At 41.6% G+C, this 54,807-nt stretch carries 73 protein-coding genes and 6 pseudogenes (2 of these 79 cut by a window edge); 39 read left to right on the top strand and 40 right to left on the bottom strand.

Annotated features, from left to right (window positions below):
- The 13 genes in view from V3224_RS26675 to V3224_RS30395 are tightly spaced (at most 36 nt apart) and all read left to right on the top strand, a layout consistent with a single transcriptional unit that may run on beyond the window.
- A protein-coding gene (locus V3224_RS26675) for a DUF2184 domain-containing protein (RefSeq protein ID WP_334473484.1) crosses the window boundary here: on the top strand, positions 1–671 show its 3' portion. 271 nt of this gene lie to the left of the window's left edge; the window shows 671 of its 942 coding nt (coding positions 272–942); its start codon lies off the left edge, out of view; it ends in the stop codon at positions 669–671.
- A gap of 36 nt (positions 672–707) precedes the next feature.
- Entirely contained in the window at positions 708–1,001 is a 294-nt protein-coding gene (locus tag V3224_RS26680) for an STY1053 family phage-associated protein (protein WP_334473486.1), read from the top strand.
- Entirely contained in the window at positions 955–1,365 is a 411-nt protein-coding gene (locus V3224_RS26685) for a DUF4054 domain-containing protein (RefSeq protein WP_334473487.1), read from the top strand. Before V3224_RS26680 ends, V3224_RS26685 begins: the two co-directional genes overlap by 47 nt.
- The gene (locus V3224_RS26690; protein WP_334473488.1) at positions 1,362–1,910 is read left to right on the top strand and encodes a hypothetical protein; all 549 of its coding nucleotides are present in this window, start codon (positions 1,362–1,364) and stop codon (positions 1,908–1,910) included. Before V3224_RS26685 ends, V3224_RS26690 begins: the two co-directional genes overlap by 4 nt.
- Positions 1,897–2,286: a head-tail adaptor gene (locus V3224_RS26695; protein WP_334473489.1), complete on the top strand. Its 390-nt coding sequence runs from the start codon at positions 1,897–1,899 to the stop codon at positions 2,284–2,286. Before V3224_RS26690 ends, V3224_RS26695 begins: the two co-directional genes overlap by 14 nt.
- Positions 2,276–2,827, top strand: coding sequence for a phage neck terminator protein (locus V3224_RS26700; protein ID WP_334473490.1), 552 nt, complete (start codon positions 2,276–2,278; stop codon positions 2,825–2,827). The genes V3224_RS26695 and V3224_RS26700 overlap by 11 nt, the downstream gene beginning before the upstream one ends.
- A complete protein-coding gene (locus tag V3224_RS26705) occupies positions 2,828–4,306 on the top strand; it encodes a DUF3383 domain-containing protein (RefSeq protein WP_334473491.1) in 1,479 nt (492 codons plus the stop codon). It abuts the gene before it with no gap.
- 9 nt (positions 4,307–4,315) lie between these two features.
- A complete protein-coding gene (locus V3224_RS26710; RefSeq protein ID WP_334473493.1) occupies positions 4,316–4,756 on the top strand; it encodes a phage structural protein in 441 nt (146 codons plus the stop codon).
- Positions 4,756–5,166 carry a phage tail assembly chaperone gene (locus V3224_RS26715; RefSeq protein WP_334473494.1) on the top strand — a complete coding sequence of 137 codons (411 nt, stop codon included), beginning with the start codon at positions 4,756–4,758 and terminating at the stop codon, positions 5,164–5,166. The genes V3224_RS26710 and V3224_RS26715 overlap by 1 nt, the downstream gene beginning before the upstream one ends.
- 11 nt (positions 5,167–5,177) lie before the next feature.
- Positions 5,178–5,357 (top strand): DUF6889 family protein, encoded by a 180-nt coding sequence (locus V3224_RS26720; protein WP_334473495.1) that lies wholly within the window; start codon positions 5,178–5,180, stop codon positions 5,355–5,357.
- Positions 5,344–7,311 (top strand): lytic transglycosylase catalytic, encoded by a 1,968-nt coding sequence (locus tag V3224_RS26725; RefSeq protein WP_334473496.1) that lies wholly within the window; start codon positions 5,344–5,346, stop codon positions 7,309–7,311. The genes V3224_RS26720 and V3224_RS26725 overlap by 14 nt, the downstream gene beginning before the upstream one ends.
- On the top strand, positions 7,311–7,895 hold the full coding sequence (locus V3224_RS26730) for a phage baseplate protein (RefSeq protein ID WP_334473497.1): 585 nt from the start codon (positions 7,311–7,313) through the stop codon (positions 7,893–7,895). The genes V3224_RS26725 and V3224_RS26730 overlap by 1 nt, the downstream gene beginning before the upstream one ends.
- Entirely contained in the window at positions 7,885–8,106 is a 222-nt protein-coding gene (locus V3224_RS30395; protein WP_442891084.1) for a phage baseplate plug family protein, read from the top strand. The genes V3224_RS26730 and V3224_RS30395 overlap by 11 nt, the downstream gene beginning before the upstream one ends.
- Here the strand turns inward: V3224_RS30395 and V3224_RS26735 are convergent.
- Positions 8,057–9,025: an IS110 family transposase gene (locus V3224_RS26735; protein ID WP_032115191.1), complete on the bottom strand. Its 969-nt coding sequence runs from the start codon at positions 9,023–9,025 to the stop codon at positions 8,057–8,059. The genes V3224_RS30395 and V3224_RS26735 overlap by 50 nt on opposite strands.
- A 169-nt stretch (positions 9,026–9,194) precedes the next feature.
- Here V3224_RS26735 and V3224_RS26740 point away from each other — a divergent pair, with 169 nt between their 5' ends.
- From V3224_RS26740 to V3224_RS26755, 4 genes are read left to right on the top strand one after another with little or no spacing between them, the layout of a single operon-like run.
- Entirely contained in the window at positions 9,195–10,148 is a 954-nt protein-coding gene (locus V3224_RS26740; protein WP_334473901.1) for a baseplate J/gp47 family protein, read from the top strand.
- A complete protein-coding gene (locus tag V3224_RS26745; protein ID WP_334473498.1) occupies positions 10,145–10,798 on the top strand; it encodes a DUF2612 domain-containing protein in 654 nt (217 codons plus the stop codon). Before V3224_RS26740 ends, V3224_RS26745 begins: the two co-directional genes overlap by 4 nt.
- A 9-nt stretch (positions 10,799–10,807) precedes the next feature.
- The gene (locus V3224_RS26750; protein WP_334473500.1) at positions 10,808–11,725 is read left to right on the top strand and encodes a tail fiber protein; all 918 of its coding nucleotides are present in this window, start codon (positions 10,808–10,810) and stop codon (positions 11,723–11,725) included.
- A gap of 9 nt (positions 11,726–11,734) precedes the next feature.
- On the top strand, positions 11,735–12,292 hold the full coding sequence (locus V3224_RS26755) for a tail fiber assembly protein (protein ID WP_334473502.1): 558 nt from the start codon (positions 11,735–11,737) through the stop codon (positions 12,290–12,292).
- A 12-nt stretch (positions 12,293–12,304) separates the two neighbouring features.
- Here V3224_RS26755 and V3224_RS26760 read toward each other — a convergent pair whose 3' ends face one another.
- Positions 12,305–14,293: an acyltransferase family protein gene (locus tag V3224_RS26760; protein WP_334473503.1), complete on the bottom strand. Its 1,989-nt coding sequence runs from the start codon at positions 14,291–14,293 to the stop codon at positions 12,305–12,307.
- 39 nt (positions 14,294–14,332) lie between these two features.
- Positions 14,333–15,883 carry a sulfatase-like hydrolase/transferase gene (locus V3224_RS26765; RefSeq protein ID WP_334473504.1) on the bottom strand — a complete coding sequence of 517 codons (1,551 nt, stop codon included), beginning with the start codon at positions 15,881–15,883 and terminating at the stop codon, positions 14,333–14,335.
- Between the two features lie 725 nt (positions 15,884–16,608).
- Here V3224_RS26765 and V3224_RS26770 point away from each other — a divergent pair.
- Positions 16,609–16,800 carry a hypothetical protein gene (locus V3224_RS26770; protein ID WP_334473506.1) on the top strand — a complete coding sequence of 64 codons (192 nt, stop codon included), beginning with the start codon at positions 16,609–16,611 and terminating at the stop codon, positions 16,798–16,800.
- 147 nt (positions 16,801–16,947) lie between these two features.
- Here the strand turns inward: V3224_RS26770 and V3224_RS26775 are convergent, their stop codons facing one another.
- The 11 genes from V3224_RS26775 to V3224_RS26825 all read right to left on the bottom strand — a co-directional run bounded on the left by V3224_RS26775 (position 16,948) and on the right by V3224_RS26825 (position 25,274).
- Positions 16,948–17,163, bottom strand: a complete 216-nt coding sequence (locus tag V3224_RS26775; protein WP_334473508.1) for an ogr/Delta-like zinc finger family protein — start codon at positions 17,161–17,163, stop codon at positions 16,948–16,950.
- A 38-nt stretch (positions 17,164–17,201) separates the two neighbouring features.
- Complete coding sequence (locus V3224_RS26780) at positions 17,202–18,278, bottom strand: phage late control D family protein (protein ID WP_334473510.1); 1,077 nt, start codon at positions 18,276–18,278, stop codon at positions 17,202–17,204.
- Positions 18,278–18,709 (bottom strand): phage tail protein, encoded by a 432-nt coding sequence (locus tag V3224_RS26785; RefSeq protein ID WP_334473903.1) that lies wholly within the window; start codon positions 18,707–18,709, stop codon positions 18,278–18,280. The genes V3224_RS26780 and V3224_RS26785 overlap by 1 nt, the downstream gene beginning before the upstream one ends.
- Position 18,710: 1 nt before the next feature.
- A complete protein-coding gene (locus V3224_RS26790; RefSeq protein ID WP_334473512.1) occupies positions 18,711–20,756 on the bottom strand; it encodes a hypothetical protein in 2,046 nt (681 codons plus the stop codon).
- Positions 20,753–21,274, bottom strand: a complete 522-nt coding sequence (locus tag V3224_RS26795) for a hypothetical protein (protein ID WP_334468140.1) — start codon at positions 21,272–21,274, stop codon at positions 20,753–20,755. Before V3224_RS26795 ends, V3224_RS26790 begins: the two co-directional genes overlap by 4 nt.
- Complete coding sequence (locus tag V3224_RS26800; protein ID WP_442891199.1) at positions 21,267–21,428, bottom strand: GpE family phage tail protein; 162 nt, start codon at positions 21,426–21,428, stop codon at positions 21,267–21,269. Before V3224_RS26800 ends, V3224_RS26795 begins: the two co-directional genes overlap by 8 nt.
- Positions 21,398–21,700 (bottom strand): phage tail assembly protein, encoded by a 303-nt coding sequence (locus V3224_RS26805; protein WP_334473514.1) that lies wholly within the window; start codon positions 21,698–21,700, stop codon positions 21,398–21,400. The genes V3224_RS26800 and V3224_RS26805 overlap by 31 nt, the downstream gene beginning before the upstream one ends.
- 3 nt (positions 21,701–21,703) lie before the next feature.
- Entirely contained in the window at positions 21,704–22,219 is a 516-nt protein-coding gene (locus V3224_RS26810; RefSeq protein WP_334468137.1) for a phage major tail tube protein, read from the bottom strand.
- Positions 22,220–22,221: 2 nt separating this feature from the next.
- Positions 22,222–23,394, bottom strand: coding sequence for a phage tail sheath protein (locus V3224_RS26815; protein WP_334473515.1), 1,173 nt, complete (start codon positions 23,392–23,394; stop codon positions 22,222–22,224).
- Between the two features lie 89 nt (positions 23,395–23,483).
- A complete protein-coding gene (locus tag V3224_RS26820; protein WP_334473516.1) occupies positions 23,484–24,041 on the bottom strand; it encodes a tail fiber assembly protein in 558 nt (185 codons plus the stop codon).
- Between the two features lie 9 nt (positions 24,042–24,050).
- Positions 24,051–25,274 carry a phage tail-collar fiber domain-containing protein gene (locus V3224_RS26825; protein WP_334473518.1) on the bottom strand — a complete coding sequence of 408 codons (1,224 nt, stop codon included), beginning with the start codon at positions 25,272–25,274 and terminating at the stop codon, positions 24,051–24,053.
- 289 nt (positions 25,275–25,563) lie between these two features.
- Here V3224_RS26825 and V3224_RS26830 point away from each other — a divergent pair, with 289 nt between their 5' ends.
- Together V3224_RS26830 and V3224_RS30400 are read left to right on the top strand one after the other, a co-directional pair.
- Positions 25,564–26,436 carry an IS982 family transposase gene (locus tag V3224_RS26830; protein ID WP_334473520.1) on the top strand — a complete coding sequence of 291 codons (873 nt, stop codon included), beginning with the start codon at positions 25,564–25,566 and terminating at the stop codon, positions 26,434–26,436.
- 476 nt (positions 26,437–26,912) lie between these two features.
- Positions 26,913–27,135, top strand: a pseudogene (locus tag V3224_RS30400) (phage tail protein); the annotation flags it as partial.
- A gap of 308 nt (positions 27,136–27,443) precedes the next feature.
- On the opposite strand, the gene V3224_RS26840 reads toward V3224_RS30400, so the two are convergent.
- Positions 27,444–28,055 (bottom strand): glycine-rich domain-containing protein, encoded by a 612-nt coding sequence (locus V3224_RS26840; protein ID WP_334469508.1) that lies wholly within the window; start codon positions 28,053–28,055, stop codon positions 27,444–27,446.
- Between the two features lie 128 nt (positions 28,056–28,183).
- Between V3224_RS26840 and V3224_RS26845 the strand changes: the two are divergent.
- Positions 28,184–28,773: pseudogene (locus V3224_RS26845) on the top strand (recombinase family protein).
- A gap of 85 nt (positions 28,774–28,858) precedes the next feature.
- Here the strand turns inward: V3224_RS26845 and V3224_RS26850 are convergent.
- The 22 genes and pseudogenes from V3224_RS26850 to V3224_RS26950 all read right to left on the bottom strand — a co-directional run.
- Positions 28,859–29,497, bottom strand: a pseudogene (locus V3224_RS26850) (terminase); the annotation flags it as partial.
- A 197-nt stretch (positions 29,498–29,694) separates the two neighbouring features.
- A pseudogene (locus V3224_RS26855) lies at positions 29,695–30,030 on the bottom strand (terminase); the annotation flags it as partial.
- A 2-nt stretch (positions 30,031–30,032) separates the two neighbouring features.
- The gene (locus tag V3224_RS26860) at positions 30,033–30,545 is read right to left on the bottom strand and encodes a terminase small subunit (protein ID WP_334473522.1); all 513 of its coding nucleotides are present in this window, start codon (positions 30,543–30,545) and stop codon (positions 30,033–30,035) included.
- A gap of 21 nt (positions 30,546–30,566) precedes the next feature.
- Positions 30,567–30,764 carry a hypothetical protein gene (locus V3224_RS26865; protein WP_334473524.1) on the bottom strand — a complete coding sequence of 66 codons (198 nt, stop codon included), beginning with the start codon at positions 30,762–30,764 and terminating at the stop codon, positions 30,567–30,569.
- Positions 30,765–30,778: 14 nt separating this feature from the next.
- On the bottom strand, positions 30,779–31,006 hold the full coding sequence (locus tag V3224_RS26870) for a hypothetical protein (protein ID WP_334473526.1): 228 nt from the start codon (positions 31,004–31,006) through the stop codon (positions 30,779–30,781).
- 158 nt (positions 31,007–31,164) lie between these two features.
- A complete protein-coding gene (locus V3224_RS26875; protein ID WP_334473528.1) occupies positions 31,165–31,392 on the bottom strand; it encodes a hypothetical protein in 228 nt (75 codons plus the stop codon).
- A 156-nt stretch (positions 31,393–31,548) separates the two neighbouring features.
- Positions 31,549–32,421: an IS982 family transposase gene (locus V3224_RS26880; protein WP_334467716.1), complete on the bottom strand. Its 873-nt coding sequence runs from the start codon at positions 32,419–32,421 to the stop codon at positions 31,549–31,551.
- Positions 32,422–32,730: 309 nt separating this feature from the next.
- A complete protein-coding gene (locus V3224_RS26885; protein WP_334473529.1) occupies positions 32,731–33,150 on the bottom strand; it encodes a KilA-N domain-containing protein in 420 nt (139 codons plus the stop codon).
- 389 nt (positions 33,151–33,539) lie between these two features.
- Entirely contained in the window at positions 33,540–33,989 is a 450-nt protein-coding gene (locus V3224_RS26890) for a lysis protein (protein WP_334473530.1), read from the bottom strand.
- Positions 33,959–34,288 (bottom strand): lysozyme, encoded by a 330-nt coding sequence (locus V3224_RS26895; RefSeq protein WP_334473905.1) that lies wholly within the window; start codon positions 34,286–34,288, stop codon positions 33,959–33,961. The genes V3224_RS26890 and V3224_RS26895 overlap by 31 nt, the downstream gene beginning before the upstream one ends.
- A gap of 150 nt (positions 34,289–34,438) precedes the next feature.
- On the bottom strand, positions 34,439–34,639 hold the full coding sequence (locus tag V3224_RS26900; RefSeq protein ID WP_334473531.1) for a glycoside hydrolase family protein: 201 nt from the start codon (positions 34,637–34,639) through the stop codon (positions 34,439–34,441).
- A complete protein-coding gene (locus V3224_RS26905; RefSeq protein ID WP_334473532.1) occupies positions 34,599–34,841 on the bottom strand; it encodes a phage holin family protein in 243 nt (80 codons plus the stop codon). Before V3224_RS26905 ends, V3224_RS26900 begins: the two co-directional genes overlap by 41 nt.
- Positions 34,842–35,658: 817 nt before the next feature.
- Positions 35,659–35,853, bottom strand: a complete 195-nt coding sequence (locus V3224_RS30405) for a type II toxin-antitoxin system PemK/MazF family toxin (RefSeq protein WP_442891093.1) — start codon at positions 35,851–35,853, stop codon at positions 35,659–35,661.
- 289 nt (positions 35,854–36,142) lie between these two features.
- A complete protein-coding gene (locus V3224_RS26910) occupies positions 36,143–36,823 on the bottom strand; it encodes a BRO-N domain-containing protein (protein ID WP_334473534.1) in 681 nt (226 codons plus the stop codon).
- Between the two features lie 244 nt (positions 36,824–37,067).
- On the bottom strand, positions 37,068–37,415 hold the full coding sequence (locus tag V3224_RS26915) for an antiterminator Q family protein (RefSeq protein WP_334473535.1): 348 nt from the start codon (positions 37,413–37,415) through the stop codon (positions 37,068–37,070).
- Positions 37,416–37,489: 74 nt separating this feature from the next.
- On the bottom strand, positions 37,490–37,846 hold the full coding sequence (locus V3224_RS26920) for a RusA family crossover junction endodeoxyribonuclease (RefSeq protein ID WP_334473537.1): 357 nt from the start codon (positions 37,844–37,846) through the stop codon (positions 37,490–37,492).
- A 38-nt stretch (positions 37,847–37,884) separates the two neighbouring features.
- Positions 37,885–38,511 (bottom strand): HNH endonuclease, encoded by a 627-nt coding sequence (locus V3224_RS26925; RefSeq protein ID WP_334473538.1) that lies wholly within the window; start codon positions 38,509–38,511, stop codon positions 37,885–37,887.
- 74 nt (positions 38,512–38,585) lie between these two features.
- Positions 38,586–39,110 (bottom strand): Rha family transcriptional regulator, encoded by a 525-nt coding sequence (locus V3224_RS26930; protein WP_334473539.1) that lies wholly within the window; start codon positions 39,108–39,110, stop codon positions 38,586–38,588.
- Positions 39,111–39,595: 485 nt separating this feature from the next.
- Positions 39,596–39,874: a hypothetical protein gene (locus V3224_RS26935; RefSeq protein ID WP_334473540.1), complete on the bottom strand. Its 279-nt coding sequence runs from the start codon at positions 39,872–39,874 to the stop codon at positions 39,596–39,598.
- A 353-nt stretch (positions 39,875–40,227) separates the two neighbouring features.
- Positions 40,228–40,563, bottom strand: a complete 336-nt coding sequence (locus V3224_RS26940) for a hypothetical protein (RefSeq protein ID WP_334473541.1) — start codon at positions 40,561–40,563, stop codon at positions 40,228–40,230.
- Positions 40,554–40,703, bottom strand: coding sequence for a hypothetical protein (locus tag V3224_RS26945; protein WP_334471051.1), 150 nt, complete (start codon positions 40,701–40,703; stop codon positions 40,554–40,556). The genes V3224_RS26940 and V3224_RS26945 overlap by 10 nt, the downstream gene beginning before the upstream one ends.
- A 113-nt stretch (positions 40,704–40,816) precedes the next feature.
- Positions 40,817–41,008 carry a hypothetical protein gene (locus V3224_RS26950; protein ID WP_334473542.1) on the bottom strand — a complete coding sequence of 64 codons (192 nt, stop codon included), beginning with the start codon at positions 41,006–41,008 and terminating at the stop codon, positions 40,817–40,819.
- A 315-nt stretch (positions 41,009–41,323) separates the two neighbouring features.
- On the opposite strand from V3224_RS26950, the gene istA (V3224_RS26955) reads away from it, so the two are divergent.
- The 12 genes and pseudogenes from istA (V3224_RS26955) to V3224_RS27010 all read left to right on the top strand — a co-directional run bounded on the left by istA (V3224_RS26955) (position 41,324) and on the right by V3224_RS27010 (position 47,428).
- Positions 41,324–42,346 (top strand): IS21 family transposase, encoded by a 1,023-nt coding sequence (istA, locus tag V3224_RS26955; RefSeq protein ID WP_334473544.1) that lies wholly within the window; start codon positions 41,324–41,326, stop codon positions 42,344–42,346.
- Positions 42,343–43,131, top strand: a complete 789-nt coding sequence (istB, locus tag V3224_RS26960; RefSeq protein ID WP_334473545.1) for an IS21-like element helper ATPase IstB — start codon at positions 42,343–42,345, stop codon at positions 43,129–43,131. The genes istA (V3224_RS26955) and istB (V3224_RS26960) overlap by 4 nt, the downstream gene beginning before the upstream one ends.
- 50 nt (positions 43,132–43,181) lie before the next feature.
- Positions 43,182–43,661, top strand: coding sequence for a hypothetical protein (locus V3224_RS26965; protein ID WP_334473547.1), 480 nt, complete (start codon positions 43,182–43,184; stop codon positions 43,659–43,661).
- 61 nt (positions 43,662–43,722) lie between these two features.
- Positions 43,723–44,223 carry a hypothetical protein gene (locus V3224_RS26970; RefSeq protein WP_334473549.1) on the top strand — a complete coding sequence of 167 codons (501 nt, stop codon included), beginning with the start codon at positions 43,723–43,725 and terminating at the stop codon, positions 44,221–44,223.
- A gap of 12 nt (positions 44,224–44,235) precedes the next feature.
- Positions 44,236–44,367 (top strand): Rha family transcriptional regulator, encoded by a 132-nt coding sequence (locus V3224_RS26975; protein ID WP_442891099.1) that lies wholly within the window; start codon positions 44,236–44,238, stop codon positions 44,365–44,367.
- Between the two features lie 161 nt (positions 44,368–44,528).
- Positions 44,529–44,712: pseudogene (locus V3224_RS26980) on the top strand (Rha family transcriptional regulator); the annotation flags it as partial.
- A 98-nt stretch (positions 44,713–44,810) separates the two neighbouring features.
- Positions 44,811–45,125 (top strand): phage antirepressor KilAC domain-containing protein, encoded by a 315-nt coding sequence (locus V3224_RS26985; RefSeq protein ID WP_334473907.1) that lies wholly within the window; start codon positions 44,811–44,813, stop codon positions 45,123–45,125.
- Between the two features lie 271 nt (positions 45,126–45,396).
- Complete coding sequence (locus tag V3224_RS26990) at positions 45,397–45,645, top strand: hypothetical protein (RefSeq protein WP_334473551.1); 249 nt, start codon at positions 45,397–45,399, stop codon at positions 45,643–45,645.
- Entirely contained in the window at positions 45,642–45,890 is a 249-nt protein-coding gene (locus tag V3224_RS26995) for a Sak single strand annealing protein (protein ID WP_334473553.1), read from the top strand. Before V3224_RS26990 ends, V3224_RS26995 begins: the two co-directional genes overlap by 4 nt.
- A 152-nt stretch (positions 45,891–46,042) precedes the next feature.
- Positions 46,043–46,297: pseudogene (locus V3224_RS27000) on the top strand (Sak single strand annealing protein); the annotation flags it as partial.
- A gap of 163 nt (positions 46,298–46,460) precedes the next feature.
- Positions 46,461–47,117 carry a lambda exonuclease family protein gene (locus V3224_RS27005; protein WP_334473555.1) on the top strand — a complete coding sequence of 219 codons (657 nt, stop codon included), beginning with the start codon at positions 46,461–46,463 and terminating at the stop codon, positions 47,115–47,117.
- The gene (locus tag V3224_RS27010; RefSeq protein ID WP_334473557.1) at positions 47,069–47,428 is read left to right on the top strand and encodes a single-stranded DNA-binding protein; all 360 of its coding nucleotides are present in this window, start codon (positions 47,069–47,071) and stop codon (positions 47,426–47,428) included. The genes V3224_RS27005 and V3224_RS27010 overlap by 49 nt, the downstream gene beginning before the upstream one ends.
- Positions 47,429–47,457: 29 nt before the next feature.
- Here V3224_RS27010 and istB (V3224_RS27015) read toward each other — a convergent pair whose 3' ends face one another.
- Entirely contained in the window at positions 47,458–48,219 is a 762-nt protein-coding gene (istB, locus tag V3224_RS27015; RefSeq protein ID WP_334473559.1) for an IS21-like element helper ATPase IstB, read from the bottom strand.
- On the bottom strand, positions 48,206–49,246 hold the full coding sequence (gene istA, locus V3224_RS27020) for an IS21 family transposase (protein WP_334473561.1): 1,041 nt from the start codon (positions 49,244–49,246) through the stop codon (positions 48,206–48,208). Before istA (V3224_RS27020) ends, istB (V3224_RS27015) begins: the two co-directional genes overlap by 14 nt.
- Before the next feature lie 241 nt (positions 49,247–49,487).
- On the opposite strand from istA (V3224_RS27020), the gene V3224_RS27025 reads away from it, so the two are divergent.
- The 5 genes from V3224_RS27025 to V3224_RS27045 all read left to right on the top strand — a co-directional run bounded on the left by V3224_RS27025 (position 49,488) and on the right by V3224_RS27045 (position 52,837).
- Positions 49,488–49,733: a hypothetical protein gene (locus V3224_RS27025; protein WP_334473563.1), complete on the top strand. Its 246-nt coding sequence runs from the start codon at positions 49,488–49,490 to the stop codon at positions 49,731–49,733.
- Between the two features lie 85 nt (positions 49,734–49,818).
- Positions 49,819–50,595, top strand: coding sequence for a KilA-N domain-containing protein (locus tag V3224_RS27030; RefSeq protein WP_334473564.1), 777 nt, complete (start codon positions 49,819–49,821; stop codon positions 50,593–50,595).
- 184 nt (positions 50,596–50,779) lie between these two features.
- A complete protein-coding gene (locus tag V3224_RS27035) occupies positions 50,780–51,022 on the top strand; it encodes a hypothetical protein (protein ID WP_334473565.1) in 243 nt (80 codons plus the stop codon).
- Positions 51,023–51,486: 464 nt separating this feature from the next.
- Complete coding sequence (locus V3224_RS27040) at positions 51,487–51,708, top strand: excisionase (protein WP_334473909.1); 222 nt, start codon at positions 51,487–51,489, stop codon at positions 51,706–51,708.
- Positions 51,698–52,837: a phage integrase Arm DNA-binding domain-containing protein gene (locus V3224_RS27045; RefSeq protein WP_334473566.1), complete on the top strand. Its 1,140-nt coding sequence runs from the start codon at positions 51,698–51,700 to the stop codon at positions 52,835–52,837. The genes V3224_RS27040 and V3224_RS27045 overlap by 11 nt, the downstream gene beginning before the upstream one ends.
- A gap of 451 nt (positions 52,838–53,288) precedes the next feature.
- Here the strand turns inward: V3224_RS27045 and icd are convergent, their stop codons facing one another.
- Entirely contained in the window at positions 53,289–54,539 is a 1,251-nt protein-coding gene (icd, locus tag V3224_RS27050; protein WP_334473568.1) for an NADP-dependent isocitrate dehydrogenase, read from the bottom strand.
- Between the two features lie 259 nt (positions 54,540–54,798).
- Here icd and V3224_RS27055 point away from each other — a divergent pair, with 259 nt between their 5' ends.
- Positions 54,799–54,807, top strand: the beginning of a protein-coding gene (locus V3224_RS27055; protein WP_442891104.1) for a hypothetical protein. The gene runs 159 nt beyond the window's last position; only the first 9 of its 168 coding nucleotides appear in the window; its start codon is at positions 54,799–54,801; the stop codon falls past the right edge of the window.

A 54,807-nucleotide genomic window follows, 5' to 3' on the forward strand; every position in this document is an offset into this window, starting at 1 on the left:
AGGAAGGATTCCCATTGCAACTTTGGGGGATGGAGCTTGGATGGACAGTCGTAGAATTAGAGGCGGCAAGGCAAGTTGGTCGTCCGGTTGATGCCCAAAAACACGACGGTATGCGCCTAAAGTGGAACATGGACATTGACGAGCAAGTCTATGTCGGTGATACCGCCATGAATGTAAAAGGATTGCTCAATCTCGATAATATCAAGACCAATAACGCCGCCAAAGCGTGGTGCCAGTCAACAGCCGATGAAATTCGCGACAGCATCAACAAAATATTAAGCGATGCATGGGCTGCTTCTGCATATTCGATGGTGCCAACGGATTTACTGATTCCGCCTGAACAGTTTGCATTACTCTCTACTATCTTGGTATCCAGTGCGGGTAACCAGTCATTACTGACGTACCTGAAAACCAATACCATTGCGTATCATCAAAACGGTATCCCGCTGAATATTCGTGCAGTGAAATGGCTAAAAGGCCGTGGCGTAGGCAATAAAGATAGAATGGTGGCCTATACCAATGAAAAGCAGTACGTACGCTTCCCAATGGTGCCACTACAAAGCATTCCCATTCAATACCGTGGAATATATCAGCTGACTACCTATTATGGTCGTCTGGGGGCTGTTGAGCCGGTTTATCGTGAAACCCTCGCTTATTGCGACGGTATCTAAGCCCCTATATAGGGGCTTCATTTTTGGAGTTCATTTATGAAAATTCAGGTACATACCCCTTTTACGCTTACCCATGAATCCGGTGAGCGAACCGATTTTGATGTGGGTATTCATGAGGTAAGCAAAAGCACGGCGGAACATTGGTTTACCGAGGCGCATAGTATTGTCCTTAATCCCGTAAAAGCGCCCGTTAAAGAACAAACCAAAGAAAACGTGAATACCAAGAATAAAAAAAAGGGAAAAGACACAAGCAAACAGGAACCTGAAAGTAAAGAGGATATCGATGAGTCAACGGAACAAACACCTACCGACGATACCGCAATTCCGTAATGATTTTCCCCCGTTTAACGATGAGGTTAAATTCCCCGATGCGCAAATTCAGCTTCGTTTAAATTTAGCAGACAAATTCCTCAGTGAAAATGTGTCAGGGAGTGAGGTTTTTCCTTACTGGGTGGGGTTATTTGTTGCGCATTACCTCACGCTTTATGCCATGGATACACGATCTTTACAGGCAGGGGGAGTAGGGGGATCAAGTTCAGGCGTGGCAACCGCTAAGTCAGTGGATAAGGTGAGTGTCAGCTATGACAACAGCATGACGCTCAACCCCAATGCGGGATTCTGGAATAACACCCGTTATGGTGCGGAGTTTTACCAATGGGTGCTTATGTTTGGCGCAGGGGGGCGGCAATTATGAAAAGTGGTGTCACCTTACGTATGGACAACACGGGTAAATTGTTTGATGCCCTCGTTCAACTTGGTAAAAAAGAGGTACTGGTCGGCATTCCGGCTGAAAATAACGACCGTGAGGATACCCCTTTTAGCAATGCGGCTATTGGTTATCTCAACGAGTTTGGCTCGCCGGCTAAAAACATTCCGGCTAGACCGCATTTGATACCCGGCATTCGTTCAGTGGAAACTAAAACAACCTCGGAACTTAAAATAGCCGCTAAAGCCATTTTGGATTCTCAACCGGATAAAGCAGAGCAAGGATTAAATCGAGCAGGTCAAATCGCGGTTCAAGGGGTACAAGCCGTCATTACCCAAAGCAATTTTACCCCACTGGCTGACAGTACATTAGCTGCCCGGGCACGACGAGGACGTAAAGGGGCGGCGCAAGCGCTTGAAAATCGAAAAGCCGGTTTACCGCCCGATAACAACAACGCTAAACCGCTGATTGATACGGGAACCTATCGGCGTGCTATCACTTATGTTGTGAGGAAGAAAAATGCCAATGCTTGATGTAACCGATGTGCTTTTTGATCCAGATTTTTGCGATACCTCGCTCACTTACACACGACGGGAAATTTTGATTGATGATGAAGGTATTACCTCGACAAAAGAAAGTACGTATCCTTTTTCAGGTGTCGTTACTGTAGATAGTTCAATTGAAGCGCAAATACGGACATCGGGTCAACTGGTGAGTGGTCGAATACTGGTGGTGACCACCACCCGATTAATAGCCGGTGAAACCCATCATATTGGCGATATTGTCATTTATCAGGGGCGCAAATATCTGGTCAAATCCGTCGATCCTTACACCGCTTATGGTGCGGGATTTGTTCAGGCGCATTGTGAACTGATGCCGTTAGACGGAGGTACCGCGTATGAGCAATAACAGCAGTACCGAGGCAGGTTGGCTAACGCCCTTTGATGATAACGCTTTGTATAATGAAGGCTTAGAACGCCTGTTAACGCGTTGGGTTTGTGGCGTTTCTGGTTTGCCAGCAAAACACGTTTTACCTCGCTGGCAACGCGAACCGGCACCGTTGCCATCCCCTGATACCAACTGGTGTGCGTTTGGCCTCATCGATATTGAGAGTGCGGCGAATCCCGCCTTAGTCAATCAAAGCGATGAATCAAACGAACTTTGGCAGTACGAAACCTTAACGTGTATGGCCTCTTTCTACGGAAGAGAAGGTATGGTTTATGCCACGCGATTTCGTGATGGCATTATGCTCAGTCAAAACAATGCTGAACTGAATAAATTCAATCTTACACTCGGTAGCCACAGTCAAATTAGGGCGTTTCCAGAGCTTATCAATAATCAGTGGGTAAATCGTTTTGATTTCACCGTTCATCTACGTCGCAAAGTGGTACGTCGCTATCACATAAAATCCGTGAAAGATGCCGACGTTACATTTTTTGGAGAAAAATAAATGTCTAAAGGTTTACCCATTTCAAGGGTGGTTAAGGTCACGCTTGATATGTCACCCCGTGCCGCAAGCAGCCGCAATTTCGGTTCACTGCTGATTGTCGGTGACTCACCCGTTATCGATCCGCTTGAGCGATTACGGGCGTATTCCAATATTGAGGAAGTCGCCAATGATTTTGGTACAACCGCACCCGAGTATCAGGCGGCTTCACTCTATTACCAGCAGTCACCAAAACCCGTCGATCTATATGTTGGCCGATGGGTGAAATCAGCTTCACCAGCCTTGTTGCGTGGGAGCATATTAACCGAGGAAGAATCAACAATAAGTAATTTCACTTCCATTACTGACGGCGCAATGGTTATCAGTGTTAACGGCAAGAATGTGAAATTAACTGGTATCAATTTTTCGCAAGAAACCAATTTAAACGGTGTCGCTGCAAGAATTAGTGAAAAAATGACTACCTCCACGATGACATGGAGCAGTAATGATCGCCGATTTGTTGTCACCTCCAATACGGCCGGTCAAACCGGTTCAGTCGGATTTGCGTCTCCACCGGAATCCGGCACTGACTTGTCGTCTATGCTGAAATTAACGCAAGAGATGGGAGCTACACCTGTCGAAGGAACTGACGGGGAAGCTATCGTGGACGCTATCGCAAAATTAGCCGATTTATCTAACGATTGGTATGGACTAGTGATAACTTCAACCCTTTCTACTGATGAAGTAAAAAATATTGCAAACTTTATCGGTGCAGCCGGTAGCTCACGCATTTTTGGTTACACTACGCAAGATACCGCCGTACTGGATAGCGCAAAAGAAGATGATATTGCCTCTATGTTAAAAAAGGCGAAATATCAACGGGTTTTTACCCAGTATTCCTCATCAACACCCTATGCGGCGGCATCGGCTTTTGGTCGGGCGTTTTCCGTGAACTTCAACGGCAATAACACCACGATCACCCTCAAATTCAAACAGGAGCCTGGTGTTAAAGCGGAGATGTTGACTACGTCACAGGCAAATACGCTGGCGGACAAAAATTGCAACGTGTTTGTCAATTACGATAACGACACTGCCATCATACAAGAAGGCGTGATGGCCGATGGTGATTTTTTCGATGAACGCCACGGCCTGGACTGGTTGCAAAACTTTGTGCAAACCAATTTGTACAATCTTTTGTATACCAGTACCACCAAAATCCCTCAAACGGAGCAAGGCAGCACGACGCTTTTAACCAATGTTGAGCAATCCCTGGCGCAGGCGGTCACTAATGGATTACTTGCACCGGGTATCTGGAACGGCGGCAGTATAGGTCAATTGGTAAGCGGAGATACGCTCACCAAAGGGTATTACGTCTATATTCAACCGCTTGCGGAGCAGGCGCAATCCGAGCGAGAAAAACGCAAAGCGCCGCCGATTCAGGTTGCCTGTAAGTTGGCCGGTGCGGTGCATTTCGCGGATGTCTTAATCACCATTGTTCGATAAGGAGAGAAAATGGCCGCTTATAGTTTTGTTAATGTTTCCGCCACGCTAACCGGCCCCACGGGGGTGATAGATTTGGGCGCTGGCTCGGCGAACTCGGAAGAAGGCATTGTGGTGACAATGACGGAAGCCAAAAACACCATGACCATTGGTGCCGATGGAGAAGGGATGCACACACTACACGGGGGGAAGTCAGGCACGGTAACCGTAAGCCTCATTAAAGCCTCGCCCGTTAACAAAAAACTGATGATCGCCTATAACGCGCAAAGCGTGTCATCAGCGCTTTGGGGTAATAATGTGATTGTGATACGCAATCCGGTATCCGGCGATATGATCACCGCGCGTAGTTGTGCTTTTCAAAAAATACCGGATTTGCAAAATGCAAAAGAGGCGAATGTTCTCGCTTGGGTATTTGACTGCATCAAGATCGACGCCTTATTAGGAGAATTCTAGTGGACATTGAAATTAACGGTCATGAGTATCGCGCGACAAAACTCAGTGTGTTTGACCAACTTAAGGTAGCGCGAAAATTATTACCCGTGTTATCCGGTTTAACCGGTGAACTACAAAAATTACAACAAGGGGAAATGCCAATGGCAGCGGTGTTACCCTCTATGGCAAATGCCATTGCGCAAATGAGCGATGAAGATTGTAACGCGATTTTGCACCCTTGTTTAGCCGTGGTTTCACGCAAAAATGCCAAGGCATGGACGCCGATTTTTCGTCAGAGCGAGTTGATGTTTGATGATATTGACTTGAAGACCCTGCTTGAGATTGTGGCACAGGTGATTGGAGACTCCCTCGGTAATTTTTTTCACGCACCCCAAGACGACGAGACAGCCAGCCTCCCACCACAGGATTAACGCTGGATTCAATGCCGGATGGTAAGGACTTCTTACGCCTTCCTGTTAAGTATGGCTACATAAAATTCGACAAATTAAAAGATGGCTCAATCGATTTGGCGGATTTAGCCGAAATGAATGAGTGGATAGACATCGAACAGGATAACGAAGCGCGAATTGCGCGTTGGAGAAACCACCATGACTCATGCTGAAACGTTGCGAGATTTTCTCATCAGCCTCGGTTTTAAAGTTGATGACAGTGGCATGCGAAAATTTCAGTCCGTTGTTACGGGGGTGAGTGCCAATGTTATCAAGCTAGGTGCGTCGGTTGAGGGGGCAGCGCTGGCCGTCGTGGGATTTACCACACAAATTGCCGCCGGTCTTGATAAGATGTACTGGGCGTCAGCGCGTACAGGCGCCAGTGTTAACGGCATAAAAGCATTAGGTTATGCCGCCAGTCTTACCGGCAGTAGCGCAGAAGCGGCAAGAGGTTCACTTGAAAATCTGGCTCGATTTTTAAGGAATAGTCCGGGCGCGGAAGGATTTTTAAATCGTCTTGGGGTGCAAACCCGTGATGCCAATGGCAATTTGCAGGATATGAGCGCTATTTTTACCCGTGTGGGGAATAAACTGGCCTCCATGCCTTATTACCGCGCCAATCAATATGCTCAACTACTCGGCATTGATGAAAATACGCTAATGGCCATGCGTAGAGGGCTGAACAAGTTTTCTGCTGATTACCAGCGGATGCTCAAACAAACCGGATTTAACGCAGACGTTGCTGCCAAACAGTCCAACCAGTTTATGACCTCGATGAAAGGATTGACGGGGTTAATTGGTGTTTTGCGTGATAAGGTAGGGTCAAACCTGGCAGGGGGATTGAGTCGCGAGATAGACAATCTCCGCAAAAGACTGCTAACTAATTTCCCTGAAATTGAGAAGATATTAACGAGTATAATCAAAGGCATCATTCAGGCCGGTGGAATGGTGAGTCGGGTTATCTGGCGAGTCAGTCAGGTAATAGGACAGGTTTTTGATTGGTGGCACAATTTAGACGAAAAATCTAAAAAACTCATCACGACCTTTAGCGGATTGGCAGCGGCTATATGGGTACTCAATCGCGCATTCTTTGCCTCTCCCATCGGGATTATCACCGGCCTGATTGCTGCTTTACTGTTACTTTGGGAAGACTACCAGACGTGGAAAGAAGGCGGCAAATCCTTTATCGACTGGTCAAAGTGGGAAGGTGAAATCAATCTAGCAAAAGCCGCATTCACCTGGTTAGGTGAAAAATTAACAGGATTGGTTGACCTGGTAGGCGGTTGGCAAAATGCGCTTGAGCTATTGGCTATTTTTATCGCTGGGGCATGGGTGAGCAAGGTGTTAGGGGCTTTTGGCAACATTACCAAGTTACCTATCCCGCCTTGGCTAAAATTATGGGGTCTCTATGCGGGGTATCTGATTTCAGATAAAGATAATATCAGCGATAGCGCAAGCGCGTCATGGGATTACAACACCCGTCAAGTCAAACGGGCGATTGGTAACGGTTTGGATTATCTAGGTTTTGATAACAGCTGGGCAAACAAAAATCAAGGCAGCAATATCCGAGATGATATCGCTGATGTGCCTACCGGCGACATGCCAAGGGGTATTCGTAACAACAATCCGGGTAATCTGAATTTTGTTGGACAACGCGGTGCAGTACGAGAAACACCTAACGGAAGATTCGCCAAATTCAATACCGCATTCGAGGGCTTACAAGCCCTTTCTACACAGCTTAATCGTTACGCTGAAAGGGGCTTAAATACCGTTGAAAAAATTATTAGCACTTGGGCGCCCGCCAGTGAAAATAATACTCGTGCCTACATTGATAAAATATCCGGTAAATTAGGGGTTTCCCCTGACACCGTGTTGAATCTGTCCAATCCGACGGTGATGACATCGCTCATGTCTGGCATCGTTGAGCACGAAAATGGTCGTCAGCCATATAGCCAGGCAATGCTCTATCAGGCCGCAAATGCAGGTATGGGGAATAATATTGACCAGAATATCACGATTCATGTTGAAGGTGCACCTGATCCATACGCCACTGCCAATGCAATTGCCGATAAACAAACGGGCGTTAACGCCAGACTGATTGGACAATTAACCCAGCGAGCCTACTAATGGATATCCTTTCTACGCTTTTTTCACAACGATCGCGCAAAATTGGGTTGCTGGTGCCGGATGTCATTATCTCAGAAAAACATCACGACACCCTTGAAATCACAGAACATCCGGTTGAACTGGGTGCGGAAATAGCCGATCACGCTTATAAGCGTCCAGCAGAAGTCACCATGGAAGTGGGTTTTTCAAGTGGGGGATCGCTGCTGGATTTTTGGGACACGGCAAAAGTAGGTATTCGCGCAGGGTTAAGCGCACAGGAAATCTACCAGCAGATTTTAGCGCTTCAAGCCAGCCGTCAACCGTTTGATGTCATAACAGGTAAGCGCAAATACCAGAATATGCTCATTCGGGCAATCGAAGTGACCACCGATAAACACACGGAAACCGTGTTGATGGCGATATTAACCTTACGGGAGCTGAATATCACCCAAACCCAAACGGTCAATATCAAATCTACCGATGCAAAAAATATGCGAGAAGGTAACACAACCGGTGGCGTGAGCAATACGGGGATGAAAACGCCAAAGTCGAGTGAGCATAGTAGCCTTTTACAGCGAGGAGCTGCTTTTTTCAATGGAAATTAACGAAATACCGCTTACCCCCACCAATCAGCAATTTACGATTAAGCTATCCGATACCGTGTGGCAATTTCGCCTTATTTGGCGTGATAGCGATACTTGGGTTCTGGATATACTCACGGTTGACAATCAACCGGTGATACAAGCAACTGTCTTGAACAGTATATTTATGGAGCAACGTTATGATACGACTCATCCCATTCTTGGTTCTTTCTGAGAATCGCATTCAGGATAGTCAGCAGTTTGCGCATACAGGCAACCAGCGCCACTTTTTTGGCTTTTCCTGCTGCAACCAGCCGTGTGTAAAATGCTTTTATCACCGGATTGAAACGAGTTGCAACCAGTGCAGCCATGTACAAAGAGGTTCGAACTCCGGCCCGACCGCCAAAAATGGTTCGTCGGCCACGCATGGTTCCCGAGTCTCTATTAACAGGAGCTACCCCAACCAGTGCACTGATCTCCCTGCGCGAGAGTTTCCCTAACTCAGGGACTTCTGCCAGCAATGTAGCAGCAGTCATCATACCAATGCCTTTGATAGTACTTAGCCGCTCTGCAAGCTCGTTGAAATGATCCGTAATATGCTTATGCATATCCTCGTCAATCCGTTTAAGTTCATTTTCTAGTGCATTGATGATGTTACTGATGCTTTTTCTGTTTTGCGGGTGAGATGGATGCATCCGGTTTCTTTCAGCTACAAGCATTGCAATCAGCTGGCGTCTGCGCACCACCATAGCAGCAAGAATCTGACGCTCTGCATCAGGAATAGCCTGGATAAAACGTGACCGCTCAGGATGGCGGTTAATGACATCAGCCATCTGAGCTAAAACTCTGGCATCTATTCTATCAGTCTTTGCCAGATAGCCCATGGATCGAGCAAAGTCTCTGGCTTGCCTGGGATTGATAACGGCAACATCAAAACCTTCAGCCTGAAGAGCGCATGCAATCGCTGCCTCGAGACCACCTGTAGCTTCCATCAGAATCAAGGCTATGTTGTTCTTTTTCAGTTGATAAATGATGGTATCGAACCCGTCAGGGTTATTGCTGACTCTGAACTGCTCAATGTTATTGGTGCCTGCAATATCCAATGAAGCTTTAGAAACATCAATTCCTACACAAATTGGATTTAGCTGACTCATATTACCCATCCTTGCAAATACGTTATGAATTACGGACAACTGTTCGGGTTTCAGATGAGTGGCTAAGTGTATGCATCATTCGCTTTGCTACGGGCTATAAACCCCAGGGACAATCGGATTACATACACCTTGCCAAATCTAATCGCTATTATTATAACCAAATTTCAAGATACAAGGGGCTGCGCTATCAAATAATGTCGCCATTAATGGCATTTCCCGTCATGCATCGGGGTATTCGAATGTGGATGTGGTGTTAACCGGACAAGTCGGTACGGTGATAAAGAATGGTCGTGTACGTGATAGAAACGGTAATATCTGGCGCTTACCAGAAACGGTTACACTTGATACACACGGCGAAGCGACGGTGACGGCGGTTTGTCTGGTTGCTGGAAGTGTAACCGCATTAGGTGGTGAAATAGTCGAGATAGCCACCCCCACGCGAGGCTGGCAAACGGTGAGCAATCCCAAATCCGCAACACAAGGCAGGCCTATTGAAACGGATAATCAGTTACGAGAGCGGCAGCGAAAATCGGTCTCACTCCCTTCACGCACCGTATTGGAAGGTATACAGGGCGCAATTAGCCTGATATCCGGCGTAACAAGACAACGCGGTTTTGAAAATGACACCAGTAAAACGGATAAAAACGGTATTTCTCCGCATTCCATTGCGATGATAGTCGATGGTGGTGATGTCACCACGATTGCCAGCGCAATCGCACAAAAGAAAACCCCTGGAGCGGGAACGTTTGGCGATACGTCAATTACGGTGAAAGACCGCTACGATATGCCAATTACGATTCGGTTTTCGAGACCCAAAACGGTTGATGTGCATGTGGAAATTGACTTAACCGCTTTTTTGGGGTTTACCACCCTCACCGGCGATAAAATCCGGCGGAAAGTATCAGAATATATTAACCAACAACTTATTGGCGACAATCTGTATCTGACCCGTCTTTACTCCCCGGCAAATCTGCCCGCGGATGAAGAAGGGAAAACGTTTGATATCACGGCAATAAAAATCGGACGGACAGAAGAAACGGTCAAAGAAGAAAACTTGATTGTGGCTTTTAATGAAGCCGTTAGTTGTCGTGAGAATAACATCAAACTGGTGGTGACCTCATGAGAGATTACACCGAATACATCACCCCACAACATCGTCAAGCGGAAAAGTTTACGCAACATATTGCGCTGATGACACGCGCACTAAGGGGTGTTTCAGCTTTAGCCGCGCAGCTTAATGCGTTTTTCAGTATCGATACGGCAACGGGTAAACAACTGGATGCCGTCGGCGAATGGATAGGCTTATCCCGGTTTGTCAAAACGCCGATTAAAGGCGTCTATTTTTCACTGGATACGGAAAAGGTGGGCTTTGACCAGGGGAGCTGGAAACGACGCTTTGATGCCGATAGTGGCTTTACTGAACTGGATGATGAAACCTACCGCTTTATATTGAGAGCAAAAATACGCGCAAATCACTGGGACGGCACAAGCGAGATGCTCTCAGAAATTTATCAGGGCGTTATTCCTGATGAAACGGTAAAAATCTTTTTTATCGACAATCAGAATATGTCGATGGATGTGTATCTAACCGGTGGCGTCATACCGGAAGTGACAAAAGCCGTTATCAAACAGGGATATCTCAATATCAAGCCAGAAGGCGTAAGACTTAACGCCTACACCGGTTCCGAAGGGGATAACGGCATTTTTGGGTTTGATGTCAACAATCGTTATATCGACGGCTTTGATGTCGGTAGCTGGGCAGTCAAATTATAGGAATAATCGATGGCAAAAAATGAAATATTACCGTTTGGGATTGCAGACGGGGCGAATGTATTGCCAGCGGATGAGTATCAGAAACTCACCGCCCGCAATAATGGGTTTAGTGCAGGGGTGGCGCGCTCACAGGAGCTCAACACCGTCTGGAGACAGGCATCTGTTATATCACATGTCATCGCGCAATTTATCGCAGAGACTAATAACAGTGATGTACTAGACGACGGCAACGTTGACAAACTCAAAGCCGGACTCATCAGTGCCTTATCGAAAAATGTGAATAGTACCGTACCCACCGCGACAAAAAACGTGGCAGGGATAACGAAACTCAGTAGCGCCACGAATAGTGACGATGAAACGCTAGCTGCTACCCCCAAAGCGGTCAAAATTGCTTATGACTTGGCGAAAACGGTGAGTATTGACGGGATGTATCCGGTAGGGATTGTCGTCTGGTTTGCCCAAAACAAAAATCCCAATACCTTATTTCCTAATACGAAGTGGCAATACATTGGTGAAAATAAAACCATTCGGTTAGCGAAAGTAGATGGCTCTAATGTATTAACCACCGGTGGGTCTGACGCTATTAAGCTGACAGAAGCGCAATTACCTGCTCACGGGCACGCTTTTTCAGCAACTACCAGCAGCTATGATTATGGTACTAAAAATACGAATGCAACGGGAAATCATGCACATAGTTTTGCGGGAGTAGTACGTGATCCATGGAACGCAAGAGGAGGCTCTGGTAATCCTAATCAATGGCAGCCAAGAACTCAAAATACATCACAAGCGGGGAACCACTCACATACTGTTATTCTTGGCCCACATTCACATACTGTTTCAGGTACAACCGGAAAGACGGGAGGCGGTAGTGAAATTAATATAACGAATGCTTTTGTTACGCTAATGGGCTGGTACAGAATCAGTTAAGGAATCAACATGTTCAGAATTTTTAAAGCCTATACCTACACGAGTGATACGCATGAATTGTTAGGGCCCTGTGATGCTTACACAGATGAAACGCATGAGATACTGCCTTTTCATACTGAGAAGAAACCGCTTGATAAAAGGCAAGGTTTTGCCGTTGTTTTTAATGAACAAAATCAGGAATGGGAATATCAGGAAGATCATCGAGGCTTGGTGTTATTTGATACGAAAAGCCGTCAATCTGTCACCATCGAAAAATTAGGAAAAGTACCCAAGTATTTAACACCCTTGGCGCCCAAAAGCGAATATGATGTTTGGGATGGTGAAAGATGGGTCAAGGATGTTGAAGCTGAAAATTTAGCAAAAAGACATAAATTGGAAGGCATCAAACAACAAAAATTATATGATGCTACTTGTGAAATTGCCCCTCTTCAAGACGCCATAGATTTAGATATGGCGACCGAAGAAGAGAAAAAACGATTGATAGTCTGGAAAAGATATCGTGTACTAGTTAATCGTATAGAAACATCAACTACACAAGAGATAACATGGCCTAAACCCCCGTTATAACCGTATCAATGATTATTGAAAGGGATCACCGATTTCTTTTGCATATTTAACGCCCAATTGATAAGACGCATAATCAGTTAAATGACCATCATCCCTGTACGTTGGAACCCCTTTTATATTTCCTAAGCATTTTCCAGCATGGCAGAGTAAATCAGCGGGATTGATAATAACAACGGAAGGATGCTTTATTTGTATTTTTTGAAACATTTCTTCTACCCATAAAGTATTATTAATTCCTTTATTTGTTTCATTAGTATCAAAATTACAGTTGTCAATATTCTTTTCTTGATGAAATATTCGATTTTTGAATCTTGTATAAAAACAATCAAGGTAATTATATTTTGCTCGTGGAATTTCCTTTATTAAAATAACCTTTACACCTGATTTTTCTATGAAAGATATCGCGTTATTCAATGCATGGAAAATTATATCTTGAGGTTTATCACCGCTATTTTTTTTATCTTCTGGCGTTACAATAAAACCAAGATAGTTTGACCACCGTTCAGCAATGATAACAAAGTTAAATTTTGACGTTGCGATTGAATTAAAATAATTGATGGTATTTTTTTCACAAGAGGTATTGATACTATTATTACCCCAGTGGTATTGTCTTATTTTTGGCAGGGCAAGACAACTGGAGCTCGTAATAGAAGTGACTGATGTATCATATTTTTTTCCTATAACATCAAAAAAATTCCAGAAATGATTAGCGTTTGAATCACCAATAAGCAAGGCTTTTTTTGTACTACTCGTTTCCCCAATTTCGCATTTTTTATCAGCGATATCGTTTTCTTTATTAAAGCATTTTGTTCTATTCTTGGCAGAATATTGGGTTAAAATATTATCGATACGCACATATTCTTCACCGAACCTAAAATTAAATCCTTTATATTTATCACTTATATCATCAATTGCTAGAGATAATATAATAGGTAATACTATCAAGATTAATAGTGACTTAAAGAAATAAGTATTTTGTTTTCTTAGTGGCTTTTCTATGCACCGGTAGGAGATAACAGAAAACAATATCGCTAAGATATAACAGATAGCTTTTGTTTTTATATCATTGAATACGCCAATATATCTTGCCGCAGCAAACATAGGCCAGTGCCATAAATAAAGTGAGTAGGACAACTGCCCAATATAGACAAAAGGCCGTAATGATAATAGTTGGTATATTAATCCACTCTTTGAGCCGGTATAGATAAGTATTGCCGTTGAAATACAGACTATCAAGGCATAATAATTGGGATATCCCGATAATATATTTTTGTAACTTGCGATATAGAATAAGCCTACTAAGGCTAATAGACTTAATATATTAATAATATAAATGTTGCTTTTTTTATTATTCTTAGATGACGGTATTAAGGATAACGTAGCACCTGTCATAAACTCAAAAATTCTAGATATTAAAAAATAATAACTTTTATTTTCATCATAATAGGATGACCACAAAGCGATAAGAAATGCGCTTATAGTTAACATAACGAGTATAAATATAATCGCATTTTTATTTTTAATTTTATGCAGAAAATAAAATGTAATGGGGAAAATTAAATACCATTGCCACTCAATAGCTAATGACCAGGTATGTAGTAATAATAAAAAATTAGCATCCTGAACAGCATAGCCCGTTGTTGCTCTTGAAAAATATTGATTTGATAATAGAAGCGTGGTGTATTTTTCACTTATTGCAAAATCAATAAAATCTTCAGGTAGGTAGAAAATAATTGCAAGCACTAAGGTAAAAACAACAAGTGCTAGTAAAGGTGGCTGTAAACGCCACAGCCTTCGTCTATAAAACTCACAAAATGAAAATTGATTGTTATCAATAGCATTTTTCACTGTTGAAGAAATTAAAAACCCCGAAATAACAAAAAAGATATCAACGCCAATAAAGCCCGAGGGGAAGATATTTACGTTTCCATGGAAAAGAAGAACGAAGATGATGGCTAAAGCTCTTAATCCATCTATGTCTGAGCGATATCTTATTTGCATACATTATAAACCAGAATGTTTTATCATAAACAAAAACTATTATTTTATATCAGAAAAAGGTATAACATCTTCATTTGCGGTTAGTACTCTGTCGTATTCACGCTCTTTTATAAGTATACTTTTATTAATTTCATAACCAAGAAGGTCCGATAAAATATACTTATTCATTAAACCGCTTAGGTTTCCCTCTTTATTGCGAAAAGATTCAATAAACTGACAGTTATATTCAGGATTAGTAGATTTATACATAAACGGTATAAGATATTGCTCTCTACCTTTTTTTAATCCATGCCCGACGTTAACAACCTTGCCATGGTCAGATGTATAAATTAAATTATAATCAATTTTCTTTTCGTTAATGACATTGAATATATCATTAACAACTCGGTCAGTATGATGAATGGTTAAATCATATTTTTCGGCGTTTGGTAGTGCTTTTTTGTCTACTTCATCATAATTATCGTATGGCATGTGATTACCAAACAGATGAATAACAATAAATCGTTTTTGAGTGCTATCTGATAAAACTTCAGATAATAGTTCTGCTAAATTATTGTCATTGTAATTAGTGAGTTTTATATGATCACTTTTTCTGGCAATAAACCCATATTTGGAACCGTGTGTTGATATTTTTTTTTTCATACCGATTTCTTGAGAGCCTAACCAATAGGTTTTATAGCCATTGTATCTAGCCATTTCTACTATTGATTTATTGTGATCTAAATTATCTTCATTGCCTGGCACATGGAACGCCAAGGTCATCGATACCGAATCTCGAGTTATCGGTGCGCTAGAATGAACATTATTGACTATACAGGCATCTTCTGTAGAGAAGATTTTTGCCATATGTGGTGTTGTGTTTAAATGATAATTATATGCGCTGTAACGTGAGAATAATGAGGATTCACCCATAATCAATATAATATTTTTATTATTGTTGTTTTTCTTTGCAATGATGGAATTGTTTAATTCCTCTATTTCACGGGTATCTGAATATTTGCTGTCACCATATGAGGCAATGATTAAATAAGCCGCATCACCAATCACTAAAGGTATTTTATGATGTAAGAAAACGCCCAGTTCTCTTTTATTTTCTCTAATATTAGGAATTAATCTATATTCATCTTTTATATCAATAAGCGTTAAAGTAACCGTTAAAAAAATAGAAAATAACGTTATATATAAAAATAACGAACTACTTTTTAAATATTTTTTTACTTTAGCTAAAAAGAAAAATAAGATTTTTGTTAAAATCAATGAAGGTATAAGTAACTTTAAAAATAAACCATCTGACATCAATAATACTTCTTTTATGTTAGTCTCAAGCATTGATTGAAGCACGGATATTGTTATATTCCCATTAGAGTATAACGCATATATAATTTTTAAATTAATTAAAAATAGAAGCAATAACCCAATGAGCTTTTTTATTTTGCTATTACTAATAATTAATACAAAGGCTATTAAGAGAATAGTAAAAGTAGATACATGAGGGACTCTAGAATCTTCTTCAAAAACAAAAATATTCAGAAGTATAGATACTAAAAATATTAATAGCAAAATTATATAGTTAAGATTATTTTTTTTCATATATTTCAATTTTTATAATAACAAATTAGCCCCATCCAAGGGGCATCATATTAACAGCGTTGGCGGAAGTTGTTAACTATTAGTTGTTAGTTGCGTGTAGGTGATTTTGTGAGAACTAGACTAAACAGGTAATGGGCTATTTTGAATTATGATTAATTTTAGACATAAAATTGTCTCCCTAGATAAACAAATTATAGGATGGTTTTGGTTGGATAAATTAAATCGGTGACAAATAAATTTTCTTACCAAGGGATAAAAAGTAACTTAAATTTATTGACTGTTTCTTTCAGAAGATAAATCAAATTGTCTACCTATTTAATTTTAATTGTTTTTATTACTACTTATATTCGGCTTATGTTCTGAAAATAAACGTAAGGTATTAATTTTTAAATAAAAATATACTGATTTAAAATCCCTCGGCCTTAAGGCCGTGCGGGTTCAAGTCCCGCCCTGGGCACCATAGTAAAAATATCTTAAATATCAATAAGTTAAGCACAAAAAGTGCCTTTATTAAAGGCGCTTCTCTGTACTCATAGTCAACACTAAAATCACATATTGGCAGCAAAAGTGGCAGCAGGTTGGCAGCGCTGGTCATTTTTACAGTATTTGTGATCGTAAAAAAAGAAAAACATAATTAGGTATAAATCCAAAATTATCTTTTATGAAATTCATGCTTTTTTATAAAATCTTTTTCTATCTTTTAATTTGATTTAATGGTTTCTACTATGACACGAAAAGGTATTGATGATATTCTTTTATCTGTAGGTGGAGATAAACTTTCACAACGCGAATGGGATTACATAAAGCTTCTAAAACCCATGAAACCTGATCTTCAAGTCGTAGCTTTGGGTCTATTTGAACGTAGAGGAGATGGCGACGCAATAAAGCGTTTTAATGCCTCAGAAACCAAAATCTAACAGAACCCAATTTTGGTGTATTATGCACATTACTATGCATAGAAATAACCCAAAAGCAAACCATTTCGATTATAAATAGAATATCTTTCTGAATATATTCTATTTTGGTCATTAAATTTTAACCAAAATGAGATAAACGAATATCTTTTAAACCGCTAGTGACATTTGTTGCCCTGTACAATGTGGGGTGACAGGGTCAATCTTGCCCGGTGTTGAAATAAAGCGGGTTAAGCTCTCGTGGCTGACAAAGGTAGCCCCACAATTAATGTTCTGACATTGGTTATAACGCTCCCGAGTATTTTCTGAAATTTGCAGGGAAGTTCTAGTATGGGCCGCATGACCACAAAGGGGGCAATTCATCATGATGATATTCTCCTTTTTTCAGGTATTTTACCAGCAATTTAGTTACTTTTCATCGCTAAATCGGTGATTTTTACCTCCATTTCAAGCGAGGTGGTAAAGCCTTTATCATTGAGACTGTGGGTCACTTTCACCACAATCCAGTCGGCGTTATCGATTTGGGGTTTAAAGCCCCTGATGTTAATCGGGGTTTCCGGGTAAATATCGGCCCGTCCTTTGGCTAACTGAATCGAAAAACTGGCGATACCGCGTTGAATTTTTGTCCAGATGGCTTTTGCCGCCCGTGCCGCATTGGCACGATTGGCGTAGGTATGTGAAAGCACCAAAACATTGCCTTCCTCACCGATGAAATAATCCCCCTGTTTGTTTTTTGTTGACGCAGAAGGCTTTTTGCGCGCAACTTTAACGGTATGTTTTTTTTCAGGCAGCTGGGTGTCCAGCCAACTGGCAATCACGCCCGTGTAAGCACTGCGGTCTGCCAGTGAAAACGAATAATTATCCCCGTCTTTTCGACTTAAGGTCACCGTCGGTATCTCTTTACCCGAGGCGGTTTGACTTTTCCCCTGTTGCAAAAATAACAGCTGGTCATTTTTCACCGTCGCCAGTGCGCCTTCCTGCTGGCCTAGTCGGGTTAAAAACGCGCCGTCCGATTCATTTGTCTGGTCGATATGCGCAATTCGGATAGGCTTAAGCGCTGCATCAATACAGGGGGTTAACTGATTGCGCCCGGCAAGCGTGGTCACAATTTCTTCCAGGGTTTTATTGTGGTAAGAGGCTTCTCGGTGCGTATTGAGGGTCGCGCGAAAATCAGCACTTCGTGCGCGTAATGTCAGACGGTCAGGCGCGCCACTGTATTCGATTTCATCAACAATAAATTTCCCCTTCGGGATGAGACTTTTGTTTTTCCAGCCCAGCGCCAGTGTCAGAGTTTCCCCGCGTCGGGGCAAGGCCAGTTTGCCGTCACTATCATCCAGTTCAATGTCTAGCTGGTCGGCTTCAAATCCCCGATTATCGGTCAGCGTCAGTGACATCAATCGGCCTTCAATCAGCGAATTAATATTTTTGCTGCCTGCCGTTAGTGCAAACACAGGGATATTCTCCGTGTTGAAAAAGGGCATTAGAAAAGTCCCTTAACCTGTTCACTTAAATCACCAAACATCGCGGAAAGCGAATCATCGACCCGTTTTAACTTAAGGGTGAATTCAATCTTACGCGGTGTGCCATCGGAAAAAAAAAGACTTTTGCTTTGGCTGATTTCTTCTATCACGAACATGCCGTAAATATTGCCTTCACCGTCCAGAAAGGGCCAGGCTTTACCGCTTTCCGCCATCGCCTCGAGCGCAATCAGGGATAATCTGCCCCCCGTCAATTCCGGATAAAGTGCCCCTGATAGGGTGATATCGTCATTATCCAGCCCAATAAATTGAAAGGCAGGTCGGATACCTAATCGGCTGTTGAACCCATAGCGCCAGCGCCGATTGATTTGCAGTGTCTGATAGGGCGCGGTTTTAAGCTGAAACACAAACAGTCCTAATGTGGCCATCGGCATATTAATATTCCTCAGGGTTGTCGCTAAACCGTCCACGTTGTTGCGCCTGTTGCTGGCGTTGAAGCTTAAGGAGTTGTCGGCTCACTTCCTGTGCGATATCGTGCGCCGACTGGGCGGGGGCGGCATTAATGGTAATGTGAATTGTTGACGGGGCGGTCGTGTGCGGTGTCCGGATAACCACCGCCTGGGTTTTATCGGCCACAAAAGGGTGGATGGGTTGTTTGGCATACGCATTGCTCAGTGTCAGGGCGGCAGCGGCAAAGGCCGCCGTATGGCGACGACTTACTACATGGGCGGGACCAGTGACAATTTCAGGGCCATTCTCGCCAACAATCCCCGCCGCTCCGCGACGAATAACACCACCCTTATCAAACAGCCCTGCCCCTTTTATGCCGGCATTTAATACTGTCAAGGATTGGTTCGCGCGTAAGGTTTTGGTTTCCTCAGAGACCATCCAGTCCGGCAATAAATCGGTCACGGTGTTTTTAATATCGGCAAACAGGGCTTTTAACTGTTGCCATTTTTCCATCACGCCATTTTTCAGGTTCTCAATCAATTCACTGCCAAAATTTTTAATACTGGTTTTGATTTTTTGATAGCCGTCAGCAAAAAACTGATACGTTTTTTCCCACAAATTTTTGAAAAAGGGAGCGATGTTATCCCAATAGCGATAAATCAGCAGTGCGGCGACCGCAATCGCCGTAATACCTAACACAATCGGGTTGGTTAATGCCACGGCGGTTAAGCGGATTAGGCCGGCACTTAACAGGCTTAAACCCAGTCTGACGGCGGCTAATGGCCCGGTGAGTGCCGCCATGGTTAATGCCATGACGCCGCCGATGGTAATTACTGCCGCAAACGCAGCCAGTGCAACACCAAAATAACGGGTCATGGTGGGGTGAGATTTGAAAAAATCCGTTAATTTGCTTAATTGCTGGTTCAGCATCTCAAGCCCCTGGGTATAAAGCGGCAACAGGTTATTGCCCATCTCACGGTATAAATCGGCTTTTTTGGCTTCCAGTTCAATCTGTTGCCCCTGGGCGGTTTTTTTACCTTCGGCAATCAGTTGCTCAAGGCCATAAGCGGCATTACCGACCTTGATTTGTTTCTCAATGTTGGCATGTTCCCGATACATCGTCACAAATAAATCCGAGCCGGTACGGCTGGAAAATAGTTGGGCAATTTGGGTTTCCATTTGCGATTCGGTTAATTGCGGGTATTTCTTTCGAATACGCGGCACAATTTCGTCCATCAGATAGCGGAAAGGGTCGCGCTTGTAGAGTTCTACATTTACTAGCGCATCGTTATTCATTTTGGTAACGTGACCGGTTTTACCGTATTTGACTGACCCTTTTTTCAAGAGGCCCAGCCCCATCAGGTTTTCCATGGCACCTTGGGTTGTTTTGCCTTTCACCAGATTCTGATAAGCACTGTTTAATGAGGTGCCGGTTCGGTCACCCCCTAACTGCTGGATAAGATGGGAGGTGACAAAATAAAACGCATCATTGTCTAGCTGTTTGACGGCCGTACCGCCTGTTTTTAGCATCGCCAGGTAATCTTCCGGCAAGACCATCCCCCCACTGGCGGTCATCGATTTTGCCGTCATATCAACCGAGCGGTTAAATTGCGCTGGCGTGTTAATTTCATTACGTAACTCGGCAATTTTGAGCACAGCGGGTGACTGGTCACGTAGCGCCTGGGCAGCGGATTCGCTTACGCCATGTGACGACATAAATTTAGTGGCAAATTGCAGGTTAAGCAACGTCGGCGAGACCATTTCGGTTTCATGATAATCGCGCAATACCGAATACGTTTCTTTAATGACTTTGAGATTTTCGGTGGTGCTGTTACCAAAAATATGCATGCCTTTAGCAAATTTTTCAGCATCCGCCAGCATCGTCTCCCCACCCCCGAGGGCTTTAAAGGAAACCGCTTCTTTTTGATAAATCGCCGCTTCATTGAGGGTCGGTTTGACCGCCATGGCGGTGGCAGCACCGGTGGCGACCATGCCCGCCCCATGAGACAGCAGGGTATTCCGGCGATTCATGCGCTGGTGAGGTGTTTTTCGCGCGCTGAAATTTTTGCAAGCTGGCCTTCCTGACTTTTTAACGCCTGGGTATATTTCTGGGTTTCTTGCCGGATATGGCCGGTGGCCTGGTCTGCATGATTGACGGATATCCCCATTTTATCAAACGACGACCGGATTTTTTGATGTTGGGTGAGAAAGCCCTGATACTGACGCTCAAGTTTTGCCACGCTGGCCCACTGTTTTTCCAGTGCGGCGGTTTGTTTTTGGGTGGGATTTTGGAGACCCGCCATCTCAAGGCCCATCATTTTGCCTTTCAGGCGCGCTTTTTCCAGCGCCTGACCGAGCGTATTGATTTTGCCACCCAACGTCTGTAATTGGGTCAGTTTTTGGCTCGCCTGATTGAGTTGCGTCAAATTCTCGCGCGTGCTTTTAAGCTGTTTCGCTAGTCGGGTATTGGCGGTTTTGGCTTTCTCAAAAGGCCCACTGAGTCTATCGATGGCGCCTAAGACCACTTGTAAACGTAATTCTTTACTCATGCGACCCACTTCGTAAATAGGCCTGATGCCGCCACATCAGCAAATCAGACAAGGATAATTGGCCAGTTTCAGAGGGTGGCCAGTGAAAAATGACCGCAATATCGGCTTCCAGGGCTTCGACGGTTAAGGTATCGGGAAGTCGGCCGTCACCGATTTCGGCAACAAAAAAAGCCCAAGCTCATTGGCGAGATTGAAAAAATCGCCCGGGCTCATTTGTCGCATTTCCTGCTCGTTTAAGCTTGGGGTCATAATGCGCGGTAAGACTTTCATCACCGCATCGACATCCATCTGCATCAGCGGACTTAACTGGACTCCCCGTAGGTCGCCGACGTGCGGTTTTCGCAGTGTCACCTGATTAATCGGTGTTTCACCGCGTGCGATGGGTTCTTCCAGGTTTATAATTCGGGTATTCGGTGTTTTTTTCATGGGTTAAAGTCCTAATGCGGCGCGTTGTTTTTCAAGGCGATCAACGCCAGCCACTTTTTCAATTAAATTAATCACATCAATTTCAATCAGTTCCTGACCGTCCCACAGCAGCTTAAAATAGGTGGCTTTAACGCTGAGTTTGGTTTGTGTGTTATCGCCGGACTTGGCGCTCCCTGGGTCAATTTCAGAGAATCGGCCGCGGGTGACGATTTCAACTGCGGTCACTTCCCCTGTATCGTCGCGTTGATAGGCTCCACAAAAACGCAGTGGCACACCATCAAGGGTGGTTATCCCCCATTGCTTATAAAGCTGTGCATCAAGACCCCCTAACGTGAATTCCATATCCAGCGCACCGCCGTCAAGCCCTAAGTCAATCTGTGCTTCGCCATTCATGCCACCGCCGCGGTAGCCTTCCATTTTGCGGGTCAGTTTGGGCTGCGTCACCTCTTCAACCACCCCTAACCAGCTTTGCCCATCATCAAACAGGTTCATGTTTTTTAATTTGCGTGGTAATGCCATACTTAACCCTTAATCTTGTTGCTAAAATCCAGTAAATACTGGTCGGTGATGCGCTGGCGTAATAACAGGTTTTCCAACGGCGGAACCGGCGTATAGTCATAATCCAGCGTCAGCTTGCCGTCTTTGAGCGTTTCTTTGGTATTTACCTTTTCGTCATACCAGCACTGCCCACCCAGTAAATACCCCTCGGCAATCAAGCTTCGAAGCTTGGCGTTAATGCTTTCAATGATATCGCGCGTTAACGCCGGACTGAATGTTTTATCTATCGCCCAGAAATGCGCCTCGGCAAAGGTATCGGCTAAAATATGGGCGGTGCGGGTGGCACTTTCGAATTGAAAAAGCGGCTCATCCGAGCAGGTACGCGAACCCCAGAACCGGAAGCCATCCTGGCGAATAAGGGTGGTGATGGCATGTTGGTTTAATAATCCGGCATCGGTATCCGGGTCTTGCAAATCCCACGACAGGTCAGCGGAAATCCCCGTCACACCATTAATGCCCACATTAGAAAGCGTTTTATGCCAGCCCGTGTCATTATCGATTTTTGCCCGCAACCCCAATGCAAATGCCGTAGCATAAACGGTTTGTTCACGATTGGTGGCACTGTTCCAGGCTAAAAAATCCGGCCAAATCAGCATCAGCTCACGTTGGCTAAAGTTTTTACGATACGCTATCGCGTCGGTCACGGTGTTACACCCTGCGGCACTGATATAGGCCATCGCGCGTAACTTTTGGGCGACGGTTGCAAGTGCCACTGCGACCGCCTGGTTATCCAGCCCTGGAACCGCCAGAATACGCGGTTTTACACCCAACGTGTTGTTAGCCGATAACAGCGCCTGTAAGCCGGTTTTTTTGCCCTCTGCCGTGGTGGTGCCAATGATATTGGTGGTGGTTTCCTCGGGAGTTTTCCCTTCGGCAACCCTGACGACCACGGTGACTGGGCTGGTTTGGGCTAAAATCGCGGTTAACACGGGGCCGAGCGTCCCTTTTTTTCCCGCTTTGCCTATCGCAGCGGCGAGGTCAATTAAACGCACCGCGGTATTAAGTGGAAAGGTGGTACTGTCGGCATCGTCTGCGGTACAGACGACACCTGTAATCGCGGTGCTGCTGGTGCGGATAGGGCGTGTGCCTTCACTGATTTCAATCACACGCACGCCATGATGATAGTCTTGCGGCATAATTGGATTCCTGATTTCGTTATATTATTCAGTGTCCTTCATCAGAAGGATAAAATCCTGTTATTGGCACTGTATGAGCGTTCAGACAATCACGCCGGTTTTTTCGGCCAGTCAACATCGGGTGCAGTTGAAACATTCGTGCGGCTTACAAAAACTCGATATTTTTTCCAGGCTATCAATCGCTTTTTCTCGTCTTCGGTGGCCATTTCTAAATCGACAGCATCTTGAAGTGGTGCAATTGCATCAGTTGCCGCAAATAACTTTTGTTGTTTGATCATTTCTAATTGGTGTCTTTTTGCTAACTCTTCAGCTTCAATATCCTTGACCCATTTTTCACCATCCCAAACATCAAATTCGCTTTTAGGGGTTGATGATGTTAAATATTCCGGTACTTTCCCTAATTTTTCAAGGGTGACAGATTGACGGTTTTTCGTATCAAATAACACCAAGCCTCGATGATCTTCCTGATATTCCCATTCCTGATTTTGTTCATTAAAAACAACGGCAAAACCTTGACTTTTATCAAGCGGTTTCTTCTCAGTATGAAAAGGCAGTATCTCATGCGTTTCATCTGTGTAAGCATCACAGGGCCCTAACAACTCATGCGTATCACTCGTGTAGGTATAGGCTTTAAAAATTCTGAACATGTTGATTCCTTAACTGATTCTGTACCAGCCCATTAGCGTAACAAAAGCATTCGTTATATTAATTTCGCTACCGCCTCCCGTCTTTCCGGTTGTACCTGAAACAGTATGTGAATGTGGGCCAAGAATAACAGTATGTGAGTGGTTCCCCGCTTGTGATGTATTTTGAGTACTTGGCTGCCATTGATTAGGATTACCAGAGCCTCCTCTTGCATTCCATGGATCACGTACTACTCCCGCAAAACTATGTGCATGATTTCCCGTTGCATTCGTATTTTTAGTACCATAATCATAGCTACTGGTTGTTGCTGAAAAAGAATGCCCGTGAGCAGGTAATTGCGCTTCTGTTAGCTTAATAGCGTCAGACCCACCGGTGGTTAATACATTAGAACCATCTGCTTTCGCTAATCGAATGGTTTTATTTTCACCAATGTATTGCCACTTCGTATTAGGAAATAAGGTATTGGGATTTTTGTTTTGGGCAAACCAGATAACTACCCCAACAGGGTAAAGGGTATTGATATTCACTGCATTTTTTAATGCTTTAGTTACTCCATCTTGACTTATTACTTTGTCAGTAGAATTACCGGTTGTGTGCACGATTTCTGTCTTGTCGATTTTGTTGTTTAACCCCTTGTTAAAGGCCAGTTGGGTGACATAATCGCCAATCGGTTGTTTGGTCTCTAATGCCTTCGTGACGCCTAACTGGCTGATAACATCACTTGGGGAATCGCCTGTTGTCTGTTTAACCGCCTGTTTGTCGATTTTTTTATTTGTTTCACTATCGACATATTGTCGGGTCGCCAGTACCACCGAGGGGTCAATTTTAAGCGTGACCGCCGCCGTATGACTGACAATAAATACCGCTCTTATCGTCTGGGTTCGACCTGAACCTTCGGCTAATTGGGGTTTGTAGGTTTCTGGTAAGTTACCCACCGCAATGAGCACACCCTCTTTATCAAAGAGTCCCACCTCCCGTATCCACCAACCGCCTTCATTTTCGGGAATAATCTGCTCGGCAATCACTTGGTTGGGATTATTTTTATCGACCCACAGCTGATTAATCGCTGCTCGGCGACGTTCATTAATTAGTTGAGTCTGTTGGGTGTCTGGGGTGGGTAATGTGCCGCCCCCATCGCCGACGGCCATTTGCGTAATGGCGATTTTTGTACCCAGTGCGGTCGCTTCGGCAACACGGTGTTCGCCCTGGCGGGTTAACAGGCAAAAGTATTTCATGATGGAGTTATCCTTACGGTATCAATCAGGTGTAATGCCACCGCGTGTTGTACGGTGCCGCTTATAGCGCGGCAAATCATTTGATACCGAAAGGCAAAATATTTGATACGCTCAAAAAACACACAAAGGAAAGTTATTTGATACTAACTGCGGTATCGAGGTAAATATTTTAACCTGAGTTCGGGATAAGAAATAAAGAGAAAGTCTTGATATTCAAATAGTTGAATGAGCCTGTTTTGTTAAAATACTCTAACAGTCTGGTTAAAGAGTAGAGCATTGTTAAACAATTATGGAAAATCTTACTGAACTTTATTGCCTGATGGATGATTTTTGCAAAGACTTCGAGCCAAAAATGCATGAATATTTGCTGACTAACGGTACTAAGCGTCGTAGACGGTCTACTCAGCTTTCGTTGGCGGAAATGATGACACTGGTTGTGTTGTTTCATCAACTCCGATTCAGGCAATTCAAGGTATTTTATCTCTATTATGTCCGCTTATATCTCCGGAAGGAATTTCCTAACTTGCCATCCTATTCACGCTGTGTAGAGTTACTTCCGCGTAGTGCCTTAGCGTTAACGGCACTGTTTGAGTCAATTAAGGGAAAATGCACGGGGCTATCGGTTGCCGATTCTACTCCGATAGCAGTGTGTGATAACTTACGGATCCGCAGGCATAAAGTCTTCAATGGGATAGCTCAACGGGGAAAAAATTCAACAGGTTGGTTCTTTGGTTTCAAGCTTCATATAATTATCAATCATTTGGGGGAAATACTCAGTTTTCGACTCACACCAGGAAACACCGATGATCGGAAACCATTGCCTGAGCTGACAAAGGATCTTTCTGGTTGTTTGTACGCAGATAAAGGGTATTTATCGGCTTCACTGAAACAGCAACTCAAAACGATGGGAATTAACCTTATAACGAATATCAAGAAGAAAATGAAGCCTATTAAACAGATTTGTTTCGACAAAGCCATCTTGCGTCATCGTTCTGTCATTGAAACGGTATTTGATGAGTTAAAAAATCTTTGTCAAATAGAGCATACGCGACATCGCTCTCCGGCTAATTTTGTAGTGAATTTATTAGGCGGACTGGTTGCATATTGTTTAATGCCATCTAAACCAAAGATACCTGTTGCAGGTACGTATCTTCAAGCATAATTGATTATGCTTATCCCGAACTCAGGTTAAGTATTGTGAATGTAGTTAAGCCACTGTAATTGATCTGTTTTGACGATCGATAACACTTTATTGATCGTCTATATCGCTGATGTTTTATGTTATCCGACAAGAGTTCAGTAGTGAGATTTTGCTGTACATAAAACACCCCAAAATGGATTAAAATTTAATCAAAACCTCGATTTTAGCCCTAAATCGGCATTTTGGCTAAAATTTGAACGGTAAATACAGTGTTTTTTGCCGTGCATTTTCCTCATCAAGCCATCATTTAGGCTTATTTTGTCAGGAAACAGGCGAAATCCTTTTTTACAAAAAACCTTGGTTTGTTGAAAACCATAAATCTGGCTAAAAATGCCACACCCAATCAGCGTAAAATTAACGGCAAAACGCTGACTCAGGATGTGCATCTAACCGCAACCGATGTTCATGCTGTTACTCCAGAAATATTACGTGTAGAAATCCCTGTCGGCGTTCCTCTTCTTTGGCCTACTGAAACGCCTCCGACAGATTGGCGTATATGCAATGGTGAGAGCTTTGATAAAAAACAATATCCACTTTTAGCGCTGGCTTACCCGTCGGGAAAGCTCCCTGATTTACGCGGCGAATTTATTCGGGGCTGGGATGCAGGACGAAAAGTGGATAACGGACGCAAAATATTAAGCGTACAAGGTGATTCCCTTCAAAATTTCACTGGAAACATAACCGGCATTCAGTTTGTCGGTCAATCACCAACCAGTGGGATTTTCAAAATGGGTAGTCGAACAGGCGGCAGCAGTATTGGTTCTGGAACCAGCGGCGTATTCGCTGTTGATTGCTCAGCCAGTTTTCAATCTGGTTTGAGAACCGCGTCAGAAACAAGGCCGCGAAATGTCGCGTTTAACTACATTGTCAGGGCAGCATAAAGTTTTTATCTTTTCGGAGCTTCCGGTCACGCAATATCCAGCGTTTTGCTGATATCGACACGGTTTAGCAGCACGCGGTATTTTTCATTACCACTCAATCGTTAACCAACCATTGGCACCATCGCTACCGTTACCGCCAGCCGTCCCAGAGATGCGTGTTCCACCGCCACCACCCCCTCCAGCACCATAGCCGTAAGCAGGTCGGGCATGGTGCGCTCCTTGTGACCCGACATGGCCACCTGGGCCACCTCCACCAAAAGCGCAGGATGCGCCGCTAGCCGCTACCATATAAAAAGTGCTCATGGCATTCAAGTTGCCGCCAACAGCCGTCTCGCCATAGGGATAACCGGCACCACCGTAGCCATTTGTTCCTCCTATACCAGGTGGCCCACCATCACCTCCGGGTAACGTGAGTAAATCGCCTAGCGCCGTCAGGCCACCGTTTCCGCCTTTTATTCCTGAATTATTCGACGCTCCTCCTGCACCGCCTTTGCCACCACGACCTATCGTAATGGTTATCTGTTCACCTGGTGTTACTTTCACAGCTTCACGTATAACCGTTTTTCCCGCACCACCGCCACCTCCGCCACCTCCGCCAGAGGTATAACCATTCAGATAGCCAAGTCCACCGCCACCACCGCCCCCTGCTCCACAGCCTGAAACATAAACGGTCGTAATGCTTTCTGGAACGGCAAACACACCACCGTTAAAAAAGGTAGAAAAGCGAGGTTCTAACAAACCAAGGTTTTATGCAATTTAGAATTTGGCTTAAATTTTGACCAAAACCAGCAATGACAAGGCTTTCAGAGGGAGAATAAGAGGCTAAAATGGCAAAAATAGGCTATATGAGGGTGTCAAAAAATGACCAAAACACCGATTTACAGCAAAAATCCTTGATTTGCGCAAATTGTGAGCAGATTTTTGAGGATAAAATCAGCGGAAAAACAGACCAGAGAGCTGGATTAAAACGCGCGCTAAATGCACTGAAATCAGGTGACACTTTAGTCGTCTGGAAGCTGGATAGACTGGGTCGCAGCATTAAACATTTGATTACTTTAATATCCAAACTGGAAGATGAAGGTATTCATTTTCATAGTTTGACGAATGCATTGATACCTCTACGTCCGCTGGCCGTTTTTTCTTTCATGTGATGAGTGCGTTAGCACAAATGGAGCGAGAACTGATTGTTGAGCGGACTAAAGCAGGTTTAGCAGCAGCAAGAAGTAGGGGGCGTATTGGCGGCAGACCTCAGTCGCTATCTTTTGCACAGCAACAGGACGCTCAAAAATTATTGGCTAACGGTCATAGCAGAAAACAGCTTGCATTACTGTATGGTGTTTCATTGACCAGCATCTACAAATATTGTCCCGTTGATCGTACCACTCAAACAGACCAAAGTGCCTCCGATGAAAAATGACAGTGTAATTTCGTTGCACTGATGGAAACAAAAGTAGCCTGCCATTTATCGCACGTTTTGGCTTCAAATATCGCACGCCGCATCAATCCCCCACGCCGATATCCCAGAAAGTATGAACGGGCAAATGGCGGTTATCAGGCAGTTGTCCAATACACTTGTTTTGATAGAGATAGCGAAATTGTTTAGCATAATAAGCGCCCTCGACTGATTGCTGGAAGGCTTCAGATGGCAGTGAGGGATATTCCCGTTTGATATCATCGCCAAGCGTTTTTTCTTTGGCGTAATACCACGCTTTCTGTCTGTCGGTTAACTCAATACCGTGCTTTTCTGCCAATTCATCAAAATAATCGATTAACCGTTGAGGTAATAACGAAACAGGCGTCATTGAATAGTCAGAATTTTTCCACCAGGGGAGAAAAAAGAACTTCCAGTCTAATGGCGAAAGCAGTTTTGCCTGAATTCGCGCTTTCTCAGCAGATTGACAGTAATTATAGAAATACCCTGCTCGTCCCTCTGCTGTGCTTTCTATTGTCGTAAAACACTCACTGGCGACAGCCTCAAACGCACCGGTAACAATTTCTCGTGCCTTATCAGGATATTTTGCACAGATTTTGCCAAATTCAGAGATATGTAAATAACGCAATGTGCCACCACGAAAGGACGTACTAATGTAAAGTGAACCACCCTTTTTAAAAACCAACTCTCCCGCAGAATCATTACTGGCACGAGTTTCGCACCAATAAAAAAACGCGCTATTTTTAAGTTTAATTCAGCATGATATATAAATAGACAAAACCTTATAAATTAAATACAAATTATTGTAATTTAATAAAATTTATGTGTTTTAGTAACTTACAGATTAACCATTGCTTTTAAGCCATTTCTAGAACTTTATATGCCTGTGCGAAACTCGTGACTGGCAGGATTGGCTGCCTTGATTTCGGCTGGCAGTTTGTCGTAAGCGTATTTGACTTTTTCCCTGAAAAGGCGCCTCGCATCAATTAACGTATGCGCAATCAACGCACATTTAGCCGATTCAAATAACGCCGCATCGAGTTGAATGATACACACTTCCGTAGTGAAACCCAGTTGACGCGCTTTAAGAATAATGTTTCGGGTATGCATGCCTTCAAAATAGGTTAACTGCTCAGGCGTCATGTTAAAGCGAATTGGTTTGCCGCTTTTATCCGTTATCCAATAGAGATGATTCAGTCGCCAAAACTTATTGCGTAATAATGCTAAATGTGCTGGTTCCATAACTACTCTTTAGACAAATCATCCATGAGATCAGATAGCGTCCCAACTACATCATGCTCATTTTTTACTTGTTCTCTAAAAGCCTGTACTGAGACATGCTTACCTAAAAGTTCAAGGTTTTTGATTTTATCCGGCCACTTTATTTTTTTGAGCAATGCTTCTGCGCCATCAACTCGTATGGCTGCAATGTCAAAACCGCTCAATGTTGTTCGCCACACTTTTGGCCAGTCTTTAATCGGTCTTATATCGCCTGATTCGGTAATAATATCCAACACATCCATCTGGTCGATATCAACCAGTCGCTTAAGCACGTAGTCAGCATTAACCTCAATCCGATTCTTGCGTTCTTCCATGAGGGTTTGGATGCGCTTTTGAATGTTGAGTTTTGCTAAGTTTTGACATGCGATATCTTTTGCAGTTTTTTCACTGTACCCGGCTCTAATTGCTGCCTGCGTCGCGTTTAAATCAATCAGGTACTCTCGACAAAAGGCTTCCTGCTTGTTTGTGAGAGTCATAACATCTACCTCAATTAATAATTATCTTATTTTTGTTAATCTCGCCCATCTTTTAGCCTGATTGAGACAATCAGATATCATCTTGCCTCTTCTGCTAGCCGGCTGTTTGCGGTAATACCGGATCGCTTCACGAGTAGCTAAGCTGGCGACAGAGTTAGAAAAGCCGAGCTTCATTAACTCGGCCTTGACATTGGTTTCGATGAATTGCTCAGGGGTCATGATAACGCTCTACGTTATTCAAATGAGATATTGCTGAATTTCAGGTTTGCCCATTCACTTTCTGGTGGCAAAATAAGCATTCCTCTATCATCTTTAACACCAGTATCCGAGATCATATCGCCAAATTCATGAAGCAGTGCGTTCATATACTTTATACCACGGCGGTTTAACTGTGGAACTTTGCCAGCGCAAATTATTGCTCGTGGATCTGCTTTTTCGCTGAATGGTGTCATCAATTTCATATAAACACGAGTTTCGCACAGACCTATAAAATTCTAGAAATGGCTTAAAAGTAATGATTAATCTGCAAGTTACTGAAATGCATAAATTCACTTAATTTACAATAAGTTATATTTAATTTATAAGGTTTTATCTATTTACATATTATGCTGAATTAAACTTAAAAATAGCGCGTTTTTTTATTGGTGCGAAACTCGTGATAAAACCTCGCTCTCCATTCTGTCGGTTTTCTGCCCCCGAGATAACCATCAAGCAAAGGCATCAAAAAATGACGACTGACTTCGATATCACTAGTATCATAGCGGTATACGGGGCGACGATTCGTTGCCATCAGGTAATACATATAAGCCTCGGCTACTCGCCAGCAAAAGAATTCATGTGTAGTCATTTAATTAAGCCTCTATCAGTCCAGGTATGGTCATTTGCATTTCTTTGATCAACCTTTCTCTTTCTGATTCAAGCTTATGCTTTTCTCCACCAAGACCCCATTGATTCATAATCTTTGCAGCACTACTTAACCTGAGTTCGGGATAAGCATTATCAATTATACTTGAAGATACGTACCTGCAACAGGTATCTTTGGTTTAGATGGCATTAAACAATATGCAACCAGTCCGCCTAATAAATTCACTACAAAGTTAGCCGGAGAGCGATGTCGCGTATGCTCTATTTGACAAAGATTTTTTAACTCATCAAATACCGTTTCAATGACAGAACGATGACGCAAGATGGCTTTGTCGAAACAAGTCTGTTTAATAGGCTTCATTTTCTTCTTGATATTCGTTATAAGGCTAATTCCCATCGTTTTGAGTTGCTGTTTCAGTGAAGCCGATAAATACCCTTTATCTGCGTACAAACAACCAGAAAGATCCTTTGTCAGCTCAGGCAATGGTTTCCGATCATCGGTGTTTCCTGGTGTGAGTCGAAAACTGAGTATTTCCCCCAAATGATTGATAATTACATGAAGCTTGAAACCAAAGAACCAACCTGTTGAATTTTTTCCCCGTTCAGCTATCCCATTGAAGACTTTATGTCTGCGGATCCGTAAGTTATCACACACCGCTATCGGAGTAGAATCGGCAACCGATAGCCCCGTGCATTTTCCCTTAATTGACTCAAACAGTGCCGTTAACGCTAAGGCACTACGCGGAAGTAACTCTACACAGCGTGAATAGGATGGCAAGTTAGGAAATTCCTTCCGGAGATATAAGCGGACATAATAGAGATAAAATACCTTGAATTGCCTGAATCGGAGTTGATGAAACAACACAACCAGTGTCATCATTTCCGCCAACGAAAGCTGAGTAGACCGTCTACGACGCTTAGTACCGTTAGTCAGCAAATATTCATGCATTTTTGGCTCGAAGTCTTTGCAAAAATCATCCATCAGGCAATAAAGTTCAGTAAGATTTTCCATAATTGTTTAACAATGCTCTACTCTTTAACCAGACTGTTAGAGTATTTTAACAAAACAGGCTCATTCAACTATTTGAATATCAAGACTTTCTCTTTATTTCTTATCCCGAACTCAGGTTACTTACATTACTTTTTTTATTTTCACGAGTTTCGCACAGGCGTATAAAATACTAGAAATGGCTTAAAATCGATGATTAATCTTCAAGTTACTAAAACACATAAATTTTATTAAATTACAATAAGTTGCTTTTGATTTATAAGATTCTGTCTATTTATATATTATGCTGGATTAAACTTAAAGATAGAGCGTTTATTTATTGGTGCGAAACTCGTGATTTTGATAGTGAAGTTCTAATCGATTTGCCTGAGCAAACTTATCTAAATGACCGAGAATCGCCGCACGAAATGTTTGATAAACTTTAACTTCAAATGCAGGAGACAACCAGGCAGCATATCTTAATGCAATCAATTCATGAGCCCATGTTCCCTTCTCATTTCCACCATTAAATACAGTAAGTATTTGATTTTGTTCCAGAATGTTTTTTAGCACTCTGGTCACTTCTTCAACAAATTCCTTAATTCCATCAGATTGTAAGAATTGACTCGGTACTTGCCATTTTTTGGCTAAACCACCTGCAATAGCTGCTTTGTGCAAATCATTAAGGTTATAAGTCCCATGCTCATTGCTGCGAACATGAATATTTTCGATATCAATAACCGAGTATTTCATATGATGCTAACCTTTCAAAAAAGAGACTTCAGCTCACACAGACCCCGAACGCATCATGATTGACTGACGTTCTCTGAGGTCTATTTTGTGAATTGTCTCGGGTTTATTTAGATGCGCGGTGAGGGCGCGTTGAAATAAGAGGACTCCTTGTCGCTAAGGAGTCCCTAATAATTTAAAAAATTTGTTCAAGTATTAATCGCGGGACAAAATTGTCCTGCGGTGGTTGTCAATAATGCTGGATGTTCCCATGGTGTATGGGGGCTAGAACTTGTTGCTATTCGTTAAGTCAGTTAACAAGCTATACAACAGAAATAAAAGTGAGCTTAGTCCTGAAATGACCAAGGTGGTCAGTTTGACCTCTTGTAATAAAAACAATGAGTTAAATGATTTTATTGACACTGTGTTTTGATGTACTGCTGTAAATACTCCGTCTGCTTTTCGTTCTCAACAATCATCGCTCTGAGACGGAAATAATCTTCTCGAGCTGATGCGCTAAGTTGTGGGCTGGCTTCATCATATCGGCTCTTGGGGGTAGCGGTTTTGGGTATTGGACACACGGCGTTAATGCGCAACCACTTAGCGCCAGCGCGAACAGCATCATTGAGCTTGGTAATTTGAGCTTTGGCATTATCGAGTTCCTCGGTGTGTTTAATATCGAGTTGGTGCAAAGCATCGATCTTATCCTGCTGTAATTTCACGGCTTCGAGTTGAGCCTGATATTGCTGCTTTACCGTTTGGTAGTTTTGTTTGACGGTTTGATAACGGGAGTTGATAAAAACGAGCGATAACATCAATGCAGCAATAATCGCTACGATAAATGTGACAGGTCGCCATAACATATTACGCTCTCTATTTCCCTGCGAGTCATTAACCCTTTCTGTTTTATACCCTCATCGTATACCCAGCGTTTCATCTCATCGCACGCCCCTTGTCTGTCGCCTGCGTTGAGTTTTTTGAGCAACGTTGACCGCCTGAAATTACCAATGCCAACGTTATAGACAAACGAGTAAAGGGCGGCCTGTGTGAGCGTATTGATATTAACCTTAATCAGTGGGTCAACATAGCGCTTAACATTGCTGAGCGCTTCATCAAGCCATTGTTCACATTCTGTTTTGGCACGAGTTTCGCACGGGCATATAAAATTCTAGAAATGGCTTCAGAACAATAATTAATCTGTAACTTGCTAAGACGTATAAATTTACTTAAATTACAATAAGTTATTTTTAATTTATGAGATTTTTTCTATTTATATATTATGCTGAATTAAACTTAAAAATAGAGCGTTTTTTTATTGGTGCGAAACTCGTGTTTTGGTATAAATTTTATCGCGGTCGATGGCTTTCCCCGTTTGACCATAACAAACTGTCAGCACTCGTCCTCCATCGAAATAGGGCTTAAGTCTCAACCCTTCAAAATGCGTTATCATCGCTGAGGCTAAAAACAGCGCGCTACCGCCCGTTGCCATCAATATTTTTTTCGGTATCTTCATAGTGACGCTCTTTTAACTTGAGTTCCTTCCATTTGTAGTACCAGTTGACTAAGCAGGTCGCAACCGTACAGATTATCCCTATCAGCGCGACCCATTGGTCAATACTAAAACCCATCAAAGTCGTTAGAATACCGGACAAATAAGCATTGAGGGTTGAGTGTTTTTCAAACATACGCATATACCCTCCCGTTGAGGGTACCATTGCTTTAAATTAAAAAGGGAGACAGCCGCTTTACTTGTTTAACCTGAGTTCGGGATAAGGAATATAAAATTTTTCATTATATATTCAAGCAGTTAACTTAAAATAATTACATAAAGTAGTGCTTAATTTTGGATTTTTTCATGATTTTAGCAGAGAAAATAGCTTATTTTTTAACCTATTATCACTAAAAATCTTTCCATCTTTTATCATTTTATTGATTTTAAAAGGTTTTTATTGATAAGTGAGTGATTTTTATTTTCCCATAACTACCGCTTATCCCGAACTCAGGTTTGTTTATGTTGCTGGCTTTGTCAGTATTGCAGGGGTACAAATGAAAAACCCCACGCTTTCACATGGGGCTATGCACTACTGCCTTATTTACCTATATGTACCCTACGAGCTTATAAAAGGTAGTGCACAAACAAGATATAGCTATTTCATTAATAATACAACAAAAAACCCCGCAAAAGCGAGGTTCACTGTATTAATTCATAGGTGCAGTAGGTTTGTCATTACCATTCCCGACATCTAGCTTCCTATTGTTTGGAAGTCTCACAAGTCCCATAAGGGTTCATTAAAAAGCATCTTTCAGTGTCGCCTGAATGTCAAGTCATTTCACTAAATAGGACATACCTATTCCATGAAGAACAGAATTCTTTATTTCTTTCATCTCATTATCAGAAATTCTAGGTGCTTCATAATTTCTACCATTCCAGGTTCGTAATTTTATTCTATCTAATCTTTCTATAGATACCGTCATTATCATATCACACTTAACCCAACACCTTAAATGTTCTTTTCCAGGTATTGGGTTTTCTCATAGTTCATAATGATGATCAAGAGCAGGTATCGGTTCTGTTGTGCTAACAGGAACAACTGTGACTAGCTTATTATTATATCTGTTTCTGGCTATAACAATTATCGGCCTAATTTTAACAATTTCAGGAACAATTAATCCCTTAAAATTACACATAAGAACAGAACTTACCTGTGGTTGAAATTTCAATCCCATTTATCAATTTTAATTTTAGCCAGTTAATAATCGGCTAACACTACATAAAGTCCACAATGATTTCAACAAAAAACCCCGCAAAAAGCGAGGCTCTAATGTATGTTTAGGTGCTAACTCAATAGCTCTGCGCTACTATAGCACAATTATATGGTCGACCGGTCGACCAGTCAAGCATTTTACTGATGATTTGATCAGTGTTTAACGTCGCTGTAGAAATTGCTGTATTTCCGCTTGTTGCCAACGTGTTAGTGTATCTGCCAGAACGAGAGTCTGTTCCTGATAACTCTCTTCAAAGTAATTGTTTCATCTCAGCTAATACCTTGTCTGCATCTTCACGTTTGCGGAGTACTTGCCTTACAGCCTGCTTTTCTGCCTCATAGATAGCCTCTTTAACGCCATTGGTGAAATTGTAAATCTTTTCGCATTCTTTTGCGATTATCGGTATTTGGTTGACCTCAAAATTTTGAGGTGACTCTACGCCTGTTGCATGACGGAGCGCATACCAGATACCTTGTGTCCACGAACGCTCAAATCGGAAGCCATTAGCCATCGTCCAGATTAAACGAGAAAGATGCGAGGTGTCATCTGCGGTTAGTAATTGTCTCGCTTCTGGTTTATGATTAGGGTGTTCGTATTTACCCGTTTTGCGGATAGATGGAAGAACTTCATTAAATACCCAATCTTGAAATTGTTTTGCTTCCGACTTATTGCTACGGAAAATAACACGATAGAGATTAGGTTCATTTACAAATGCAGTTTCTTGCTTCCGTCCCATAGAATCTATGATGTAACTTCTAGTTACTCCATTTTTATCCACTTGATTTTTAAGTACTTTTCGATTATTTAATAATCCAAGAATTTCACAAACATCTTTAAGACAGAACCAAGGCTCATTATCGATTAATTTAATACGGACATTATGTCTTTCTTGAAAGGTGAATGAGATTGGTTTCATTGTTAGAGCAGTCATAATTACTCCTATGGATTTTTAGTTGAGAAAACCAGTTTTAACTGGTGATCGGGTGTCAACTAGAGCACCATAGACGCTCTGGACATATTCCCCTTATGGGTATTGTATTACGTCTCTTCACCCGATCATTATTTGGATGTAATTACGCCTTATTACGGGCATAAAAAAGCCGCATGGCTATCGGGTGCGGATGACCGCTATGGTGTTCTAGTATGGTCAGCATACGATAGTCTATACGGTGTTGTCAATTTGTTGCTTTAAGAAGTGTGTGAACAGTGCCAGCGATGTAAGCTTCTGCACGCTCACAATAATCAGAAATATATTGGTGGCGCTTGTGTATATTTTTAGCAATTGCTCTAAATGAAATATGGTGCTGATAATGTAAGCAAATGATATTGTATCCGTCGATGTCATATTTCTTTAATCCTGCTACGGCTTTATCAACAATTTCGCCCTCATCATCGCTTAGCCAAGGTCTGTCATCATCGAATTTAACAGGAGCAATGGAAGACATACCTTTGTATTCGGTTCCAATGCGGCTCATGCTCCAATTTCCCCATGCTTCCAGTAAATCTTTTACGTGCCTGCTCATCTGTCCTCCGGCAAAAATAGGAATAGGGACATGGTCTCAATGCCCTGCGTTGAATGTTATTGATGGTTTCTTGATTACGTAATTTCCCAAATGGTGATAACTAATTTCCCACCCTTAATGATTTCCTTGCGCTCAACGTGCAACACATCTATTTGCGAATCATCAACTATCAAACCGCCATGACAGAGTGCATCAATGGGTGCTTTCATTAGATTATCGATGTCACGTTTGCGGCGGTCAGGTGGATATACCCCTATCTCAACCCCTAAACGTTGAGATAATCGCTTACAGAGCTTTTGACGCGTTATTTCAGCGACTACTGACTGACGGTATAATCTGCCTTTTGTGGTGATGAAATGTTTGTGTTTGGCGTGATAACAGTAGTGATTTACAGAGGGAGGGAAAGGAACCGTGATTTTATATTTAATCAACCAGAACTCCTTTTTATTCTTTATAATTGGAAACTAAATTATCTTTCTCTATTAATATCTTTGTGTTTTTTAGTCCATGAAATATGATTACGGGTTTCTTTAAAAACAGCTTCTTTCGGTGACATCCCAGATTTAAGTCGTCTTATAATCGTACCTCTTGATACTTGACATCCATCATTTTCAGCCCATTCAACTGAACTTTTAATAATGCCGCCAATTTTAATAGGTATTGTTCTGCCATTTCGTTGATAAATCGTACGTTTTTTCCTATGGGTGTTACAACGCTGACAAAGAAGCCTTAAGTTTTCTGGCGCATTATTGGTTCGTGCGTTGTCAATATGGTCTACATGTAAGGTTGACCATGTAATATTTTTATTACATAACTCACAATTATGTGGTCCATCTCCGTATTTTGAATAAGCCACTTCTCTGTGTTGGTATATATACCCCCTTTTCTCTGAGAGGATATGATCTGGATTTAAATGTAAAATATAACCCTCACTATGAACAATAAACTCTTTCTTTTTACGCGCAATGAGATCATAACGACCATTCCTTCTGAACCGATAATAATGCATCTCGCAAACGCCAATACTATTGCTTCTTGCTTTCTTGGAGCATCCACTAATCGTGCAATATTTAATTTTATTCCTTTTTAGTGCCATTTAAATTATTTCTCCCAATAAAAAACCCCTCATTTGAGGGGCATATAAGTAATGATTAAGTTTAATTTGATTGATTATTCAGAGAGTTTTTTGATTAATTCATCTTTGTGAATAATCATATAACCCGCGCGACGGCCTATTTCGAACAATGACTCAAGAGAAGCGACATATTCGTTATCATGGATAACGCGGGCACTATCTACTTTGCCATTGGGTAGTAGAGTGAGCAGAACTTTATTAGTGGCTCCAGTTACAGCGATGGCACTATTGAGTTCTGATTCCATTTTATCAAACTCTGCAATGTAGGCTTCCTTGAATTGTGCTGCTTTTTTTCCGGTAAATCCCATCACCAGGAAAATAAATCCATTTTTAGTTATTTTGTAGTAAGGTTGAGGTTTCCCATTTTGTAACTCATTGTTTTTATAGCAAAGCTCAAAATTGAGCTCTGTAAATTTTGGGGAGCAATCTAATAACTCAATACTACGGATAACATTTTTATGTAACTTACCAAAGTAATCAGCTATATCGAATGATGTTGTTATGGCTTTGTTGTTACAAATTTTAACTTTAGGGGTGATAGTAGAAAGTTGAAGTGTCATATGACCTCCGATGGTTTTCTAAATTTACTCACCATCAGGAGTTCTCACACTCTCTGGTGGTGAACCGAACGGGGGTGAGAATACCGGGAAAACCAACCGGCCAACCTTTCGGTTGCCCCATCCAGCCCACCATTGAATTGTGGCTAGATTACGACATTAAAAAACACGCTCGCGGCGTGCATATGTCGCGGTTTTCTCAGCAGGTTCTCACACCCGACATCTGATTTTGCAGATGTACCGAAAATATAACCCGAACGATTGATAACGTCAAATTGAATACTCACTGTTTCTATTGTGTGTTGCATAAAAATTTTTTCCTGCTAACATTGCTAATGTCTCCTGCGTTAATCATATTCACGATTAGCTGACAGGCTTTAAGACTACTCTAAGGTGCGTCCATCGTAGCCAGCGTGACAGAAAGCGATTGCAAGCTAAGTCAACGCTGAGAATAACCCCCGTTTTATGGGGGCTTTGCTTTTGATTGCTCACTGTTCCTGTTTTAATTTCATATACTCCGAGCTTTCCGGTATTGTCACGAAACAACGTATGCCAATCGCCCAGCATTCCACTTTTTGCATAAAGAGATGCATTTCCCCCGTATCAAGCTTTGATGTTCTTCTGAGCGTTCTGACGCGCTCTGGCTCCTGTGTGGTTACATCAATACGCTCTACAACTTCATAGCCGAGAAAAGTGTGCTTGAGCATCTCTTCAACCTGCTCAGGTGTGTAATTAGCGTTATTTGCACACAGACACGAGTTTCGCACCAATAAATAAACGCTCTATCTTTAAGTTTAATCCAGCATAATATATAAATAGACAGAATCTTATAAATCAAAAGCAACTTATTGTAATTTAATAAAATTTATGTGTTTTAGTAACTTGAAGATTAATCATCGATTTTAAGCCATTTCTAGTATTTTATACGCCTGTGCGAAACTCGTGACAGATACTTGCTTATCTCACTTGTCCACAAATGAAAAAGTGAATTTTGAGAGAGTAAGCGAGTTTTTCGGTAAGGCTTAATGATGAGTTGATGCGGTTGTTTTGTTGCGAGGACGGCTTTTAGTGTTTGCCAGACGGATTGTTTTGTTGACTCGTGGAAGAGAGTTATCTTCCATTACTTAACTTCTCTCATCTCCACCCCTTTAGCGGCATAACCGGTTACCTGTTTCCCCGCTATCCGTTGACGCTTTTTCGTCAAAAAATGGATATGGTCTTCGTAAACATAACAGTATTCACCATCGACAAGGATGTGTTTAAAAGCTTTCATTGGTTGTTTTGTATACTGCACAAACGGATAATTATCTCTATATATCAAAGCATTAAGTGGGCGTAACGATTGCCTAGCTATAACAGTTTGTTTTTTGTACTGCACAAATGGAGTTAACTTATTGTTTTTAATGCTTTCTTTTGTGCGCAACTCTTTAAGTGCTTTTGGGTTTATTAATTGCATTTGTCGCCCCTAATCTGTTGGGATGGAGTCATTAAGGTTGCAAACATATCGATGCGCTTACTGACTTCTCGCACTGCTTGAGTAGGTGACATGCCTGATTCAATGGCTGACTGAAACGTTGCTTGCTCTATCTTCTGCATACAAAGAAGAATACCAAGCTGTTGGTCATTGGCTTTACTTCGCTCACCTGAACATAAACCCGCTAAACGGTTCTCAATGTTTGCCAGATTGATGTAGTGATGTTTCTCAGCACCTAAATCACGTAAAGCATCACGGAACTCATGGTAATGAGGTAAATACTCCCTTCTAATAGGTTCAGCGGCTCGTTTTTTAGCAAATGCGTGACATCCAGCTTAAATTGCGTCATTTTCTCGTAATCACGTCCACGGACAATGCGACACATAAAATCAAACTGGTTTTCATTGAGTAGAACATACTTATGCACGAGTTTCGCACCAATAAAAAAACGCTCTATTTTTAAGTTTAATTCAGCATAATATATAAATAGAAAAAATCTCATAAATTAAAAATAACTTATTGTAATTTAAGTAAATTTATACGTCTTAGCAAGTTACAGATTAATTATTGTTCTGAAGCCATTTCTAGAATTTTATATGCCCGTGCGAAACTCGTGACAGGAAAAAAAGCAGCACAATTCAAGGAAGCCTATATTGCTGTCGCTACCAATGTAAAAATGATCCACTTGCTAATGTAAAACTGATCCACTAAGAGTAAATATGGCAGTTTTAAGGTACTGCCGATGATAACATTGGAGATCAGAGTGGAAATTTCTGTTTTACATCGCCAGGGTATGTCTATACGTACGATTGCGCGACGGCTTTCATGCTCAAGAGTAACCGGGAGGCGATATCTTCGTAGCACTGAAGCGGCGGCGAATATGCGTTATAAATCGAGAGCGCCTAGACCCGGTAAGTTGGATCCCTTCAAGATATATATTCTCGAACGCGTAGAGGCGGCCAGGCCTGATTGGATACCGGCCTGCGTATTGCTACGGGAGATCCGTGAACGAGGCTACACAGACAGCTATAGCTTGCTGACCGCTTTTCTTCATCCTATGAAAAAAACCGTTATTGAAGATGTTGTCCGCTTTGAGACTGAACCCGGTGAACAGATGCAGGTTGACTTCACGATTATCAGACAGGGGAAGAATCCTTTGATGGCATTCGTTGCCACGTTAGGCTGGAGTCGCTCCACTTTTGTTAGGTTTTACACCTGTCAAAATTCAGCAGCCTGGGGCGACGGGATTGAGTCAGCCCTACAGTATTTTGGCGGTACGCCTCGTCAGCTGCTATTTGATAATCCGAAGACCATTATCATTGAGCGTGATGTTTATGGTCCTGGTAAACACCGCTGGAACCCACAGCTTATCAAACTTGCCGAAAAATATGCTTTCAGTCCGAAAGTCTGCCGTCCATACAGGGGGAAGACTAAAGGTAAGGTTGAACCTTTTGATCACTATCTTAAGAACAGTTTCATTGTTCCACTAACCGCGTTATTTCGTCAGGCAGGGCTTACTTTGGATGCTACCGCCGCCAACTCACGTATTGGAGACTGGCTGAGTACAATAGCTAATGTACGTAAACACGGCACTACGGGTGTATCGCCGGAAGAGCGCATGCTACAAGAACGCTTGGCACTGTTGCCGCTGCCGAAAGTCATGCAAGCATTTCCTTTACCGATACATCAGACTCGCCCCATTCCTATCGAGAGCCTACAACATCCTTTGTCCGTCTATCAGTCGATTCTGGAGATGCCGATATGAATCTTCAGTATGAACGCATCGAAAAATTCTACCAGCAGCTTAAACTGGACAGACTAAGCACAGAGTGCCCAGCTGTAGCGCAAGGAACTGTCGACAAGAACGGTACACTCGCTGACTTTCTAGAGTCTGTTTTACGACACCAGTATGAAGGACTTACTGAACGTCGGCGTCAAACGATACTCCGTTTATCTGGGCTGCCAGTGATAAAGACGTTGGAGCAGTTTGATTACAAATATGCCAGCGGTGTTCCCCGTAACCAAATACAGGAACTGGCTGGACTGGCTTTTATTGAGCGCCAGGAGAATATCGTGTTGCTAGGTCCGTCTGGTGTCGGTAAGACCCACCTTGCTACTGCCATCAGCTATAGGGCTGCGATGCAGGGATTAAGCATCCGTTTTCTAACTGCGGCGGACATGATGTTGCAGCTGCTTACCTCTCATCGACAAGGTGACCTTAAAGGATATCTTACCCGAGTTATCAGTAAACCTAGACTATTGATTATCGATGAAGTTGGCTATTTACCTTTTGGCAAGGAAGAAGCAAACCTGTTCTTCCAGGTGGTGGCAAAGCGATATGAAGCGGGTAGTGTGCTCTTAACTAGTAATCTGTCTTTTGCTCAGTGGTCAAGTACATTTGGTGACGATGAGACGCTAACAGCGGCTATGCTGGATAGATTGCTGCACCATGCACATATTGTACAGATTAGTGGACAAAGTTATCGGTTAAAAGACAAGCTAAAAAGCGGTCAGCTACATAAAAAATTGAAACCGGAACTTAGCGAGTAAATTAAAGGGGGTGGATCAGTTTTACTTTAGCAAAGTGGATCAGAATTCAGTTGGCATTGACAATTGCTGAATTTAATCGCATGGAAGCAGAGCTACATTCAATCCCTAAACGTAGACCAGAAGCACCCGAACTCTTAACCGATAACGACACACGCAATCTGGCTCATCTTGTCTGGAGCATGGCGAATGGATTTAGATTTGAGAGAGCATGGACGCAAGGTATCTGGTATGCGCTACGTCATGCGACAGGAGTTGCATCCCCTCAACATTTTGAAGTTAGTCAAATATCGATAATCGCAGAAGAATGCCGACGAATTTACGGCATGACCAGTACGCTCAAATCCGCTATTTTTGATGCTGAAAAACAAGTTATTCGTCGTTTACTCCGCCATAAGGAAAATGTCGATACGGTACTTCGTGAAATGCAACAACTGTTAGAAGCCAGTACTCACGAACACGATAGCGTCATGAGCCAATCACTTGAAAAATGGCAACAAGCGAACGTCAATCGCTTCCTCCAACGTAACTAAATAATCTTAATGCCCCTTTTCAGGGGCAATCATTCATCAATTAATTTTGAGGGATACCCTTATGTCAAATTCATCATATAAATGTCATGAGATTCAAAAAGAAATTGCGGTCGCAAAAGAAAATTTTACTTGCTTGGGGCTTAATTATCCCTCCTGGTTAGATGACTACAGTCGCTTTAAACCCGACGCTGCCCCGCTATCTCATGATGAACACATGGAAGGGCTTAAATGCTTAACTGCAATGGTGAGAAGGAATATCGCACTGAAATACATTATTAGCTGCCATGACCGTTTTGGTTTTAAAGATATTTTTGTATACGAAAATACAGTAACTGAGGTTAATAAAGAATTAATTGAGAATGTACTAGTTTGTCAGATAGAAAAGTCAACTCTAAATGAAAATCCTGATGAAAAATATATTGCAGTGCTGAACTTTTATTTTGCTGACAGTTCGGCAAAAGAAAAAAAGCTTTCCCCCTGGATGCAACATCTGATTGATGCCTATTTTATTGAAAACATCAAACTTTCAGAAATCGAGCCATTATCAACCTCCATTAACTAAAGGGTGCGTAACATGAACTTAATCATTAGTAAACTTCAAATGACTTCGTTAGAAATTGCTGAACTCGTTAACAAACGCCACGACAACGTAAAACGGACTATCGAAACGCTAACACGAGTTTCGCACAGGCATATAAAATTCTAGAAATGGCTTAAAAGCAATGATCAATCTGCAAGTTACTAAAACACATGAATTTTCTTAAATTACAATAAGTTGTATTTGATTTATAAGGTTTTATCTATTTATATATTATGCTGAATTAAACTTAAAAATAGAGCGTTTTTTTATTGGTGCGAAACTCGTGGCTAATTATCCGGAACGTAATTACTTCTCCTCAAATTGAGGAAAAGCCCACCGCCGGTCGCCCGACAACAGTTTACCTATTCGAGGGAGAGCAAGGAAAACGAGACAGCATCATTGTGGTTGCTCAACTCTGCCCTGAATTTACAGCAAGATTAGTTGACAGATGGCAACAGCTAGAACAAGAGAAATTACTCGGATTTAATCCTGATGATGAAATTGCTGTATTGGAAAACTTATTACAGGAAAAGAAACACAACAAAGAACTCGCTTATAAAATAGCAGAAATGAAACCTGATGTGGCAGCCTTGGAACGTATCGCTAAATCCGATGGTGCTATGTGTGTGACTGATGCCGCTAAACAATTACAAATACGTCCCAAAGACCTGTTTGATTTTTTGAGTGAGAGCAAATGGATTTACAGACGATTGGGTAGCCACTGGATTGGTTATCAGCAGAAGATTCAACAAGGACTGATTGAGCATAAAGTGACAACGATTACCCGAACTGATGGCATTAATGAAATAAAAACACAGGTTCGCATCACGCCTAAAGGAATTACCAAATTAGCAAAACTGTTAAATCCAGAAATAGCAGCTTAATTAATATTCACGCTAGCACATCTGCAAGTAAATAATATTTACGCACAAATTAACCACCCCGATATTATCGGGTAGCCTCTGAACCTATTGTTTATTTTCAATTTTCAAACCAATAAAGAGTTAACAATATGAACCAGCTTAAACAGCAGGAGCTTCGCTATCGTCTAAATAGTGACAGCTTCGTTAGAAAAGACACCATAAAAATCATCCCCACCGTGCTAATCATCGCATTGGCAAGCCTCGTTTTACTGTTAGCAAGATAGGAAGTGATATGAACCCTTACGCCATGCAAGATGACTGGTACGAACAACAGCAAGAAATTGCTTATTGGGAGGACAGGCTGGACGACGAAATCAGCGAACTAGTCCAGCCTGTTTATGACTGCCTACCTTCCTCAGTGATGAAAAAACTCAGTAATGAGGATTTTGACGATATCTGGAAGGCGCTGTTTAACCATTTCAAAAATGAGAACATCCATCAGTACAAAGCACTTCGAGCGCCTAAGAGGAAATATCTATGAGCGAAACACAACATACCGAAAAAGAGAGCAGTTTTCAACAACAGGTTTGGGAAACGCTGTCGGCGATTAATGTTAACGATAAAGTTGAAAAGAAAAGTGGCCTTTCTTATCTCTCATGGGCGTGGGCGTGGGGCGTATTAATGGCACATTACCCAGAATCCTACTATGTCATTGATGCCGTTAGCTATAACAATGATGGCAGTGCCATGGTGTCATTAACCCACGAGTTTCGCACCAATAAATAAACGCTCTATCTTTAAGTTTAATCCAGCATAATATATAAATAGACAGAATCTTATAAATCAAAAGCAACTTATTGTAATTTAATAAAATTTATGTGTTTTAGTAACTTGAAGATTAATCATCGATTTTAAGCCATTTCTAGTATTTTATACGCCTGTGCGAAACTCGTGTAACCCTCACCGTCAAACAGGGTAATAACGAATGTCCCCGCAAAATGTGGTTACCCGTTATGGATTACCGGAATCAGGCTATTTCCAATCCTAACGCCGTTGATATCAACAAAGCGCTGATGCGCTGCCTCACTAAAGCCATTTCGATGTTTGGATTAGGATTTTATATCTATGCGGGTGAAGATTTACCTGAGCAAGAAAAAGTTGTGATGCAGAAAGAAGAAGCGCAACAAAAGGCTCGTTACAATCAATTAATCAAGGAATTAGAAATAGCAGCAAAAGGCGGTGTTGAATCAATGAAATCCCATTGGTTACAATTAAAACCAGAAGAGACGGATATCATTGGCGAAGAAAATAAAATGGCTATTTATCGCAACATTGCAATGAAAAATGAGGCTAATCATGAAGCAGAGAACGGACGAGTGGTTTCAGGCAAGACTTGGGAAAGTCACCGCCAGCAATTTACACAAGGTGTTATCCAAAGGCAAGGGAACAACACAACGAAACTACCTCATGCAGTTAATCTGTGAAACCCTTACCGGACGACGAGAAGAAATTAAAACTAATCAGGCTATTGAACGGGGGAATGCCCTTGAACCTAAAGCCAGAGCACGATATTGCCTCAATGAGTTTGATGTCACGGTCACCGAAGTGGGCTTTATTCCCCACCCGACTATTGCGCTATTTGGTGCCAGTCCTGACGGTCTGGTTAATGATGATGGACTTATCGAAATCAAATGCCCCAACACCTCTACCCACATTGAAACTCTTGCTACAGGAAAACCCAAATACGAATACCTGTTACAAATGCACGGCCAAATGATGTGCACCAGGAGAAACTGGTGCGATTTTGTCAGCTATGATGACAGACTCCCCCCTAACCTTGCCTACTATAAAATCCGAATTTTCAAGGATGATGATTTAGTTAACGAAATTGAACAAGCCGTTCAAGTATTTATCGAAAAACTGAAATCAGAAATCAATAAAATTAATCAATATGTGGAGACCCCATGGCAAACCAGAACCAGTGTCACTTTACCGGACGCATCGGTAAATTAGATATCCGCTATACCCAAGATAAAATTCCCATCACGGCATTCTCAATCGCTATCAGTAAATCAAGGAAAGATAACAACGGTCAATGGATTGATGACACAAAATGGATAAACTGCAAGGCATTTAAGCAAATAGCCGAATATATCCATAATCATGCACAAAAAGGTACTTTTGTTCGTATTACTGCTGCCTATCAGGAAAATAAATGGACAGACAAATCCGGTCAGCAAAGGATATCCCCCGAATTTTTAGTCAATGACGTTGAAATATTGGGGTGTCAACGATCACCGAAAACTGATCCACTTTTTAGCTAAATACGATCAATCAAAATTGATCCACTGTTTTACTCGGTTATTGCTCCTGATCGCCGCTTATCTTTCAATCGATAGCTTTCACCGCTCAATTGCAGTACATGCGAATGATGAAGTAAACGATCAAGCATAGCGGCGGTTAATGTTGCGTCATCAGCAAAAGCACCAGGCCATTGTCCAAATGATAAGTTACTCGTCAATATGACACTGCCATGCTCATAACGCTTGGCAATCACATTGAAAAATAGGTTTGCTTCCTCTCGCCCAAATGGCAGGTATCCAATCTCATCTATGATCAACAACTTCGGGGCCATTACCGAACGTGATAGATATTGTTTGAGCTTATTTTGTCGTTTAGCAGTTGAGAGTTGCAACATCAGTTCAGCCGCTGTTGTAAAGCGAGTTTTCTTCCTGGCCTGTACTGCTTTTAATCCTAATCCAATAGCTAAATGCGTTTTGCCTACACCGCTTGGGCCAACCAACACGACATTTTCATTACGTTCAATAAAAGTTAATGCACTTAATTCTTGTATTTGTTGCTTAGGAACACCCGTTGCAAACTTAAAATCGAACGAACTAAGTTCTTTGTGCGTTGGGAATCCTGCCATCCGACTAAAGAGATGGCGAGTTCGTTCATCTCGTTGTTGTTGCTCACATTTTAATAGGGACAATAAAAACTCTCCGTAGCTTTTGTCTTGGGCAATGCACTGTTGGGCAAGTGATGACCAATGAGTCGGAACAGAATTTAATTTCAATGACTCACACAGGTGTTCAATTTGTTCATGCAATAACATGTTCACCTCCCAGCAATGCTTCATATACGCTGATTGAGTGTTGCAAATTGACAGATTCAAGCGGCCGTACGATACGGATATTAAGCGCATTAGTCTGCGGGATAGATTGGCAAATCCTTGTTGGCAAAGGAAGAAGATACTTAATTTCCTTAGCTAATCTATCTGCTGGCTTCTCTAACGTTGTTCCATGAATCCGCTGATGAGCGACTCGTTGTAACCAGGGCCCCACTTTTGCATTGGCTATCTCCATGTCCAGTTCAAGATTATGAGCACGAAGGTCGGTATTTAATGGTACGATAAAGCTGTTTTTTAAGTAGTGGTTAAAGCGCTCTACTTTACCTTTTGTTTTTGCCCTGTAGGGCTTACAAGCACTCAATTTAAATCCGTAATCTTTCGACATCTGAAGCATTTCGACATTTAATTTATGTTCACCTTCTGCATAAGCATCCCGTTCGATGATGAGAGCTTTTGCGTTATCACACCATACTTCCTGTGGTACACCACCAAAATAGTCGAAAGCGTCTTTTAAACCTTGTTGCCAGGATTCTGCTCGCTCATTATCAAAGAATTTTACATAACTCGCACGCGAGTAGCCGAGCGTTGCAACAAACGCTTTTAGGGGTTGTTTTCCTCGCCGGATGGTGGTGAAGTCGATTTGCATTTGTTGACCTGGCTGTGTTTCAAAACGGACGACAGCTTCGGGAACGATGCTTGGTTTAAATTGACAAACAAATCGGCGTAATTGAGCAATACCGCCTTGATAACCTCTTTCAACTACCTCATCAAATAAGACTGTTGCAGGGATCCAATCAGGTTTAGCCAATTCAATTCGCTGAAGCAAATAAGGTTTAAAGGGTGCCAGTTTACTCGGTTGTTTACTTCTTTTAGCATAAGTTGGCATTCCCTGCTGTTGTAAATGATGTTTTACGGTGTTACGGGAAATGCCCAATTCACGGGCAATTTTTCGAAGGCTTTGTCCTTGTGCAACGCGAACATGAATATCCACAAATATCTCCTTGGTTAACATAAATTACCCGTACAAAAATGTACGAATAATACCAAGTGGATCAGTTTTAGATGATCGTTAGTGGATCAGTTTTGCATGATCGCTGACAATTGGGCAACCGGAAAGAGAAGAAACCGCAGGAAAGCCAAGGTAGAACGGGTATACCAACCACTAACCAGCCGAACAGTAACGCTATTCATCAAGCTGATTTTGAAGACGAAGATATACCTTTCTAGACGCTAATTATACCGGAGGTTAAGTTATGAAACTTAACATCATTAAATTATTAATCACGACATTATTGTTTATCAGCGCGGCATTTGCTTTCGAATTGATAGTTGGTCACATTGCGCACGCCGATGCCGTTATTGACCCGCAAATCAGGTTTAAACGTGGCGAATTAGGCAATATCCATTTAGGCGGACAAGAGCTAGTGGTTATCGGCATTATGATAGTCCCTGCACTCTTGGTCTATTTGCGGGTATTTCTCGACACATTGAAGAAATAGTTACAAAACAAGAAGTCATTACCCACCTAACCTATTCCACTTAATTAATACCCATTCATCAATTTTAATATTGAAGGATAACTATATGCAAAATTTAACAAATGAACATTACCCTATCATTGCGGGCGTAGAAATCACGACAGACTCAGAAGGCCGATTCAACCTTAATGCGTTACATAAAGCCAGTGGTGGCAAAGATGCTAAACGCCCTAAAACATGGCTTGAGACAAAACAAGCCAAAGAGTTAATTGAAGAGCTAAGGCAGAATTCCACCTTAGGTCAAGAAGTAATCAAAGTTCAAAAAGGCGGCATAAATCCAGGCACTTTTGCTCATGAACTGTTAGCCATTGAATATGCAGGTTGGATTTCGCCAAAATTCAGGTTAATGGTTAATCAAACCTTCCTTGATCACAAAACAGGAAGATTAGCCCCTGTCGCTCCAACAACAGATTGGTTAGATAACCCCTCACAATTACGAAAAATGCTAATTAGCTATACCGAGCAAGTGGAAAAAATAAGTAGTGAGCGTGATGAAGCTATTAGAACAAAATCACAAATCAGTCGGACGCGTGAAGCTTCTGCAATGAGTAAACTCAGTGTTGCCACCCGTAAAAATCGGGAACTGACAGAGCGATTAGGAGAAAGCGTGAAACATGCCACCATCACAGCAGTAAAGAACGCCACAGGAAAAGAATATAAATTTGCTCCACTTCGTCGATGGTGCCGTGAGAACCAGATGGAAGCAACCGAAGTACCCGATATTCGTTATGGTCAGGTTAAGTCATGGCCTGCTGAATCATGGCTACAGGTATACGGTATCAATCTGAAATCGTTATTTGCTAATAGCCAACGTATTCACTAGAAATTGACCGCTATTAGGTATTTCCGCATCACTCAAAAAAAGACCAGCCCAAGGCTGGCCAACACCAGGGAAAATGTTGCTGTTAACCAACACACAACGGCAATGATATTACCACAAATAATTCATAAATGATCACTTTTTGATCAAAACTTACATTTATTTAATCAATAACCGGAGAAATCCTATGAATAACACCCATGAATACAGAACAACGTTACATCATGTCAAAGCAGGGATGCAGGTTATTTATCATGGTGAAATGATGAAAATAATTAGATTGAGGGAGAAAAAATTAACAAACAAAGGATTGATATATCAATTTGATACCAACGGAGAAAACGGAACATTAACCGGAAATGGCGGTAATAAAATCACTGTGTTAGAAAAAATAGACGACTTGCATAAAAATAAAAGCGGGTATGTTTAGGAGATGAAGTGAAGTATGACCTGATACTCGCAGACCCACCCTGGCAATATCAAAACAAAGCATCAAACGACGCGGCAAATAAATCCTAATACTCTTCCCCACAAATCATATGCCCTAACCTAACAAAGCACGAAGATAATCATTCGTGCTTAGGCTATCTGTTTTTGTCGGGCAATGAAGCGCCTGAGAATAGTGTGAGTTTTTGAATGTAATCAAGTACTCTATTTTTATGAAAATACGCACGAGGAAACAACTATGCAAATGTTAACATTGGAAGAATGGGCTAATGAACGATATAGAAGTCACCATCCAAAACTAAATACATCACGAGTTTCGCACCAATAAAAAAACGCTCTATTTTTAAGTTTAATTCAGCATAATATGTAAATAGATAAAACCTTATAAATTAAATATAACTTATTGTAAATTAAGTGAATTTATGCATTTCAGTAACTTGCAGATTAATCATTACTTTCAAGCCATTTCTAGAATTTTATAGGCCTGTGCGAAACTCGTGTACATTACAACGTTATGCGCGTAATGGTCATTTTTATCCACCAGCACGAAAAGAAGGAGGCATTTGGCGTGTAAGGGAAGATGCAGAATTGGTTGGAGATTTAACAAAACCATTTATTGATAAAAATGATAACCCTACCTTACAAAGGATTTTAAATGATGGCTGCTAGACCTCGTAAAAATAATGTTAGTATTCCAAATTTGTATCCATTATACAGTCGTAAATCGAACAAGATTTATTGGCGTTACCGTCATCCAATAACAGGAAAGTATCATGCACTTGGTAGTAATGAAGCTGAAGCAAAACAAATTGCTATTGAAGGAAATAATCGGTTTGCTGATCAACGTAGCCGACAGATCTTAGCTATTAGTGACCGAATTGCGCGTATTAAAGGAAAAGAGATTACGGTTAACACCTGGTTAGAAAAATATTGGAAAATTCAAGAAGAACGTTTAAAAGAAGGTGATATAAAGCTAAACACCTACAAACAAAAAAGAAAACCCATTGAATTAATACAAAAAGCATTATCGATAAAACCACTAACGTTAGTCGATGCCAGAGATATCGCTCAGATATTAGATAAATATAAAATAAATGGTCAACATCGAATGGCTCAAGTTATTCGTTCTGTTTTAATTGATGTATTCAAGGAAGCACAACATGCAGGAGAAGTTCCTCCTGGTTATAATCCTGCGTTAGCAACAAAACAACCTAGAAGAAAAATAACCAGACAACGGCTTAATTTGGATGAATGGAAAAAAATTTTTAAAATTGCTGACGCGACTCATCGTTACATGGGAAACGCAATGTTACTAGCATTGGTTACTGGTCAACGTTTGAGTGATATTTCTAAAATGAAATTCAGCGATATTTGGGATAATGATTTGCACGTCATTCAGGAAAAAACCAACGCGAAATTGGCAATACCACTTTCTCTACGATGTGAAGCAATAAATATATCCCTAAGAGAAGTAATAGAGCGTTGCCGTGATAATGTAGTTAGTCCATATCTAATTCATTATTTTTATACAACGTCACAAGCCAAACGTGGCGAAAAAGTAAAACCCAACACCCTAACCACTAATTTTAAAAAAGCAAGAAATAAAACTGATATTGATTGGAGAGAAGGAACACCCGCAACATTTCATGAACAACGTTCATTATCAGAGCGCCTTTACAGAGAACAAGGAATCAACACCAAAGATTTACTAGGCCACAAAAGTCAATTACAAACTGATAAATACACGAGTTTCGCACCAATAAAAAAACGCTCTATTTTTAAGTTTAATTCAGCATAATATGTAAATAGATAAAACCTTATAAATTAAATATAACTTATTATAAATTAAGTGAATTTATGCATTTCAGTAACTTGCAGATTAATCATTACTTTCAAGTCATTTCTAGAATTTTATAGGCCTGTGCGAAACTCGTGTCAGCATAATATGTAAATAGATAAAACCTTATAAATTAAATATAACTTATTGTAAATTAAGTGAATTTATGCATTTCAGTAACTTGCAGATTAATCATTACTTTTAAGCCATTTCTAGAATTTTATAGGCCTGTGCGAAACTCGTGAAATACCATGATGATCGAGGTAAAGAATGGATAAAAGTTATTATTTAATTGAATATTTTTAGCTAGTTTTGATAAATTATTTTGATAAAGTTTTGATAACCATTACAAAGTGAATAATAAAAAACGGAAACCATTAAGTTCCCGTTATCAATTAAGCAAAACATAAAATCACATATGATTGATCACTGCATCACCAAACTCACTGCATTTCAATAGTTTAGCACCTGGCATTAAACGCTCAAAATCATAGGTGACGGTTTTGGCAGCAATCGCCCCTTGCATGCCTTTAATAATTAAGTCAGCGGCTTCTGTCCAACCCATATGGCGTAACATCATTTCAGCGGACAGGATAATCGAGCCTGGATTGACTTTATCTTGACCTGCGTATTTCGGTGCTGTTCCATGGGTTGCTTCAAATAGTGCACAACTATCGCCTATATTGGCGCCTGGGGCGATACCAATTCCCCCAACTTGGGCCGCTAATGCGTCAGAAATATAATCGCCATTGAGGTTCATACAAGCAATAACGTCATATTCAGCTGGCCGCAACAAAATTTGCTGTAAAAACGCATCAGCAATCACGTCTTTGATAATTATATCTTTACCCGTCTCTGGATGCTTAATTTTCATCCATGGTCCACCATCAAGTAATTCACCACCAAATTCTTGTTGTACTAACTGGTATCCCCAATCTTTAAAGGCACCTTCAGTGAATTTCATTATATTGCCTTTATGCACTAAAGTGACCGATTTACGATTATTTTGGATAGCATACTCAATTGCTGCTCGTACTAGCCGCTTAGTTCCTTCTTCTGAACAGGGCTTGATACCGATACCACAATTAGTTGGAAAACGAATTTTATTTACTCCCATCTCATCTTGCAGAAATTTAATTACTTTATCTGCCTCAGAGCTGCCTGTTTTCCATTCAATACCTGCATAAATATCTTCAGAATTTTCGCGAAAAATCACCATATCAGTCAATTCTGGCTGTTTTACTGGGCTAGGAGTACCTTGATAATAGCGCACTGGTCGTAAACAAATATAGAGATCGAGTTGCTGTCGTAAAGCAACATTTAAGGAACGGATCCCGCCACCAACAGGTGTCGTTAATGGCCCTTTAATAGACACATGATATTGTTGGATCAAATCGAGTGTTTCAGCGGGTAACCATACATCCTTACCATAAATTTGAGTTGATTTTTCACCAGTATAAATCTCCATCCAAGAAATCTTTTTATCACCGTGGTAGGCTTTTTTTACTGCTGCATCAACCACTTTTAACATCACCGGAGTAATATCAGCACCAATACCATCCCCTTCAATATAAGGAATTATTGGATTATTAGGGACATTAAGCTTACCTGCTGCAAGTGTAATTTTTTCACCTTGTTGAGGAACAACTACTTTGCTTTCCATCAATCTCTCCTTTATTATCTTAGCGCAATACCTGTTAACTTATGGTAAGAATATTGCATGGTACTTGAATAATTTTTCTACGCCAATGTTTGCTAATTTAAGGTATAATAGGGCTCTCATTTTTTATTAATCATTGCTATGACAAATCTGCAGCATAAAAAGAGCAAATCAAAACAATATCATGACAAAAATAGCGCAAATTTTGTCAAATATATGATTAGTTCACGTAAAATATTACTCTTTAAAACCGTTCGATGTATTGTCACAA

Origin of the sequence: Arsenophonus sp. PmNCSU2021_1, from assembly GCF_036919435.1 — a bacterium.
Taxonomy (GTDB): domain Bacteria; phylum Pseudomonadota; class Gammaproteobacteria; order Enterobacterales; family Enterobacteriaceae; genus Arsenophonus; species Arsenophonus nilaparvatae.

What these genes read in the sequence shown, in the direction of transcription:
- V3224_RS26680 (WP_334473486.1), top strand. Translation starts at nt 708, where the DNA reads ATGAAAATTCAGGTACATACCCCTTTTACGCTTACCCATGAATCCGGT.
- V3224_RS26685 (WP_334473487.1), top strand. Translation starts at nt 955, where the DNA reads ATGAGTCAACGGAACAAACACCTACCGACGATACCGCAATTCCGTAAT.
- V3224_RS26690 (WP_334473488.1), top strand. Translation starts at nt 1,362, where the DNA reads ATGAAAAGTGGTGTCACCTTACGTATGGACAACACGGGTAAATTGTTT.
- V3224_RS26695 (WP_334473489.1), top strand. Translation starts at nt 1,897, where the DNA reads ATGCCAATGCTTGATGTAACCGATGTGCTTTTTGATCCAGATTTTTGC.
- V3224_RS26700 (WP_334473490.1), top strand. Translation starts at nt 2,276, where the DNA reads ATGAGCAATAACAGCAGTACCGAGGCAGGTTGGCTAACGCCCTTTGAT.
- V3224_RS26705 (WP_334473491.1), top strand. Translation starts at nt 2,828, where the DNA reads ATGTCTAAAGGTTTACCCATTTCAAGGGTGGTTAAGGTCACGCTTGAT.
- V3224_RS26710 (WP_334473493.1), top strand. Translation starts at nt 4,316, where the DNA reads ATGGCCGCTTATAGTTTTGTTAATGTTTCCGCCACGCTAACCGGCCCC.
- V3224_RS26720 (WP_334473495.1), top strand. Translation starts at nt 5,178, where the DNA reads ATGCCGGATGGTAAGGACTTCTTACGCCTTCCTGTTAAGTATGGCTAC.
- V3224_RS26725 (WP_334473496.1), top strand. Translation starts at nt 5,344, where the DNA reads ATGACTCATGCTGAAACGTTGCGAGATTTTCTCATCAGCCTCGGTTTT.
- V3224_RS26730 (WP_334473497.1), top strand. Translation starts at nt 7,311, where the DNA reads ATGGATATCCTTTCTACGCTTTTTTCACAACGATCGCGCAAAATTGGG.
- V3224_RS30395 (WP_442891084.1), top strand. Translation starts at nt 7,885, where the DNA reads ATGGAAATTAACGAAATACCGCTTACCCCCACCAATCAGCAATTTACG.
- V3224_RS26735 (WP_032115191.1), bottom strand. Translation starts at nt 9,025, where the DNA reads ATGAGTCAGCTAAATCCAATTTGTGTAGGAATTGATGTTTCTAAAGCT.
- V3224_RS26745 (WP_334473498.1), top strand. Translation starts at nt 10,145, where the DNA reads ATGAGAGATTACACCGAATACATCACCCCACAACATCGTCAAGCGGAA.
- V3224_RS26750 (WP_334473500.1), top strand. Translation starts at nt 10,808, where the DNA reads ATGGCAAAAAATGAAATATTACCGTTTGGGATTGCAGACGGGGCGAAT.
- V3224_RS26755 (WP_334473502.1), top strand. Translation starts at nt 11,735, where the DNA reads ATGTTCAGAATTTTTAAAGCCTATACCTACACGAGTGATACGCATGAA.
- V3224_RS26760 (WP_334473503.1), bottom strand. Translation starts at nt 14,293, where the DNA reads ATGCAAATAAGATATCGCTCAGACATAGATGGATTAAGAGCTTTAGCC.
- V3224_RS26765 (WP_334473504.1), bottom strand. Translation starts at nt 15,883, where the DNA reads ATGAAAAAAAATAATCTTAACTATATAATTTTGCTATTAATATTTTTA.
- V3224_RS26770 (WP_334473506.1), top strand. Translation starts at nt 16,609, where the DNA reads ATGACACGAAAAGGTATTGATGATATTCTTTTATCTGTAGGTGGAGAT.
- V3224_RS26775 (WP_334473508.1), bottom strand. Translation starts at nt 17,163, where the DNA reads ATGATGAATTGCCCCCTTTGTGGTCATGCGGCCCATACTAGAACTTCC.
- V3224_RS26780 (WP_334473510.1), bottom strand. Translation starts at nt 18,278, where the DNA reads ATGCCCTTTTTCAACACGGAGAATATCCCTGTGTTTGCACTAACGGCA.
- V3224_RS26785 (WP_334473903.1), bottom strand. Translation starts at nt 18,709, where the DNA reads ATGCCGATGGCCACATTAGGACTGTTTGTGTTTCAGCTTAAAACCGCG.
- V3224_RS26790 (WP_334473512.1), bottom strand. Translation starts at nt 20,756, where the DNA reads ATGAATCGCCGGAATACCCTGCTGTCTCATGGGGCGGGCATGGTCGCC.
- V3224_RS26795 (WP_334468140.1), bottom strand. Translation starts at nt 21,274, where the DNA reads ATGAGTAAAGAATTACGTTTACAAGTGGTCTTAGGCGCCATCGATAGA.
- V3224_RS26805 (WP_334473514.1), bottom strand. Translation starts at nt 21,700, where the DNA reads ATGAAAAAAACACCGAATACCCGAATTATAAACCTGGAAGAACCCATC.
- V3224_RS26810 (WP_334468137.1), bottom strand. Translation starts at nt 22,219, where the DNA reads ATGGCATTACCACGCAAATTAAAAAACATGAACCTGTTTGATGATGGG.
- V3224_RS26815 (WP_334473515.1), bottom strand. Translation starts at nt 23,394, where the DNA reads ATGCCGCAAGACTATCATCATGGCGTGCGTGTGATTGAAATCAGTGAA.
- V3224_RS26820 (WP_334473516.1), bottom strand. Translation starts at nt 24,041, where the DNA reads ATGTTCAGAATTTTTAAAGCCTATACCTACACGAGTGATACGCATGAG.
- V3224_RS26825 (WP_334473518.1), bottom strand. Translation starts at nt 25,274, where the DNA reads ATGAAATACTTTTGCCTGTTAACCCGCCAGGGCGAACACCGTGTTGCC.
- V3224_RS26830 (WP_334473520.1), top strand. Translation starts at nt 25,564, where the DNA reads ATGGAAAATCTTACTGAACTTTATTGCCTGATGGATGATTTTTGCAAA.
- V3224_RS26860 (WP_334473522.1), bottom strand. Translation starts at nt 30,545, where the DNA reads ATGACTCTCACAAACAAGCAGGAAGCCTTTTGTCGAGAGTACCTGATT.
- V3224_RS26865 (WP_334473524.1), bottom strand. Translation starts at nt 30,764, where the DNA reads ATGACCCCTGAGCAATTCATCGAAACCAATGTCAAGGCCGAGTTAATG.
- V3224_RS26870 (WP_334473526.1), bottom strand. Translation starts at nt 31,006, where the DNA reads ATGAAATTGATGACACCATTCAGCGAAAAAGCAGATCCACGAGCAATA.
- V3224_RS26875 (WP_334473528.1), bottom strand. Translation starts at nt 31,392, where the DNA reads ATGACTACACATGAATTCTTTTGCTGGCGAGTAGCCGAGGCTTATATG.
- V3224_RS26880 (WP_334467716.1), bottom strand. Translation starts at nt 32,421, where the DNA reads ATGGAAAATCTTACTGAACTTTATTGCCTGATGGATGATTTTTGCAAA.
- V3224_RS26885 (WP_334473529.1), bottom strand. Translation starts at nt 33,150, where the DNA reads ATGAAATACTCGGTTATTGATATCGAAAATATTCATGTTCGCAGCAAT.
- V3224_RS26890 (WP_334473530.1), bottom strand. Translation starts at nt 33,989, where the DNA reads ATGTTATGGCGACCTGTCACATTTATCGTAGCGATTATTGCTGCATTG.
- V3224_RS26900 (WP_334473531.1), bottom strand. Translation starts at nt 34,639, where the DNA reads ATGAAGATACCGAAAAAAATATTGATGGCAACGGGCGGTAGCGCGCTG.
- V3224_RS26905 (WP_334473532.1), bottom strand. Translation starts at nt 34,841, where the DNA reads ATGGTACCCTCAACGGGAGGGTATATGCGTATGTTTGAAAAACACTCA.
- V3224_RS30405 (WP_442891093.1), bottom strand. Translation starts at nt 35,853, where the DNA reads ATGGGATTGAAATTTCAACCACAGGTAAGTTCTGTTCTTATGTGTAAT.
- V3224_RS26910 (WP_334473534.1), bottom strand. Translation starts at nt 36,823, where the DNA reads ATGACTGCTCTAACAATGAAACCAATCTCATTCACCTTTCAAGAAAGA.
- V3224_RS26915 (WP_334473535.1), bottom strand. Translation starts at nt 37,415, where the DNA reads ATGAGCAGGCACGTAAAAGATTTACTGGAAGCATGGGGAAATTGGAGC.
- V3224_RS26925 (WP_334473538.1), bottom strand. Translation starts at nt 38,511, where the DNA reads ATGGCACTAAAAAGGAATAAAATTAAATATTGCACGATTAGTGGATGC.
- V3224_RS26930 (WP_334473539.1), bottom strand. Translation starts at nt 39,110, where the DNA reads ATGACACTTCAACTTTCTACTATCACCCCTAAAGTTAAAATTTGTAAC.
- V3224_RS26940 (WP_334473541.1), bottom strand. Translation starts at nt 40,563, where the DNA reads ATGCAATTAATAAACCCAAAAGCACTTAAAGAGTTGCGCACAAAAGAA.
- V3224_RS26945 (WP_334471051.1), bottom strand. Translation starts at nt 40,703, where the DNA reads ATGCAGAAGATAGAGCAAGCAACGTTTCAGTCAGCCATTGAATCAGGC.
- istA (WP_334473544.1), top strand. Translation starts at nt 41,324, where the DNA reads ATGATAACATTGGAGATCAGAGTGGAAATTTCTGTTTTACATCGCCAG.
- istB (WP_334473545.1), top strand. Translation starts at nt 42,343, where the DNA reads ATGAATCTTCAGTATGAACGCATCGAAAAATTCTACCAGCAGCTTAAA.
- V3224_RS26970 (WP_334473549.1), top strand. Translation starts at nt 43,723, where the DNA reads ATGTCAAATTCATCATATAAATGTCATGAGATTCAAAAAGAAATTGCG.
- V3224_RS26975 (WP_442891099.1), top strand. Translation starts at nt 44,236, where the DNA reads ATGAACTTAATCATTAGTAAACTTCAAATGACTTCGTTAGAAATTGCT.
- V3224_RS26985 (WP_334473907.1), top strand. Translation starts at nt 44,811, where the DNA reads ATGAAACCTGATGTGGCAGCCTTGGAACGTATCGCTAAATCCGATGGT.
- V3224_RS26990 (WP_334473551.1), top strand. Translation starts at nt 45,397, where the DNA reads ATGAACCCTTACGCCATGCAAGATGACTGGTACGAACAACAGCAAGAA.
- V3224_RS26995 (WP_334473553.1), top strand. Translation starts at nt 45,642, where the DNA reads ATGAGCGAAACACAACATACCGAAAAAGAGAGCAGTTTTCAACAACAG.
- V3224_RS27005 (WP_334473555.1), top strand. Translation starts at nt 46,461, where the DNA reads ATGAAGCAGAGAACGGACGAGTGGTTTCAGGCAAGACTTGGGAAAGTC.
- V3224_RS27010 (WP_334473557.1), top strand. Translation starts at nt 47,069, where the DNA reads ATGGCAAACCAGAACCAGTGTCACTTTACCGGACGCATCGGTAAATTA.
- istB (WP_334473559.1), bottom strand. Translation starts at nt 48,219, where the DNA reads ATGTTATTGCATGAACAAATTGAACACCTGTGTGAGTCATTGAAATTA.
- istA (WP_334473561.1), bottom strand. Translation starts at nt 49,246, where the DNA reads ATGTTAACCAAGGAGATATTTGTGGATATTCATGTTCGCGTTGCACAA.
- V3224_RS27025 (WP_334473563.1), top strand. Translation starts at nt 49,488, where the DNA reads ATGAAACTTAACATCATTAAATTATTAATCACGACATTATTGTTTATC.
- V3224_RS27030 (WP_334473564.1), top strand. Translation starts at nt 49,819, where the DNA reads ATGCAAAATTTAACAAATGAACATTACCCTATCATTGCGGGCGTAGAA.
- V3224_RS27035 (WP_334473565.1), top strand. Translation starts at nt 50,780, where the DNA reads ATGAATAACACCCATGAATACAGAACAACGTTACATCATGTCAAAGCA.
- V3224_RS27045 (WP_334473566.1), top strand. Translation starts at nt 51,698, where the DNA reads ATGGCTGCTAGACCTCGTAAAAATAATGTTAGTATTCCAAATTTGTAT.
- icd (WP_334473568.1), bottom strand. Translation starts at nt 54,539, where the DNA reads ATGGAAAGCAAAGTAGTTGTTCCTCAACAAGGTGAAAAAATTACACTT.